Here is a 57,127-nt window from a genome sequence, read left to right as displayed (position 1 = left end):
GATCGGCTCCTCGTAGAACTTCTCGCCGGCCTCGAGGTTGTCGGTGGCCGCGCCCTCCAGGGCCCGCTTGAGGCTCTCCGAGTTGATCTGGACGTTCTTGTAGGAGACGTACTCGGCGAACCCCTCGACCAGCCAGGTGGGTGTCCAGCCGGTGGTCACCGGCGCCATGGCCGCGTGCGTGAACTCGTGCGACATGTCGGCGCCGAGCTGGTCGGTGTCCTCGTCGATCTCGTCGGGGTTGAAGATCACCCGGGTGGCCGAGTAGGTGGCCTGCGAGTTCCAGTCGGGCACGTCGTTGTAGTGCGGCACCGCGATCGCGGCCACCTGGTCGACCCGTTCCGGGGTGGCGCCGAAGTACGCGTCGAACACCTTCCGGTCGCGCACCGCCGTCATGAAGACCTTGCCGACCCACTGACCCGGCCGCACGACGGCGACCTGCTCCAACGCCAGATCGGCGATCTCCACGAGCTGGCGGGCCAGGGTGCGGTTGTTGGCCGCGAACACGCCCACGATCTTCTCGGTCTGCTCGACGACGATCGGCCCACCGTCCCAGGGCTGCCCACCGACCCCCGACGGCAGGTCCTTGCCCGAGGCCTCGCCCACCAGCAGCCACTTCGACGACACCTGCGCGTAGATCGGCACCCACGGCGCCGCCACCGGGTTGGGGTCGATGTTCCGGATGCGGTGGATGATCGACACACCGGGTGCCCGGATCTGGCCGCCGTACTTGCTCTTCAGCTCGGTGGGGATGCTGTCGTCGAAGCCGGCCGAGTCGCCGAGCTTGTAGCCGAACTCGTCGAACGGCAGCTTGGTCAGGTTCTCGTAGACGGTTTCCTGTTTCGCGACGAAGTCCGGGTCGCTCTTGTCGATGTCGGCCACGAACGCGGTCTTGTCGCGCTCCTTGACCGCCTTCGCCCGCCGGTTCAGCACCTCGACCAGCGCGCCGTCGCGGGCGTCGGTCTTCGCGCCGGCCGGGCCGGGGCCGCCGAGCACACGGACCGCGCCGTCGGTATCGGTGGCGGCCGACACCGCCGCGGCACCGCCGAGCGAGAGCACCGCGAGCACGGCCAGCACCGCGACCACCACGGGCCCGCGCCGCCGCCGGCGCGGCGGCGGAAGGTAGACCGGCCGCGGGTACTGGGACGGGTATTGCGCGGGGATGACCGGCCGGTAGTAGTTCGGCGGCGGCGAATAGCTAGGGGACGGATACCCTGAGTAACCGCCATGGTTGGGCGGCCGGTACTGGGTAGGAATGATCGCGACGGTCGGTTCCCGGACCACGAGCGGCTGCGGCTCTCCCGCGGACGCGGGGGACGGGGGCGGACTCGTCACGGACACCTACCTACGGATCGGGGCACCACAATCTTCCTTGAGCATCGCGCACCGTGTCGATACTCGACAGACGGATGTGGGCCGGATCGAACCGATTACCCGACATGCGTAGGTGCGGGCGTACCGGATCCGACAACCGGCCAGCCGACCTCTTAACCGAGAGTCACCAGCTCCGACACCACGTTGTTGGCGAGCACCGCGCCGTCGATCCGCACCTGGCGCAGGTACCACCGCTGCTGCGGCGACCGGTTCTGGTTGAACTGCCAGTTACCGCGCGGGCTGCTGATCTGGCCGACCCGGCCGATCGCCGCGTTCAGCGTCTCGCCGGACAGCGGACCGTCGAGCAGGCTCAGCGCCTTGTCGAGCACGGCGCCCGCGTCGTACGACGCCATCGCGTACGTCGTCGGGTTGACCTGGTGCCGCTTCTGGTACTCGGCCGAGAACCGGCGGTTGGTGGCGTTGTCGAGGTCGGGCGAGTAGTTGAGCGACGTCCACACGCCCTCGGCGGTCGCACCCTGCTGGGCCAGCAGCGGACCCTCGGTGAGGAAGCCCGGCCCGTACAGCGGGATCTTGCCCTTGAGCCCGGCCGCCGCGTAGTTCTTGACGAACGCCTCGGCCGAAGCGCCGGAGAAGAACGCGAACACCGCCTTGATGTTGGTGTTGTTCTTCAGCGGGTTCAGCCACGTGCCGAAGTTCGTGGTGCCCTGCGGAACGTACGTCGGCGGGCCCTCGATCTTGCCCTCCGCGGACGTCAGCGTGTTCTGGAAGCCCTGGATCCCGTCGCGCCCGATCGCCTCGGGCGCGATCATGTAGGCGGTTCCGTTGTTGAGCTTCGAGGCGACGTGCTCGCCCAGGGCCGCGCCCGGCTCGGTGTCGACGTACGAGGTGCGCCAGATGTACAGCGTGTTGAGCAGCTGCGGCGACGCGTTCGAGCCGATCAGCGGGATGTGTGCCGACTCGACGAGGTCACGGACCTCCGTCATGACCGCGGCGTTGGCGACCCCGGTGACGGCGACCGCGCCGTCCTTGTGCAGCTTCTCCAGCGCGGCCTTGCCGCTCGCCGCGGACTCGCCCTCGTCGGCATTGAGCACCTGGACGTCGTACCCGCCCAGCCGGCGCCCGTTCAGGTTGAGGTAGAGGTCGAAGCCCTGCCGCATGTCGTCGCCCTGCGACTTGTTCGTGCCGGACTGCGGCGTCAGGACGCCGATCTTGACGGTGCCCTTCGACGGAGCGGCGGCGTCGTTGCCGGACGACGTGCAGGCGGACAGCACGGGTGCGGCCATTCCGGCGGCGCCCAGCGATCCGAACAGTCGCAGAGCGCCCCGCCGAGTGAGTTGGGACAAGATTCAGCCTCCAAGTGAATGCGGGCCGGTCTGCCGCCCGTTGGCGTTCCTACCCGGTATGCGGCGGTCAGTCAATGCCGAGAGTCACCGAAGGCCTGCCAATGCGCTCAGGACGTGGTGCCACGACTCCGATAGCGGATCTATGACGGCGAAATGCTCAACTCCGGGAAGTACCTGTATACGGCACAAATCTCCCCCGACAGAAGCCGCATATCCGGCCGAGTTCGCCAACGGCACGTCGGCATCAGCGTCGCCGTGAATGATCACGGTGGGTATGGGCAGCGGGCCGCGCCGGGCCGGATCGGCCCGGTCGAAACGCTCGGGGACGTCGTGCGGACCGCCGCCGAGCAGCGCCGCCACGGCACCTGAGCCCATTCCGGTGCGGTGACCCTCGGCGAGGTCGGCCACCGGCGCCAGCGCCACCACCCCGGCCAGCCCCGGCGTGTGCGCGTTGAGCAGGGCCAGGTGTCCGCCGGCCGAGTGCCCGGCGAGCACGGCGCCGGCCGGGTCGGCGTACGGGCGCACCAGGCCGGGCAGCGCGGCCAGCGCCGCCTCGACGTCGTCGAGCGTGCCCGGCCAGCCGCCGCCGGGCTGCCCGACCCGGCGGTATTCCGGGCACGCCACCGGGAACCCGCGGGCGGCGAGGTCGGCCGCGAGCGGGCCGGTGTGCGTTCGGTCATAGGCCGCCCGCCAGAACCCGCCGTGCAGGAAGACCACCAGCGGACCCGCCGGGGTGGCCGGCAGCCGCAGGTCGATCACGTGTTCCGGGTGGTCGCCGTACCGGAGCACGACATCCGGCGGTGGCGCCGGCCGGGTCAGAACGTCAGCCACCCACCAAGTGTGCCCGGGACATCGGAGATCGCCGCGGATGAGCAAGGATGGACGGCATGGCAGAGGAAGCGCAGGAGGATGGCCGCACCGTGCTCGTGGTCGGGCCCGACGGCCGTCCGATCGGCACGGTCGACGTCGACGGACAGCGCGACGCCGATGAGGACAAGGAGGACCCGACCCGGCTGATCGAGCAGCCGGCGAAGGTCATGCGCATCGGCAACATGATCAAGCAGCTGCTCGAGGAGGTGCGCGCGGCGCCGCTCGACGACGCCGGCCGCCGGCGGCTCAAGGAGATCCACCGCCGGTCGATCCTCGAACTCGAAGACGGTCTGGCGCCGGAGCTCCGCGAGGAACTCGAGCGGATCACGCTGCCGTTCGCCGACGGCACCCCGTCCGAGCCCGAACTGCGGATCGCGCAGGCGCAACTGGTCGGCTGGCTGGAGGGGCTGTTCCACGGCATCCAGGCCGCGATCGTCGCCCAGCAGATGGCGGCGCGGGCCCAGCTGGAGCACATGCGCGGCAACCGCCCGGCCCTGCCGATGAGCGGGCGCGGCATCCCCGGCATGCCGGGCGGCACCGAGAGCGACGGCGACAGCCCGGGCCAGTACCTCTAACGGCTCGCGAGCTCCCGCTCCAGCCATACCGCGACGCCGTCGTCGTCGTTGCTCGCCGTCACCTCGTCGGCGACCTCCTTGACGGTCGGATGGGCGTTGGCCACCGCCACCGCCCGCCCGGCCCAGGCGAGCATCGGCACGTCGTTCGGCATGTCGCCGAACACCACCACGTCGTCGGCCTCGACACCGAGCCGGGCCGCCACCCACGCCACTCCCGACGCCTTCGTGACGCCCGTCGCGGAGATCTCCACCAGGCCCGACAGCGACGAGTGCGTCGCCTCGTACACCCCCTCCAACGCGGCGGCGACCATCGCGACGAACTCGTCGGAGTCGCGGTTGGCGGGCGAGCGCACCAGCAGCTTCGCGGCCGGCTGGGCGACCACGTCGGCCAGCTGTCCGGCGCGGCGGCCCTCCATCGTCCGCTCCCACATGCCGATGTCGTACAGCTCCTCGTGCACCATCGACCGGCCACCGTCGAGCTCGACGGCGAACGCCGCGTCGGGCACCGCCCGGCGTAGCGCGTCGCAGGCGTGCGCCAGCTCCTCGACCGACAGCGGCGCCGAGTGCAGCAGTTCGTCGGTTTCCGGGTCGTACACCGCCGCGCCGTTGGCCACCACGGCGATCGGCTTGTGGTTGAGCATGTCGTAGAGCTCCATGACCCAGCGCAACGGCCGCCCGGTGGCGATCACCAGGGGCACGGGCAGGGCGTCCAGGACCGCGATCGTGCGGTCACTCAGGGTCCGGTCGGAGCGGAGGAGGGTTCCGTCGATGTCGGTGGCGACGAGCTTCACGAGCCCAACATACGGGCCAGGTACCGGGCCACTCCGTCGTCGTCGTTGCTCCCGATGATCTCGTCGGCGGCCGCCTTCACGAGCGGGTGCGCGTTCGCCACGGCGACCCGACCGAACCCGGCCCAGGCGAACATCGGCAGGTCATTGGGCATGTCGCCGAACACCAGCACGTCGTCGGGGTCGGCACCGAGCGCGGTGACCACCACCGCCAACCCGGTCGCCTTGTCGACGCCGGGCGGGCAGATCTCGATGTAGCCGAGCCCGGCCTGCGTGATCGACGCCACAGCCGGCGGCACCGCGTCGCGCGCGATCTCCAACAGCCGGTCGGCATCATGGGCGGGGTGTCGGGCGAACCCCTTGATCACGGGACCGGTGAGGCAGTCGGCGCGAACCCGCGCCTCCACCACGTCGGGATAGCGCCATGCCGGGTCGGGGTCGCCCCACAACGGCGACTCCGGGCCGTCCTCCGCTTCGATCAAGATCGATAGAGGACCGGCACAAGCGCGCTCGATCGTCTCCAGCACCTCGGCGAGCACCGGCCCGGGCAGCCGCTCGTCGCGCAGGACGAGATGTTCACCCGGATCGGTGACGTCGAGCACCCGGCTGCCGCCGCCGAGCACCAGGTAGTCGGCGCTGGGAATGTCGGTGCGCACCAGCCCGGTCAGCCGCGGCCCACGACCGGTGGCACCGACGATCCGGATGCCGGCCGCCTTCACCCGGGCCAGAACGTCGTGCGTGTAGGCGCTCACGGTGTCGTCGCTGCGCACCAGCGTGCCATCGAGGTCGGTGGCGATCAATTTCGGCAGACCTGGGCGAACCATGTGGCGCTCCTTCCCGGATCGGGGGGAGCAACCGTAGCGCGCTTTCGCAACCGCGCCACCTCAAGCAACCAAACGCGAACGAAACTGCTAGGGCCTGAGCACGTCGGTTCCGACAAACGCCTGCAGCGCCTTCGGGACCCGCACCGAACCGTCGGGCTGCTGGTGGTTCTCCAGGATCGGCACGATCCACCGCGGCGTGGCCAGGGTGCCGTTCAGCGTCGCGACCGGCTGCGACGAACCGCCCTCCGCGCGATACCGGATGTTCAACCGGCGGGCCTGGTACGAGGTGCAGTTCGACGTGCTGGTGACCTCGCGATAGCGGTTCTGCGACGGCACCCACGCCTCGCAGTCGTACTTGCGGGCGGCGCTGCTGCCGAGGTCGCCGGCGGCGACGTCGATCACCCGGTAGGGGATGTCGACCTTCGCCAGCAGCTCCTCCTCCCACGCCAGCAGCCGCAGGTGCTCGTCGTGGGCCTCCTCGGGCCGGCAGTACGAGAACATCTCGATCTTGTCGAACTGGTGGACCCGGATGATGCCGCGGGTGTCCTTGCCGTGCGAACCGGCTTCGCGTCGGAAACACGACGACCAGCCCGCGTACCGGCGCGGCTCGGCCAGCTCGTCGAGGATCTCGCCCGAGTGGTAGCCGGCCAGCGGCACCTCGCTGGTGCCGACCAGGTACAAGTCGTCGGCTTCCAGCCGGTAGACCTCGCTCGCGTGCTCGCCGAGGAACCCGGTGCCCTGCATGACCTCCGGCTTCACCAGCACCGGCGGGATCATCGGCGTGAAGCCGTACTCGACGGCCTGCTGCATCGCCAGGTTGAACAGCCCCAGCTGGAGCAGCGCGCCGACGCCGGTGAGGAAGTAGAACCGCGATCCCGAGACCTTGGCACCGCGCTCCATGTCGATCGCGCGCAGCGCCTCGCCGAGCTCCAGGTGGTCGCGCGGGGCGTCGAGCGCGGGACGCGTGCCGACCTCGCGCAGCACGACGTAGTCGTCTTCGCCGCCGGCCGGCGCGCCCTCCTCGATGACGTTGGGGATCGCGAGCTGGGCCGCCTTCAGCGCCTCTTCCGCGGCGGTGACCGCCGCCGCGGCGGCCTTCACGTCGTCGGAGAGCGTCTTGGTGCGGGCCAGCAGCGCGGCCTTCTCGTCGCCGCTCGCCTTCGGCATCTGCTTGCCGAGCTGCTTCTGCTCGGCCCGCAGCGCCTCGAACCGGGCCACCGCCTCGCGCCGGGACACATCGGCCGCCAGCAACGTGTCGACCTTCGCGGCGGACTCGCCCCGGGCCTGCTGGCTCGCGCGTACCAGGTCGGGGTTGTCTCGCAAGAGCTTCAGGTCAATCACGGGAAGCAAGTCTAGGCGGTCGGGTTCGGGCGTCGCGCCCGATATACCCGGGCAATAAGCGACCCCGGGCTGCGTAGCCGGCAGCCCGGGGTCTGTGACGTCTGCGGGAATCGAACCCGCGTCCTTTGGATTAAAAGTCCAATGCCCTACCGCTGGGCCAAGACGGGTCGCCGCCATTTGCTAGCACCGGCTGCCATGATGGACGCTTACACAATCGTGTAAACACGCGCTCTACCTATTGAGCTAGGGGCCCACGAGCGGACCCCGCAGGAATCGAACCTGCAACCTCGTGTCTGCAAGACGCCCGGTTTCGGACCGGAACGGACGGCAATATTGAATTTGGGACGAGAGTTTCACGCTGAGTTGTGAACACTGATGGCTCGCCCTGAAATCCGCTTCAGGATGCGGGCCTGAGTCTGAGTTTGTGTCCGAGCCCATGATAGAGCCCGGACACAGCCTCACGCGAACAGGTAATTGAAGACCCGGTCGCCGATCTTCTGGTCGGTGACGACGGTGGAGTTCGCCGACTCGCGCGCCAACTTCACCGCCTCCGACAGCTTCACCACGCGCTGCTTGAGCTCGGAGATGCGCGCCTGCGGCAGCGCACCCGAGAACTTCACGGTGGTCCAGTAACCCACCAGCACGTCTTCGAAGTACATCTCCACCTGGGCCGGGTGCTTGTCGGTGGCCGCGGCCTTGACGTGGTTGCGCGGCACCTTCTTCGACCGCGTGGTCTGCGACGCCGTGGTGGCGTAGGCGTCGGTCGCCTCGTCGAAGGTCCACGTCTCGGCGGCGTCGAGCACCGGGATCCGGGTGACGAACGTGAGCAGGTCGGCCAGCTGCTTCTCGAGGAAGAGCAGATAGGTGACCGGTACGTCGGTGGCGATCGTGTTGCCGTCGACGACGATCGGCGCCTTCGCGACGGTGTTCGCCACGTCCTTTGTGAGAATCACGTCGAACAGCCGCGTGAGCGCCTGCTGCACGTCGCCGAGTACGTCGCGGGCCCGCACCTGAACGCGGGTGGACTCCGGCGGGAGCTGCTCGCCCTCGTCGTCCTTCGGCTTGTAGGTGCGCGAGATGCCGGCCAGCAGCGCCGTCTTCTGGAGCTGCTGACCCGCGGCCACGAAGTCGGCCTGAGCGCGGGACTTGACGCCCTTCTCGAGGGCGACGATCTGATTCAGCTGAGTCTGTGCCACGGCGGAACAGTACGACCCGAAAACAACTGTCTTCCAAGGAATTCCATGTGTTACGCCGGGGTCACCGTGAGATCGATCGGGCCCGGTTCCTCGTCGTCGTCCTCGCCATCCACCGGCGTGTCGGCCACCGGACGACGGCCCGGCACCGACGGATGCCAACCACTCACCACGAGCGCCGCCACCGCCACGAGCACACCGGCGATCGCGAGGTACGGCCCCGGACCGGGCGCCGACGACGTCGGCGAAAGAAACGTCGCCTCCCCGCCGTCACCCGCCCGCCGGATGATGCCGGCCAGCAGCACCAGCATCGCCGCGGACAACCCGAACCCGGCCGCGGTGAGCGCCCGCCGCGCGTGTGGGCGGCTCGCCTGCACCAGCCCCACGAGGGCCAGCAACAGCAGCAGCCCGACGTAGTAGGCGGTCGAGATCCCGGCACCGACCATGTCGAGCGACAGGTCGCGGGTCTCGGTGGCGCCGCCGACGGGGCCGTTGAATGAGGTCGTCGGCACCTCGATCGACATCCACGGCAGCAGTTCGGCCGCCACGAGCAGCGCCGTCGCCACGATCGCCGCACCCACCGCCGGCGCGCTCAACCGCTGGGTGCCACCCACGGCGTCACCGAACAGCCGGTCCAGCAATCGCGCCGGCCGGTCTTCGCCCCATTCGACGGTCCCGTTCCCGGACATGCGCAAACCTTACTGTGCCTGCCTGGACGCCCGCCTGAACCGCTGGTCGCGCAGGATCTGCCGGACGACGTTGTGTCCCGGCACCCCGGTGACCCCGCCGCCGCCATGGGTGGCCGAGCCCGCCTGGTACAGGCCCTTCACCGGCGTGCGCAGGTCGGCGTAGCCGGCGGCCGGGCGGCAGTGGAACATCTGCGCCGGGCTCAGCTCGCCGTGGAAGATGTTGCCGCCGACCAGCCCGTACTCCTTCTGCATCGTGTCCGGCCCGATGATCTGCCGGTCGACGATGGAGTCGATGAAGCCGGGCGCCACCGCGTCCATGCGGTAGACGAGGCGGTCGGCGTACGCGGTGAGTTCGTCGGCGTCGGGCTCGTCGGCGTAGGTGTGCGGCACCCACTGGCTGAACATGCTCACCACGTGCTTGCCCTCGGGCGCGAGCGAGTCGTCGAACACGCTCGGGATGCACACGTCGGCGAACGGCAGCTCGGCCGCGCGGCCCGACACCGCCTCCTGGAAGGCGGTCTCCACGTCGTCGAGCGATTCGGCGAGCACGATCGTGCCGCCGTGCACCGCAGGATCAAAGTCCATATGGGACGTGAACCGGGGCAGCCGATCCACCGCCACGTTCACCTTCACCGTCCCGGATCGGCTCTGCCACCGCTCGATGTCGGTCACGAAGTCGTCGGGCAGTTCCTTGGGCTCGACGAGCTGCAGGAAGGAGATCTTCGGGTGTGCGGTCGTCACCACGACGTCCGCGTGTATTTCATCGCCGTTCTCCAGCGCGACCCCCGTGACCCGCCCGCCCGCGACGGTGATCCGGGCGACCGGGGCGTTCGTGCGCACCGCGGCCCCGAACGACCGGGCCGACGCCGCGAGCGCCTGCGTGACCCCGCCCATGCCGCCGCGCGGGAAGCCCCAGGTGGTCTCGCCGATGTGGTGGTGCAGCATCACGTACGCGGTGCCGGCGCTGCGCGGGCCGGCCCACGTGCCGATGACGCCCGACACCGACAGGACGCCCCGCATGGCGTCGGACTCGAACCGGTCCTCGACGAAGTCGGCGATGCTCGCGGTGAACAGGCGGGTGAGGTCGAACGCGGCCCGCACGTCGACCTTGCGCAGCTTGGCCGCCAGGCCTACCTGGCCGAGCAGATCTCCCGGCCTCTTCGAGCCGAGCTTCGGCGGAATCTCGTGCAGCAGCGGCCCGACCAGGCCGCCGAGCCTGCCCAGCCAGGCCTCCCAGCGCTCGTAGACCTCGGCGTCCTTCAGCGAGAACTTTCCGATCTGTTCCCGGCGGCTCCGAGGATCGTCGGGCAGCGCCAGGTAGGACCCGTCGCGCCGGGGCGCGAAGTACGGACCCTGCGGGTAGACGTGGTAGCCGTGCTTCCTCAGGTCGAGGTCCCGGACCATCTGCTCGGGTAGCAGGCTGACGACGTACGAGAGGCTCGTCACGGTGAAGTCGGGCCCGAACGGCTGCTCCGACACCGCGGCGCCGCCGACCACCGGCCGGCGTTCGAGCACGATCACCTTCCGGCCGGCCTTCGCCAGGTAGGCGGCGGCGACCAGCCCGTTGTGCCCACCACCGACAACCACCACGTCGTACCGGTTCCCCATGCGGGCAGTCTCGTGGATCCGATACGTTCGGTCCATGCCTACGCGTACCTCATCAGCCCGCTGGTCCGGAGACCTCAAGGGCGGCTCCGGATCGCTCGCCCTCGGCTCCGGCGCCTTCGAAGGTCAGTACTCGTTCAAGTCCCGGTTCGAGGAGGGCACCGGCACCAACCCCGAGGAACTGGTCGCCGCGGCGCACGCCGCGTGCTACTCGATGGCTCTGTCGAACATGCTCGCCGGAGCCGGCTTCACTCCCGACTCGGTGGTCACGAACGCCACCGTCAACTTCGGCCAGACCGAGGGCGGGTTCGCGATCACCCGCATCGACCTGGTCACCACCGGCAACGTGCCCGGCATCGACGAGGGCGAGTTCCTCAAGCACGCCGAGGCCGCCAAGGCCGGCTGCCCGATCAGCAAGGCGCTCGCCTCCGTCGAGATCACGCTGGACGCGACGCTCGTCTCCTGACGCCCTTGTGGGCGCCCGGCACACCGGGCGCCCAGAATGGCTCTCGTGGCGGTGAAGATGTCGCGGAAGCGGTTCGAGGAACTGGTCTCCGACGGGCTCGACCTGGTGCCGGAGGAACTGCTCCGGCTGATGGACAACGTGGTGGTGCTCGTCGAGGACCGGCCGCCGCCCGAAGACCCCGACCTGCTCGGCGTCTACGAGGGCTACGCGCTCACCGACCGCGGTTCGGAGTACAGCGGCGTGCTGCCCGACCGCATCACGATCTTCCGCCGTCCGATCCTGTCGATCTGCGACACCGAGGAGGACGTGGTCGACGAGGTCGCCATCACGGTCGTCCACGAGATCGCCCACCACTTCGGCATCGACGACAAGCTCCTGCACGAGCTCGGCTGGGGCTGAGTACCTATGGACGCCCTGTTGGGCCTGTTCCTCGCGGGTTGAACCGATACGCTCCCCACCGTGCGCAGTGAACTCTTCAAAGCCGAATCCATGGCGCAGGCCCCCACCGCTGCGGGTATGAGCCTTCAACACAGCAAATGCGTGAAGTACGTCGTCAACGGCGAGGTGCTCGCCCGGCAGGGCGCGATGATCGCCTACCGCGGCCAGCTCCAGTTCGAGGCGAAGAGCCAGGGTGCCGGAAACTTCATCCGGCGCGCGGTCACCGGCGAGGGCGTGCCGCTCATGGCCTGCCGGGGGCAGGGCGAGATCTGGTTCGCCAACGCCTCGATGGACTGCTTCCTCATCGACGTCGAGCAGGGCGACGCGCTGTCGATCAACGGGCGCAACGTGCTCCTGTTCGACCCGGGCCTGCAGTACCAGATCCAGAAGGTGCCGGGCGCCGGCATGTTCGGCGGCGGCCTGTTCAACTCGGTCTTCACCGGCCAGGGCAAGCTCGCCATCACCTGCGACGGCCCGCCGATCGTGATCCCGGTGGCCCCGAACCAGCCGGTGTTCGTCGACACCGACGCGGTGATCGGCTGGTCGGCCAACCTCCAGTCGACGATCCAGAAGTCGCAGAGCCTCGGCTCGATGCTGCGGGGTGGCTCGGGTGAGCTGTTCCAGCTCGCGCTGAACGGGCAGGGCTTCGTGATCATCCAGCCCAGCGAGGGTGCGGCCGGCCCGCAGCAGCAGTCGAAGGGCGGCGGCCTCCTGGGTGGTCTCGGCGGCTGACCGCCGCCGCAGGCGGCCCGGGCCGGGCTCGGCCGCCGCAGGCGGCCCGGGCTAGCCTCCGGCGCGGAGGCGGTCCAGCCAGGCGTGGGCGTCGGCGAAGTCGCGGTCGCTCGTGCCCGCGGGCGGCGGCACCGGCCGTTCACCCGGCTGGGTCGCGCGCGGGTACGAGCCGAGGAAGCGCACGTCGGCGCACACCCGGCGCAGGCCCATCAGCGCCTCACCCATCCTCGCCTCGTGCAGGTGGCCGGTGCAGTCGAGGAAGAACGCGTAGCGCCCCAACCGCTCGCCGGTGGGGCGCGACTCGATCCGGGTGAGGTTGACGCCGCGCACGGCCAGCTCGGTCAGCACCGACAGCAGCGCACCCACCTCGTCGTGGGCGATGTAGACGGCCAGCGACGTCAGGTCGTCGCCGGTCGGCGGCGGCGGCGGGCCCAGCCGGGTCACCAACGCGAACCTGGTGACCGCGTCGGAGTGGTCGGCGATGTCCTTGGCCAGCACGGTCAGCCGGCTGCGGGTGGCGCCGATCGGTGCGCAGATCGCGGCCGCGAACTCGCCGGCCGCGGCCGCCGATGCGGCGGCGCCGTTGGAGAGCACGTCGACCACGGACGCCGCGGGCACGTGGTTCCGCAGCCACTGCCGGCACTGGGCCGACGCCTGCGGGTGCGCCGCCACCGAGTCGATCTCGGCGAACGGCCGGGCGGACGGCGCGGCGAGCACGAACTGCACCGGCAGCACCACGTCGCGGGTGATCATCAGCGGGTCGCCGGTGGCCAGCTCGTCGAACGTGACGCCCACCGCCCCGCCGATCGAGTTCTCCAGCGGCACCAGGGCGGCGTCGGCATCGCCCTCGCGTACCGCGTCGAGCGCCTCGGGCACGCTCCGGGCGGGGATGCGCGTGCCGCGCTCGGCCGCCGGGATCGTCAGCAGCGCCTGCTCGGCGAACGTGCCTTCGGGGCCGAGGAAGACGAAGCGTTGCGGGGGAACTCCGGGCATGGGGGTAACCCTACGGAGTGGTGGTGGCGGTCGTGGTGGCCGTCACCGTGTCGCAGCCGAGCACCGCCCGCAGCCCCGACGGCGCGCTGACCCGCACGGCCGGGATGCACGGGTTCGAACCCGCCGCGACGACCTTGAGCGCGTCGGGCGCGCCGTTGGTGACCACGTGCACCAGCTCGTGGTTCGGCACGCTCAGCACGGTGTACTGCCACGTTCCCGCGCAGGTCGGCTGGGTGGTGACGGTGATCTGGACGCTGGCCGCCAGGTTGAGCTTGGGCCGCACCACCGCGATCACCTGGCTGGCGCTCGGCCGCCCGTTGCAACTGGTGGCCACGTACTCGCTGAAGCCCGACGAGCTCGGGCGCACGGTCGGTGGCGGCAGCCGGGTGGTGGGTACCGAGGGCTCCGCGCCGGACGGGGACGGCGGACGCGCACTCGGATCGCGGGTGGGCTGGACCGGATCCAGCGCGCACCCACCGGCGACCACACCGATGACCACGATCATCGACGCGAGAAACCCCGTTGTGCCCGGCCGCATCGTCCCTCCCCGACGACGCGAAGATTACACGGGGCTGAAGAAGGTCAATGAACCGGCGACCGCGTCCGCTGGCCCGATCGGGGTGGCGATCGCGTCGAGCGTGGCCACCGCGTCGCCGCTGCGTACCCGGACCAACCCGCGGGCCAACCGGCCCGACGAGACGGCCAACAGGGGCGGGATCTTGGCCACCTCGGTGTCGCTGAGTTTGCCGCCGTCGGCGGAGAAGTCGATCATCCGAAGGTGGCCGTTGCGGAGGTCGGCGCCAACCGGAGACGACGTGAGCTCCATGATGGCGACGCAGGACGGCGACATCGCGACGATCACCCCGTCGGCGTCGACGACCAGACACGGTTCGACCGCTTCGGAAACCGCCCGCACCCAGTGACCCAGCGGATCGACGGGCAGACCCTCGACCGGCGCCGAGCGGGGCGCGGGAGGCGTGACGGGGCCGAAGTCGGTGATGGACAGTTCAACGTGGGGCACATAGCCTCCCGCGGAGCTGTCGCGCCCGGAAACCGGAGCGCCTGTCAGGTAACGCCACGCAACGACGGTACCGGCGTGAGTACCGGTTTGTCAGGGCTGGGATTCGTTCTTGGACCACTCGTAGCGGTCGAATGCCGAGTTGACCCAGGTTCCGGGGTGATCGGCGAAGGCGTACAGCTTCTTGACGGTCTTGGCAGCCAGCCGTTCGCCGCGCGAGTTCAGCACCCGGCCGAGCTCCTGGTACGCGCTGACGATGCAGCCCTTCGGCATGCCGTAGAACGTGATGACGCCGCTGCCGGCGAACGCGAGCACCGGCATGACCGGCACGGAGATGCCGGCGACCCGGGACAGCGCGGTGGCGGCCAGGCGGGCGTTCTCACGCGCCTCCAGGACGTACTTCGGACGGCGACCGTCGATCTGCACGACGTCGCCGGCAAAGCCGACCTTTGCCCGACCATGGTCCTTGACCGTGATCGCGAACACGCCTCCGGGACCGATCGCGAGGTAGGTCATCGGAGCGGTGCCCGCGACCTCACGCAGATCGACCACTTCCCAGCCCGGCCCGAGCGAGGCAAGCCGCTGAGCCGTGCGGGCGTGCTTCGCCGCCGCTCGGCGCTGTGCCGCAGCCTCCCGGCGGGACCGCACCCACTCCGAGGGAGAGGTACGTGTCGAACCGTCCAGGTAGTCACCCGGAACGTGGCCGGCAGGTGGTGCGGAGAAGATTCCAGGGCCGTCGCTCGAATGCAGCAGACCGGTCATCGCGCACCTCCACCTTCGCCTTCAGTTGTGGGTTCATACACCGTACGTGTCCGAGTGCGTGCTAGGGGAGTCTTGTTCAGCCATTGGACGCGGGGAAGCGGTTCAGCACCCGATTCACCTCGTGCCCGGTTGTGCAGATCATGCGAAATCGTACCAAGGAACTGTCCGAAGGTCCGATGTAGCTGACCGTAGGGACGACTTGTCACTCCGCCATATGTCGACTCGCCACAAAGATCCATGTTGACCAGCACCTATGTCATCGTGGCCCATACGATAGCGGCTACCAAACGAGCGCGCTCGGTGAAGATAATCACCCGACAGTGATGCCGTTGTGGGGACAGCCCGGCATGAATAGGCGATTCATTCATCGCCCGGTTGTGCAAATGGCGCTCAACACGACAGTACCGCTCCGGATCGCCGCTCGCACCGACGTCGCCACCCAAGGTAGGACTCGGGGTGCTTAGTCTGGCGGGATGGAGCACCGCGTCGACAGCGAGGTCGGCATCCTCGGCACTGTTGTTCTCCACCGCCCCGGCGCCGAGCTGGCCCGGCTGACCCCCCGCAACAACGACTCCCTGCTCTTCGACGGCATCCCGTGGGTGCAGCGGGCGCAGGAGGAGCACGACATCTTCGCCGGGGCCCTGCGCTCGCGCGGCGTGGAGGTGCTGTACCTGGCCGACCTGATCGCCGAGGTGCTCACCATCCCGGCGGCCCGTACCGAACTCACCGAGTCCGTGCTGTCAGAGGTCCGACTCGGCGATACCTTGCGCGCCGCGGTCGCCGAACACCTCGCCGGTCTCAGCCCGGCCGGCCTCGCCACCACGCTCATGGCCGGGGTGGCCCACGACGAGTTGAAGACCGGCTCGGGCCTCGTCTACGCGCTGATGGACCAGCACGACTTCGTCATCGACCCGCTGCCGAATCTGCTCTTCACCCGCGACTCCGCGGTGTGGATCGGCGACCGGGTGGCCGTCACCAGCCTGGCGATGCCGGCCCGGCGGCGGGAGACCACGCTCACCGCGGCGATCTACCGGCACCACCCGCGGTTCGCCGGCACCGAACTCGTGTACGACCCGGCGCTGGAGTACCTGGAGGGCGGCGACGTGCTGGCGCTCGCGCCCGGCGTCCTGGCCGTCGGGGTCGGCGAGCGCACCCGGCCGGCCGGCGCCGAGCGGTTGGCCCGCCGCTGCTTCGCGCTCGGGCTCGCGCACACGGTGCTGGTGGTGCCGATCGCGCAGGAGCGGGCGACCATGCACCTCGACACCGTCTGCACGATGGTCGACGTCGACGCGGTCGTCATGTACCCGAACGTCGCCGACGCGCTGACGGCGTGGACCGTCTCGGCGGCATCCGACCCCACCGGCGAGCCGCGCATCAGCGGCCCCGAGCCGTTCCTCACCGCCGCCGCCAAGGCCATGCACATCGACACGCTGCGGATCATCGACACCGGCCTCGACCCGGTGACGGCCGAGCGCGAGCAGTGGGACGACGGCAACAACACGCTCGCGATCGCGCCCCGGGTGGCGGTGGCCTACGAACGCAACGTCGAGACCAACGCCCAACTGGAGCGGGCCGGCATCGAGGTGATCCGGATCCCCGGCTCGGAACTGGGTTCCGGCCGGGGCGGACCACGATGCATGAGCTGCCCGGTGCTGCGGGCGCCCGCGCGCTGACGTCAGCGCCCGCAGCAACGCGAGGCTGCAGCTGCCGGTACTCCGGCGGCCTATCTGAGGGTCAACTGGCGACCGACGAGACCCTGCCGGGCGCGGCGCTCGGCCGGCGTCAGCGGACCGGTGACCGTCAGCGCCTCGTTGTAGCGCTTCGCGAACTCGGCCAGCGGCGCGTCCCAGTCGACGGCGGGCGTGTCGCGGGGCAGGTCCCACACCGGTACGAGCAGGCCGTGGGTCCGGAACATGCCGGCGAAGCGGGTGTCGTCGCCGAGCTTGATCGCGTCGGCGGCGCCGAGCCGGGCCAGCGCGTCGAGGGCGGGGTCCTCGTCGTCGGGCAGTGCCCACCGCACGTGCGCCTTGTCGGGGACCTGGCACCAGTAGGCGGCCGGCGCGGCGGAGAGCCGCACGGTCGGGTAGATGGACTCGTTCGCCCGTTCCATCGACTCCTTGACGCGCGGGTCGTCACCGGCGTCGGCGGCCAGCCAGAACTCGAAGCCGTCGTGCAGGGTGACGTCGAGCGGCGCGTCGGTGACGAGCACGTCCTGCAGCCGCGGGCCGGGGCCGGCGAGCGCCGGCACGGCGACCGGCTGGCCGGGCTGGGTCTGCAGCGCGGAGATCAGGGCAGCGGCCAGGTCGCGCGAGACGTCGCCGGAGTTCACCTGCCGCTGCAGGCCGATGAAGATGGTGCCGTCGGCCCGGTGCATCGCCGGCCACGCCATGGGCAGCACGGTGGCCAGCACGACCGAGCGCTCCCCCGCCTCGGCGACCATCTGCGGCGCCAGCGTCAGCGGTGCGGACGCAGCGGGGACCAGCTCGCGCAGGGCCACCCACTCCGGTTCGTCGGCAAGGCCGGCGAAGGGACGGGGAACAAAGATATCGCGGACCTTTTGCCGCTTCTCAGTACTTTTTTCGCGTTTATCGCCACGGGGGGATCTTTTGGCCATGGCGGCCAGCCTAGGCCGTCTTAAAGATCAATCACTGCAACTCGGCCCAGACGCACTGGCCGAGTCCGTCGCGTTCGACGCCCCACCGGCGGGACATCGCGGCGACGATCGCCAGGCCGCGGCCGTCGACGGCGTCGGCGCTGGGCGGGCGGATCATCGGCGCGTTCGAGTTGGCCGAGCCGCCGTCGGTGACCCTGATCAGCAGCCCACCGTCGACGAGCAGGTGCCAGGCGACCCGCACCACGCCACCGGGCAGCGGCGTAGCGTGCCGCACGGCGTTGCCGACGAGTTCGGCGGCGATCGACATCGCGTCGGACATCCGCTCCTGGGTTACCAGACCCGCCAGCGCCGCTGACAGGCGCTGCCGCGCCACCCGGGCGCCGCGCGGCTGATACGGAACGACCACACACCAGGTCCGCTCGGCGGAGACAGTTGTCGACACCGGTCAACCCTCCCCGACGCTCACGTCTGCGCGCGGCAGCCGTACCTCGGCCACCGTGCCGCCCCCGTCACGTGGGCGCAGCGATACCCAACCATTCTGACGTTCGAGAATCCGACGAACGAGATACAGGCCGAGCCCCACTCCGCCGTACCTCCTCTGATCGCCACGCTCCAACTGCCAGAACCGCTCGAAGGCCCGCTCGACATGCTCCGGACGGATACCGACCCCCCGATCGGCCACCCGGAACCACACCGTCTGCTGGTCAGCCCCCGCGGTCACGTCGACGTGTACCCGAGCCGGCGAGTACTTAACCGCGTTCGTCACCAGTTCGGTGACGACCGTGGCGAGACCGGCGCGGTCGCCCGCGGCCTTCGGCACCGCCACCGGCAGTTCCAACCGGACCACGGCGCGCACGTCGGGCGCGAGGTCGGCCGTCACTTCCCGCAAGGCGTCGATGACATCGAAGGGTACGCCCGGGGCGCCATCGGTGAGTCCGGCGGCGTCGCTGGTGGTGGTGAGCAGCCGGTCGACCAGCCGGCTCAGCTCCCGCGCCCGCTGGCCCATGACCAGCACCGCCTCCCGCCGGGCGGCCTCGTCGAGCGCCTCCCAGTGCTCGACGAGCGTGTCGGCGTAGCCGCGGATCACGGTGACCGGGGTGCGCAACTCGTGGCTGGCGACGGCCAGGAACAGGTCGCGGGACTGGTACGAGTCGCGCTCGTGCGACTTCGGCCGCATCGTCAGCGCCAACGCGTCGGACCCGGAGACCCGGGTGGACCGGATCCGGATCCAGGTGCCGACCGGCATCTTGTGCTCGACCAGCTTCCCCGGCGCCGGCAGCGGGAACGGGAACGGGCGCCCGGCCACGTCGCCCGCCGACATCGAGGTGAGCCGTTCGGCGGCCGGGTTCCAGGACCGCACCGTACCCGCGGGGCCCACCACGGCGATCGCCAGCGACAGCGGGCTCAGCCGCGGCCCGGACTCGTACACCGGCAGCCCGACCCGGTCGGCGTACAGGTGACCGGCGCAGGACGCGAGCAGCGTCACCCAGGCCCGGGCGACCTCGGTGAGCGGGCTCAGCGCGTCCCGGAAATAGAGCTGGATGGCGCCGACCACCTCGCCGCCCACGCGGACGCCGACCAGCACGGTACGCCGGAATCCCGCCGAGAGCAGCGGCTCGAGGCCGCTCCCCGGCTCCGTCATCGGCACGTCCTGCACCGCCGGCCCGGTCATGATCGCGGTGACGTTCGACGACCGCACGTCGACCGGCCGGCCGAGCATGAAGTCGACCCCGCCGCAGACGGCCACGACCCGGCCGCCGGCCTCGCCGTACTCGACGAAGCTGGCGCCGCCGGCGTTCGTGGCGGCCATGGACAGCTCGACGATCACCTGGAGGCCGTCGAGGCCGCCGGCGCCGGTGCTCGACGCGCGGACCAGATCGGTCAGCCCACGCAGCAGCTCACTCTGATCCGGGGGAAGCTGATCGAGCGCGGACATGAAGCACAGTGTGCCGCGCCGGGGCACCATCCGTCACCCCGAGTCGCCGAGGTGCTTCCGCACGAAGGCCGGCCGGTCGCTGATGATCCCCGTGACACCGAGTCGGCGACACAGCTCGATGTCGGCCGGCTCGTTGACCGTCCACACGTACACGCCGTTGCCGCGGTCGCGGAGCCGCTCGGCGAGTTGCGGCCGTGACCTCAGCAAACCGATGCCGGGCCCGCCGATCCGGGAGCCGTACGGAAGCTGGCCGCCGCGCAGTCCCGGCGGCAAAACCTCCATCAGGAACACCCGCGGCACCTGCGGGGCGCCCACGCGCATGCGCTGCAGCGCCAGCGGAGAAAAGGACATCATCGTGACACCGCCGGGGTCGTCCCGGTCGGGCCGGTCCAGGCCGAACCTCCGCAGCGTTTCGGCCAGCGTCGGTTCGATCGCGCGGCCGCCGCGCGTCGGATGCTTCGTTTCGATCAGGACGCGCACCGGACGGCCGGCGTCCTTCACGGCGCCCAGCAGGCGGTCCAGGGTGAGCAGTTCGGCGGGCTGCTCGGAGTGCCAGGAGCCGAAGTCGAGCCGCTGCAATTCGGCCAGCGACTGCCGGCGGACCAGGCCCCGGCCGTTACTGGTGCGTTCGAGCCGCCGGTCGTGGACGCACACCAGGTGCCCGTCGCGGGACAACCGGACGTCGCACTCCACGCCGTCGGCACCCTCCTCGATCGCCCGGAGGTAGGCGTCGAGGGTGTGCTCGGGAAGGTCGTACGAGGAGCCGCGGTGGCCGAAGATCAACGGCCCGGTCGGGCTAGAGGACGTGTCCGGCACTGCCGTCCTCGCCCACGACCGGACGGCCGGCGGCCGCCCACGCGAACATCCCGCCGTCGAGGTTGTAGACGTTCTCGAAGCCGCGCTGCATCAGGTAGGCCACCACCTGTGCCGACCGGCCGCCGACCCGGCACACCACGACCACGTCGCGGTCGGTGGGCACCTCGCCGGCCCGGGCCGGGATCTCCATCATCGGGACGTGGTGCGCGCCCGGCTGGTGCCCGGCGGTCCACTCGTCGTTCTCCCGCACGTCGAGCAGGTACGCGTCGTCGTCGACCTGCCCGGCGTCGACGGTAGGAAGTCTCACGGCGTCGAGCTTAGAGCGTGTTGACCCATTGGGGATTCGCCGTCACCCAGTCGTCGAGCGTGTCGTTGACCATCGCCTCGAACAGGCTGGTCGACGCCTCCAGCGGGTAGATGTAGGCGATGCCGCCGAGCATCACGGGCTCGGACGGAATCTGGATACCCATGATGTTGGTCGGCCTGATGTCGCGCAGGCCGAACATGAGCGCGTCGAGCGAGGTGCCGCCGGTGTCGACGGTGAGCGTGCCGGCGACGGCCCGGACCAGCCGGTCGAACAGCAGCGGGTTGCTGGTGATCCCCTCGTCGCGGGCCTTGCGCATCAGTGCCTGCAGGAACTGCTGCTGGTGCCGCATCCGGCCGTAGTCGCCGTCGGGGAGGCTGTACCGCTGGCGCACGTAGTCGAGCGCCTGCCAGTGGTTGAACTCACGGCAGCCCGGCTCGTACACGATCGGCGTGCCGCCCTCGCGGGGATTGACCAGTTCGCCGTTCGGGAGGCGGGCCAGGTGGGCGCTCACCACCCGCTGGTCGACGCACATCTCGACGCCGCCGAGCGCCTTCACGACGTCCTGGAAGCCCATGAAGTCGACCATGGCCGCGCCGTCGAAGCGGATGCCGATCATCCCGGAGAGCGTGGTCGACAGCAGTTGGACGCCGCCCGACCCGAAACCGCCGCGCTCGTAGGCGCCGTTGATCTTCTCGTAGCTGCCGGTGAAGTCGGTGGCCGCGAACGGCGGAATGTGCACCCGCAGGTCGCGCGGGATCGAGATCAGGTAGACCTTGTCGAGCGTGGCCGGCACGTGAGCCACGATCATCGTGTCGGTGCGCTGGCTGGTGTCGTCGCCCGGGCGCAGGTCGGAGCCCAGCAGCAGGTAGTTGAGCGGCCCGACGATCCGGGTGGTGTTGCGCCGCGGAGCCTCGGCCCGGGCCTCGTCGGCCAGCAGGGTGTCGCGCTTGACGCTGTTGTCGTACCGGTTGGCGAGCACCTTGCCGGCACCGATCAGGCTGCCCGAGGCCAGGATGAGGAGGACCCCGAACCCCACCATGAGACGCGCCCAGAGCGGATCGCGTCCGATGAGCTTCTTTCTTGGCCTGACCTTGATGTCGGGTGCGACGCCCTGCCCGGGATAGCGCTTCGGGCGTACCGGAAACGGACGGGGTCTGTGGGTTCGACCCACCACCCTCGCCAACGACCGCACCGACCTGGACGTAGCCGCCTCCCCCTGCCGGGACAATTAGTACCCCGTCAGGCAGCCGTCGAAAAGGTCAGGCCCCGGCGTTGATGAAATCGGGATTTGCGAGCACGAAGTCACTGACCGTGTCGTCGGCCATCGCCTTGAACATCTGGAGCGTCTTCTCGTTCAGTTGTTCACAGTCTTCGCCGTTGCACCTGACCGAGTTGAACTGGCCGCCGTTGGCCTTGAGCAGCACAACGTCGCTGTCGGCGAGGTCCTTCACCGTGAACAACCAGTTGTCGACGCTCGCGCCGCGCAGGTCGACCGTGAGGGCCTCGCCGCCGGCCTTGACGATGCCGAGCGCCTTCGTGGGGTTGGTGCCGAGCCCCTGCGCCTTCGCCTTCTTCGCCAGCGCCTTGAAGAACTGCTGCTGGTGCCGGGCGCGGCCGTAGTCGCCGTCGACGAGGCTCTTGCGCTGGCGCACGTAGTCGAGCGCGTGGGCGCCGTCGAACGTGCGGCACTCGCCCGGCTGGTAGACGGCCGGCTTGCCACCGTCGTTCGGGTGCTTGAACTTGCCGGTCTTCGGGTCGGTGCCGAAGTGCTCGGAGACCACCGGCTGCGTGGTGTCGACGCACATGGCGACGCCGCCCAGCGCGTCGACCACCTTGACGAAGCCCTGGAAGTTGATGATTCCGCCGGCGTTGAACCGCAACCCGGTGAGGCGCTGCAGCGTCAGCGCGAGCAGTTCGAACCCGCCCTCGCGGCCGCCGCCGTTGGCCCAGCCGTGCGCGAACGCCGCGTTGACCTTCTCGCGGCTGCCCCGGAAGTTGGACTTCGGGTACGCCGGGATCTCCACGAACGAGTCACGCGGGACCGAGAACACGTACGCGCCCTTGCGGTCTTCCGGGATGTGCAGGATCAGGATCGAGTCGGACCGGACGAGGTCGTTGCCCTGGGGCCGCTCGTCGATGCCGACCATGAGGATGTTGAGCGCGCCCTTCAGCGCCTTGGCGCCCGTGGCCGCGCCGGCACCACCGAGCAGCGGCGCCTTCTCGACCCCGCTGGTGGCCTGGTAGAGCAGGTACTTGCCGCCGACGATCGCGCCGCCGCTGAAGAGCATGAGCAGCGCGCCGAGAATGATGGCGAGCCGGGCCCAGAGCGGGTCGCGCCGCCGTCGCGGAACCGGGACACCCGCCGGACCGCCGGGCCGCCGGCCGGCGCCGTTGGTGGGTGGTCGCCCGCCGTTGCCGGGCCGGTTGCCGGGGCCACCGGGGCCACCGGGCCCGCCGCGCCGGCCGCCGGTGTTCTCGAACTCGATCATGAACTCGTCGTCTGCGTAGATGTCACCGGTGCGGCCGGAGCGGCCGCCGTACACCGAGCCGGGCGGTGACCCGACCGCGGCGGCGTTCGGCCCGTAGGGCTGTCGCCGGGTCTGAGACTGGGTCATTGCGCCTTCTCCTGGCTCGTTGACGCTCGGTCGGACGTACTTTCACGCTCGTTCCATCAGCCGGGTCATCCACGGGTCAAGTCCGCGACACACGATGGCGCGTCGCGGACCTGAACGCGAGGTTACCTTGGAACCGCCGAGCTAGGGCAGTCCCTCTTTCCATACGCAACCGAGCCGCTCTTGGTTTGGTTGCGATTCGCCCTATTTTGTAGTGCCACTCGGGGACGGACTCGCGTTCGCCGCGAACCAGTCCGCCGCCTTGTCATTCTTGATCGCCGCGTAGAGCGCCTTGCCCTTCTCGGTGTCCGGCATGATCACGTCTTCGCCATTGACCCTCTTGCTTCCCACGTTCGGGGCCACGGAAAACACGAGGTCGTCGCTGCGGATGCCGCGGAAGGTGAGGGCCATGTCGAGGATCGACAGGTCGTTGTCGACGGTCACCGCCTGTGCGGTGGCCCGCAGGAACGAGTTCAGTTTGGCCGGGTTGCTGATCGTGCCGGTGCTCACGGCCTTGTCCATCACGGCCTTCATGAACTGCTGCTGGTGGCGCATCCGGGCGAAGTCACCCTCGGGGAACTGGTAACGCTGACGCACGTAGTCCAGCGCCTCCGCCCCACCGAGATCGGCGTTGCCCTTCTTGAACTGGCGGTACGGCGGGTGAATCGACTTCACGTCCTGCTCGATGTACATGTTGACGCCGCCCAACGCGTCGACGACCTGCTTGAAGCCGCCGAAGTCGATCAGCACCACGTGGTCCATCCGAAGTCCCGTGAAACCCTCGACGGCCTGGACCGTCAGCGGAAGGCCGCCCCACGCGAACGCCGCGTTGATCTTGGCCTTGGTATCGCCGAGCGACTTGTCGGTGGGGCTTTCCGGGATGTAGACGTACAGGTCACGCGGGATCGAGATGAAATAGACCTTCTCGTGGTTGGCCGGGATGTGCGCGATGAGCATCGTGTCGGTGCGCCACTCGCCGGCCTTCGACTTGTTGTCCGGATCACGGGAGTCGCTGCCCAGCATCAGAATGTTGAGCGCGCCCTCGACCGCCTTCGCCGGCCGGTCACCCCGGATGCCGGCGAACGGGTCGGTGCGGTCGACGTCGTTACTCACCGAGCGGTAGTAGAGGTAGCCGCCGCCCACGCCGATGAGGCTGAGCACCAGCAGGAAGACGCCGAGCACGAGGAAGATCCGTCCCCACCGTGGCCGCCGCCCACCGGGGCGCGACCCGACCGGACGGCGCGGCCCGCCGGGACCGGCCGGCCCACCGGGCAGCCCGACACCGGCACGGCCGGCAGAAGCCGACGCTGTGCCACGCGGAGGGGGAACGGCAGCTGAACCGACGGTCGCCCGCCCGACAGGGCGGACAGCAGGGGAACCGGACATGAGTCAACAGTAGGGAGGCCTTCCCGGATCGGCCCGCCAAGCGATGGGGCAAGGCACGAAGCCGGGAGACCCTTACGGAGCGTCCCTCAGGGGGCTCCGGTCAGCGACTGCGGAAGTACTCGATCGTCCGGCGTAGGCCCTCTTCGGGGCTGACCTGCGGCTCGTACCCGAGCAGCGTCCGCGCCAGCGTCAGGTCGGGCCGGCGCTTCTCCGGGTCGTCGGCGGCGCGTTCGGCGGTGAACACGACCTCCGAGTTGCTCCCGGCCAGACGCGCGATGGTCTCGGCCAGCTCACGGACCGTCATCTCGTACTCGGTGCCGCAGTTGATCGGGCCGACCTCGTGCGAGTCGAGCAACAGGAGGACGCCGCGCACCAGGTCGCCGACGTAGGTGATCGAGCGGGTCTGCGCGCCGGTGCCGTGCACGGTGATCGGCTCGCCGCGCAGCGCCTGGTTGACGAAGTTCGGGATGGCGCGGCCGTCGTCGGGGCGCATGCGCTCACCGAAGGTGTTGAAGATCCGGACGATGGCCACGTCGGCGCCGTGGTAGCGGTGGTAGGCCATCGTGGCGGCCTCGCTGAAGCGCTTCGCCTCGTCGTAGACGCTGCGCACACCGGTGGAGCTGACGTTGCCGCGGTACGTCTCGGGCTGCGGGTGCACCAGCGGGTCGCCGTACGCCTCGGAGGTGGAGGCCATCAGGAACCGGGCGCCGTCGGCCACGGCGCGGTCGAGCAGCAGCATCGTGGCCACCGAGCCGGTCCGCATGATCTCCATGGGCAGCCGGGCGAAGTCGGTGGGGCTGGCCGGCGACGCGAAGTGCAGGATCGCGTCGAACCGGTCGGCGAGCGCCTCGTGCGACGGCAGCGGCTCGCAGACGTCGGCCTCGATGAGCGTGAACCGGTCGCTGTCGCTGAGGTGAGCGACGTTGTCCTTGCTTCCGGTGAGGAAGCTGTCGACGGCCACCACTGTCACACCGCGCGCGAGCAGGGCTTCCACCAGGTGTGAGCCGACGAACCCGGCACCTCCCGTGACCAGGACCCGGTGTCCGGCTCCATAGCGTGGCGCGATCGTCATGGTCGATACCCTACCGGCCAGTCGGGTGGACCTTGGAACCTGGCCGGGTCCAAGGTCCACCCGGGGCGTCGCCCTAGGCGGCGCCCGCGCCGGTCATGGCCCTTACCTCCAGTTCCGCGAACTTCTCCTCCGTGTCGGGGTCCTTCGACAGCAGTGTGCCGATGTATCCGCACAGGAAGCCGATCGGAATCGAGAGCAGGCCCGGGTTGTTCAGCGGGAACCAGTGCCAGTCGTGCTTGGGGAACATCGCGGTCGCGGAACCCGACACCACCGGCGAGAAGAACACCAGCACCACGGCCGAGATCAACCCGCCGTAGATCGCGGAAACCGCGCCCACCGTGGTGAAGCGCTTCCAGAACAGCGAGTAGACGATCGCCGGCAGGTTGCCCGACGCCGCCACCGCGAACGCCAGCGCCACCAGGAACGCCACGTTCAGGCTCTGCGCGAAGATCGCCAGGACGATCGAGACCGCGCCGATGCCCAGCGCGGAGATCCGGGCGACCACGACCTCCTGCCGCTCCGACGCCGTTCCGCTCTTGATCACGTTCGCGTAGAAGTCGTGCGCGAGCGACGACGACGACGCGAGCGTCAGCCCGGCGACCACGGCGAGGATCGTGGCGAACGCCACCGCCGCGATCACCGCGAGCAGCACCGCACCGCCGTTCTCCCCGCCGAGATACCGCTCACCGAGTTTCTCGGCAAGCAGCGGAGCGGCGATGTTGCCGGCTTTGTCCTGTGCGGTGATGGCCTTGCCGCCGACGAGCGCGGCGGCACCGAAGCCGAGCGCCAGCGTCATCAGGTAGAAGACGCCGATGATGCCGATCGCCCACAGCACGCTCCGCCGGGCGGCCCGCGCGTTCGGGACGGTGTAGAAGCGGATGAGGATGTGCGGCAGGCCCGCCGTGCCGAGCACGAGCGCGATGCCGAGCGAGAGCAGGTCCATCTTGCTGTAGAAGGTCTTCACCGCGTCGTCCGTCTCGACGCCGTACCGCAGGCCGGGTTCCAGGAACGCCGCACCCTTGCCGGACTGCTTGGCGGCGTCGCCGAGCAGGTCGGACAGGTTGAACTTGAACGCGGCGAGCACCAGCACCGTCATCAGAGCCGCGCCCGCCATCAGCAGGAACGCCTTGACGATCTGGACGTACGTGGTCCCCTTCATGCCACCGATCGTCACGTAGATGATCATCAGCGCGCCGACCATGATGATCGTGGCGACCTTGGCGGTGTCGGCGTCCATGCCGAGGAACGTCTGGCCGGGCTTGATGCCCAGCAGCAGCGCGACCAGCGCGCCGGCGCCGACCATCTGGGCCAGCAGGTAGAAGATCGACACGGTGATCGTCGAGACGGCCGCCGCCGTTCGGACCGGTTTCTGCCGCATCCGGAACGCCAGCACGTCGGCCATCGTGTACTTGCCGGAATTTCGCAGCAGCTCGGCGACCAGCAGCAACGCCACCAGCCAGGCGACCAGGAACCCGATGGAATACAGGAACCCGTCGTAGCCCGAGAGGGCGATGATGCCGGCGATGCCGAGGAACGACGCCGCCGACATGTAGTCGCCGCCGATCGCCATGCCGTTCTGGAAGCCGGAGAACGACCGGCCGCCGGCGTAGAAGTCGACGGCGCTCTTGGTCTGGCGACTGGCCCAGACCGTGATCCCCAGCGTGATCACGACGAAGACGAGGAACAGGACAATGGTGATATTCCGCGCGGTCATTCGCCGTCCTCCACTCGCTGCCGGAGCTTCGTGGCCAGCGGGTCGATCTTGCGGTCGGCGTACCGGGAGTACAGCCACGCGATGATGAACGTCGACGCGAACTGGAGCAGGCCGAAGATCAGGGCGACATTGATGTTGCCGACCACCTTCGTGCCCATGAAGTCCCGCGCGTACGCCGACAGCAGCACGTAGAGCGCGTACCACAAGAAGAAGGCCGCGGTCATGGGGAACACGAAGCTGCGTAACGCCTTACGGAGCTGCCCGAACTCTTCGCTCTGGGCCACCTCTACGTACTTGGATCTCTTGTTCAGATCGGGGGAGTCGATAGTCATTCACACCACCTGCGATCGTGGGGGTTGCGGTTGAACGGTGTGAACAAGACGTTATGAACGACGTGTTACAGCAGTGAAGGTCTGTTGATCTCCCTGGTCAGGCCGTGCGCCCAGCGGTGGTCGAGGTGCGCTGAGTGGCGGGCGTCACACCGCTTATCGCAGGCCGCAGCGCCCTTAGTACGTAGAGCCCACCCACGACCATCCCGATGCCCTGGATGTTGAGCAGCGTCACCGGGCCGAGCCGGTCGCCGAGCGCGGCGCAGGTCGCCGTCCCGCCGAGTGCCACCAGCGCCATCACCGTGAGCGCGGCGCCGAACACCCGCCCCCGCAGCCGGTCGTCGACGGCCGTCTGCAGCATCGTCATCAGGCCGGCGTTGGCCAGCGCCCCGGGCACACCGACGGCCGCCATCAGCACCAGTGCCGGCCATACGCCCACGTACCAGTGCGGATAGTTGAAGATCACGAGGTCGCCGGCGCCCAGCCCGATCGTGCCCAGCCCGATGAGCAGGCGCGCCGGCACCCGGTCGCCGATCACCCCGCCGAGCAGACCGCCGGCGATCCCGCCGATCGCCTGGGCCGCGACGAGCCAGCCGAGGTCACGCGGTCCGCCGTCGAGCGCCCGGTCGACGAACACCACGATCATCGTGCCCATCACCCCCTCGCCGAACGAGATGATCGCCAGGAACACGAACAGCACGCGCACGGTCGGCACGGTCCGAACCACCGCCAGGCCGCCCCGGAGCTCGCTCCAGAACCGGGCGGCCACGCCGGCGGTCGTCACGTCGGCCTTCGCGCGTGGCCGGCGGGTCCGAACCAGCACGACCAACCCCGCCGCGGCCAGGAACGTCGCGGCGTCCAGCGCCGCGACGGCTTTCAAACCGAATGACGCGGTGAGCACGCCGCCCACCGCCGGTCCGATCAGCCGCGCCAGGTTGTTGTTCAGGACGTTCAGCGAGTTGGCGCGCGCCCGTTCGTCGTCCTCGACCAGGGTCGGCAACAGCGCGTTCTCGGCGGTCAGGAGCACCTGCGCGACGCAGCCGGTGCCGAACGTCGTGGCGATCACGATCCACAGGTCGCCGGCCCGGTCGACGGTCATCAGCGGCAGCACGAGGAGCGCCTCGATCAGGGCGGCGCCGATGAGCGCGTGCCGCCGGTCCCACCGGTCCACCAGAACCCCCGCGACCGGCGCGGCCACGACGCGCGGCAGCAGCGCGGCGGCGAACGACGCCGCGGTGGCCGCGCTCGATCCGGTGATGCCGAGGACGGTGACCGGCACCGCGACCATCAGCATCCAGTCGCCGGTGATCGAGATCAGGCCGGCGGTCCACAGCAGGGTGAAGCCGCGATGCCGAAATGGAGTCGCCATGACGCCACTATGGCGTCATAATCGACGTCAGTCAACCGTCCGGTATCGACCGCGGTAGTGGACCAGCGGCTCGGTGTCGGCCACCTCCACGTCCACCACCTCCGCCTCCACCAGCACCGACCAGCCCGCCGGCCGGGTGTCGACGAGGCGGCAGCCGGCCCACGGGTGTGGCGTCTCCGGCACCGGGCCGTACGGCGTCCCGCGCCAGCCACCGCCCGCGAACAGTCCGCCGGGCGCGGGCATCAGCCCGGCGAACCGGTCGGCGAGCTGCCGGTCGCCGTCGGCCAGCACCACCACCGCGAACGTCCCGTGCTCGGAGATCGCGTCGAACAGGTCGCTCTCGGGATCGAGCAGCCCGAACACGCGCGCCGGGGCACCGTCGGCCACCACCGTCGACGACACGGTCAGCCCGGCCGGCCCGGGCGCCGTCCACAAGGTCACCCCCGACGGCAGCCGACCCCGGAACCGCCGCACGGGAGATCGCTCCCCCTCGGGCGTGGCGAACGGATCCGTGTAGTGCACAGTCACCCGCACAACGTAAACCGCGAGACACCGGGACGGCCGCTCCCGCGATCCTGGATCAGAGGCGGAGGGCGTCCGGGGCGTGCAGGCGGAGCATGATGGCGCCGACGCCCTTCGGCAGGCGATGGCGGGTGGCCAGCGAGACCACGATCATCACCGTGAACGAGAGGGGAACGGTCCACGCCGCCGGCTGGGCGACCAGTGGGCCGGCCCAGTCCGGCGCGGGCACGCCCACCACCGTCCACAGGACGGCGGTCACCGCGGCGCCGCCACCGGCGACGATCCCGGCCGCCGCTCCCGGCGCGGTCAGCCCGCGCCACCAGATGCCCAGCACCAGCAGCGGACAGAAGCTCGACGCGGCCACGGCGAACGCCAGCCCGACCACGGTCGACACGTCCAGTCCCGGGATGCGCAGGGCCAGGATCGACGGCACCACCCCGGCCACGATCGCCGACAGCCGGAAGTCGCGGACCGAGCCGCGGCCCAGGACATCGGTCGACAGGACACCGGCGACGCTCGTGAGCAGGCCGCTCGACGTCGACAGGAACGCGGCGAACGCGCCGGCCGCCACCAGCGCGCCGAGCAGCTCCCCCGCCGTGCCGGTACCGAGCGCGGCACCGGGCAGCACCAGCACCACCGTGTCGGTGCGGCCTTCGGCCGCGAGCTCCGGCGTGTAGACCCGGCCGAGTGCCCCGTACAGCGCCGGGAACAGGTAGAACAGGCCAACCAGGCCGAGCACGACCAGCGTCGTGCGGCGGGCGGCGGAGCCGTCGGAGTTGGTGTAGAAGCGGACGAGTACGTGCGGCAGGCCCATCGTGCCGAGGAACGTCGCCAGGATCAGCGAGTAGGTGCCGAACATCCCGTCGGCGTCCGGTAGCAACCAGTCCATGTCGGCCGGCCCGGCGACCGGCGGTTGGCCGTCGCCGCGCCACTGGCCGAAGAGGAACATCGCCGGCAGCGCCAGCGCGGTGAGCTTCAGCCAGTACTGGAACGCCTGCACGAACGTGATCGCCCGCATCCCGCCGAGCGCCACGTGCCCGGTGACCACGCCGCCGACCAGTAGCACGCCCACCCAGTACGGCGCGCCGGCGATCGTGAGCAGCGTCAGGCCCGCGCCCTGCAGTTGCGGTACGAGATACAGCCAGCCGATGAACAGCACGAACACGGTGGCGAGCTTGCGCAGCCGGCGCGAGCCCAGCCGCAGCTCGCAGAAGTCGGGCAGCGTGAAGGCGCCCGACCGGCGCAACGGCGCGGCGACGAACAGCAGCAGCGCCAGGTACCCGGCGGCGAACCCGACCGGGTACCAGAGCACGTCGACGCCGTCCTTGAGCACCAGGCCGGCGACGCCGAGGAAGGAAGCCGCCGAAAGGTACTCCCCCGAGATCGCGGCGGCGTTCCAGCGCGGGCTCACCGCCCGCGAGGCCACCAGGAAGTCCGACGTCGTGCGCGCCAGCCGCAGGCCGTACGCCCCGATCGCCACCGTGGCGAGCGTGACCAGGACGACCGCCGGCAGCGCGTACTGGTTCACGTTTTCTTCCGGTCGACCAGCTCCGCGAACTCGCGCTCGGTGCGCTCGGACAGCCACACGTAGGTGGCACCGACCACGAACAGGAACGGGTAGGCGACCAGCCCGAGCAGCAGCCACGGCAACGTGACGCCGAACAGGCTCGCCTCGGCGACCGCCGGCGCCACCACGAACAGCAGCGGCAGCCCGCCCAGCCCGACGGCCACCACCAGGGCGAGCCGCAACGCGAGCCCGAGTTGGGCCCGCATCAGCCCGGTGAGCAGGGCTTCGCCCACGCCGCTCTGCTCGGCGAGTTCGGTACGGACCTGCCCGGCGCGGCGGGCCCGGGCAGCGTCGGCGAGAACTATCCGAACCCGGTCAGGCGGCGGTGGGGCCGGATCGGCGGCGGCCATGCGACGCATCCTCGCTGAAGCCGCCGCTCCCGGCAACGGATGTTCTCAGGAACCTGTGCAGTAGGTGTTGCTGCCGGGCCGGTGATCGCGGGCGGCCTGCCGGCCCCAGTTGAACTCGTACCAGGCGTCGTGCTCGAGGTTCATCCGGCGCTTGATGTCCCGCAGCGCGCAGGAGCGCAGGGGTTCGGGCAGCCGGTCGAGCGCGGGCACGGCGTCGGCCGACAGCTCACCCAGGTAGTAGACGTCGATCCGCTTGGTCGCCTCGTACCGGTCGATGTTGCGGTCGGCGATCATCCCGTCGGGGTTCAGCGCCGCGAGCAGGAGCAGCATGGCGACGCCGGTACCGAACGCCGCCTTCTGCAGCCAGCCGCCCTTGCGCCGCCCGAGCGGACGCAGCCGCACGCCGTTGGCGAGCACCATCAGGAAGATCAGCCCGAACCAGATCTCACACGCCGCGACGAGCAGCCGCAGCCGGGTAAGCCCGTAGGCCTGCTCGTACGCGTTCATCCTGGCCAGCGCCGAGATGACCACCACCAGCGCGAGCCCGGCGAGCAGGCCCAGCCCGATGCGCATCGCGGCCCGGTCGCCACCGTCGCACCGCGGCGCCTTCCGGGCCGCCACCGCCAGCACCCCGAGCGTCAAGATCGTGACGACGGTGAGCTGCCAGAACCCGCCCCGCGCATACTCGGCGTAGGTGAGACCGTCGGTCTCCTGCACGTACCGGTCGCCGCCGAACCAGTTGCCGAACTGCACCGCGACGAACGCGGCGAACAGCAGGTCGAGCAGCACGATCGGCACCAGCCATTCGAGCCGCCGCACCGGCGTGCCGCCACCCTCCGCGACCCGGTCGAACGTCGGCGGCCGGGTGGCCAGGTAAACCGCGCCGACCGCGCCCCACCCGAACACCACGACCCGGGCCACCGTGCCGACGAGCCCCGCTCCGTCGACGTCGGGCAGCGCCGCCTCCAGGATCTTCGCGAACGTCGGATCGGCGCTGGCGAACAGCGCACCGAACACCACCAGGAGCGCGACACCCACCCCGGCCGCCGCGAGCAGCCGCACCGGGCGGCTGCCATCCTGACGCTTGCGGATCCGGTCGAAGCCCTCCACCCACCAGAACACCGAGCGCAGCGCCGCGAACGGAATAGCGTAGGCACCGGCGAAGAGTCCACGCGTGGTGCGGCCACCGGCGAGCGCGAGGCCGCCACAGGCAAGGGCCACGGGGACGCACAACGCGAACAACCAGCCCGCCGACCGCACCGTACCCACGGCCAGCAACGCGATGGCCGCCAGACCCCAAAGAATCCGGGACCGCGACAGCCGCACCCCTTCGGCCCGCAGCACGAACGCGATCCCGCCGGCGGCGACCAACCCGAGCAGCAGCCACCCGAGCCCGGGCCGGCTCACGGTCAACGCCGCTCCGGCCGTGACCCCGACCGCGACGCTCGCGGCAAGCGCCGCACCACCCGCCGGCGTCTCCGGCTGCGGCCAGTAGCGGCTGAAGAACGTGGGCCGGGACACCATGACCTGCCCGGGGAGCGGTGCACCGGAGTACGGCGCCGGCGCGGGCCAGACCCCGGGTCGCGCCGGCCCAGCCGGCCCGGAAGCCGGCATCGCCCCCGGCCCGGTAGCGGCCGTTCCCGGCCGTCCCGGCCCAGTCGAGGCCATCCCCGGCCCGGACGCGGCCATCCCCGGCCCGGACGCGGCGGTTCCCGGGCGAGTCGCGGCGGTCCCCGGCCCGGACGCGGCCATGCCCGGGCGAGTGCCGGCCGTTCCCGGGCCGGTCGCCGGCGTTCGTGACGTTGCCGGGCCGGTCGCTGCCGTCGCCGGGGCGGTCGACGGCGTGCCCGGGGCGGTCCGTGGTGTTGGCGGGCGGGTCGGGCCGGCCGGATGGGTCGCGCCCGGCGGGGGCGGTGCGCCGTGGGCCGCGCCACGCGATGAAGCGGTGCGGGGTGCGGCGCCGGGAGACGCGGCACCGGGCGATGGGACGCCGGGAAACGCGGCGCCAGGAGACGCGGCGCCGGGAGATGCGGCGCCGGGAGACGCGGCGCTGGGCGATGGGATGCCGGCCGGTGGGGTGCCGAGGGGCGGTGGTGGGGCCTTGGGGCCGGGTTGGCGGGGGACGGGGTCGGGGTGGGGGGCGTCGGGAGAGGTCCAGGGGGTGGTGCGGGTGCTTGCCGGGCGGGTGCCGGTGCGGCGTACGACCACGGTTCGCCGGCCGACCTGGCGGGTGCGGCTCGACGGCCGGCGGGCGCCGGTGCCCGATGGATTTCCGGCGTCGGAGGGGGCTGTGCCCGTATTCTCGCTTTCTTCCACGCGATCAGCCGGCGCCGGATCGACGGCCCGCCATTTTCCGTGTTTTACAAGATCAACCTTGGGTTCCACGTCGCCGCTCCTTTGACGGCCCGCAGCTAGGACTGGCCTAGGGGGCGGGCAGGGTTACCCGGATCCGGCACCCGACCGACGAGTCGAGCACCGCGATTGTGCCTCCATGCAGTTCCACCACCCACTGCGCGATGGCCAGGCCGAGGCCGGTGCCGCCGCCGGACGGGCGGCCGCCGCGGGTGAAGCGTTCGAACACGCGCTCGCGGTCGGCCGGGGCGATGCCCGGGCCGCGGTCGCGGACCTCGATGGCGCAGCCGCCGGGACCGACCTCGGCTGACACCGTGACCGGACTGTTCGGCGGGCTGTGCCGCACAGCGTTGTCGAGCAAGTTGACCAGGACCTGGTACAGCCGTTCGCGATCGGCGTACGCGGTCGCGTCGGCGGGTACCGAGCTTTCGAACCGCACGTCGCGGCCGGCCGCGACCGCGGACACGTGCACCTCGGCCACCACCTCGTCGACCAGGTCGTGCAGGGCGATCGGCGCGCGGTACAGCGGGAGCACGCCGGCGTCGATGCGGGACAGGTCGAGGAGTTCGGTGACCAGGCGGCCGAGGCGTTCGGTCTGGCCGAGGGCGGTCTTGAGCGTGTCGGGGTCGGCGACGCCGTCGATGATGTTCTCCAGCACCGCCTGCAGCGCGGTGATCGGCGTGCGCAGCTCGTGTGACACGTTCGCGATCAGTTCGCGGCGTTGGCGGTCGGCCGCTTCCAGGTCTTCGGCCATCGAGTTGAAGGCGACGGCGAGCTGGCCGACCTCGTCGCGCGAGGTCGCCCGCACCCGGCGGCTGTAGTCGCCCTTCGCCATGGCGCGGGCGTTCGCGGTCATCTCGCGCAGCGGCGACGTCATGCCGTGGGCGACCACCTGCGACGTCACGAGCGCGACGAGGAACGCGGTGAGCGCCGTGCGCCACGGGAAGAAGTAGTTGGTGCCGTAGACGAACACCGCGAACCCGGCGCCGCCGGACGTGAACAGCAGGATGCCCAGCTTGAGCTTGATCGAGCGGATGGAGTCGAGGGGACGGGGCAGCATCATGGTGATGTGGCCTCCAGTGCGTACCCGACGCCGTGCACGGTGCGGATCAGGTCGGAGCCGAGCTTGCGGCGCAGTGCCTTGATGTGACTGTCGACGGTGCGGGTGCCCGACGCGTCGGCCCAGCCCCAGATGTCGGCCAGCAGGCGTTCCCGGGGCAGCACCGCCCGTGGCCGCCGGGCCAGGTGCACGAGCAGGTCGAACTCGGTGGGCGTCAGGTGGGCCTCGACGCCGGCCCGGCGCACCCGCCGCTCGGCGCGGTTGATCTCCAGGTCGCCCACCAGGATCGGCGGCGGGGCGTCGGGCTCGGTTCGCGCCGCCTTCTCCATGCGGCGCAGGACCGCGTGGACGCGGGCGGTGAGCTCGCGCAGCGAGAACGGCTTGGTGAGGTAGTCGTCGGCGCCCACGGCGAGGCCCACCAGCAGGTCGGTCTCGTCGTCGCGGGCGGTCAGCATGATCACCGGCACCGGGCGCTCGGCCTGGATGCGCCGGCACACCTCGAGACCGTCGAATCCGGGCAGCATGATGTCGAGAATGATCAGATCCGGACGCGTGCTGCGGGCGGCCTGCACGGCCGACGGCCCGTCGTGGACGACGTCGATCGCGAAGCCCTCCGCCCGGAGGCGGGCGGCCACGGCCTCGGCGATGGTGCGCTCGTCTTCGACCACGAGGATCCGACGCCTGTCATCCATGCTGAGCACCTTATTCAGCGGGCGTGCGCGTAGCCGGCACACGATGTGAAGGTTTAGTGTGCCCTCTGCATAAAAGCCTGGGTGGCGGCGACGGGTTGCGCGGGCCTAACGCCAGTTTTGCTTGGCGGCCCTGACCAGGCGGTCCTTCAGTTCCCGCGTGTGCCGGCGGCTCACCGGGAGTTCCCGGCCGTCGATGCTCACCACGTAACCGCCGTTGGCGAGGCGCAGTTCGGTGATCAGGCCCAGTTGGACGAGGTACGAGCGGTGGATGCGGACAAATCCGGCATCGGCCCAGCGCTCGGCAAGCGTGGCCAGCGCCACCCGCACCAGGTGGGAGCCGTCGGACGTGTGCAACCGGGCGTAGTCGCCCTGCGCCTCCACCCAGCGGACCGAGCTTCTCGGCAGGAGGCGGGTGGTTCCGGCCAGTTCGACCGGAATGGTGGGGTCGTCCTCGCGTTCCCGGCTCGCCTGCACCGCGGGGTGTTGCGGCACGAGCCGGGCGGCGAGCACCCGGCGCAGCGACTCGGCGATGCGATCGGTCTGCACGGGCTTGCGCACGTAGTCGGTGACGCCGAGGTCGAACGCCTCGGCGGCGCGGTCGTCGTACGCGGTCACGAACACCACCGCGGGCGGCTTGGCGAACCGGCCGAGCACCCGGGCCAGCTCCATGCCGTCGAGCCCGGGCATGCGGATGTCGAGGTAGACGACGTCGATGTCGGTGTCGCGCAGGACGCGCAGCGCCTCGGTGGCGTCACCGGCCGTGTAGACGCGGGCCACCCGCCGGTCGGCGCGCAGCAGGTAGGCGAGTTCGTCGAGAGCCGGCGGCTCGTCGTCGACCGCGAGTATCCGCAGAAAGGCGCTCACGTAACTGGCCTCATTCCTAGACTGTTACATACGCGCACGGCTATGCCGCCCGGGCCCGAACCGCCGGATGGAACTTCGGGATCCGCATGCTGACCTTGGTGCCGGCGCCCGGCGCGGTCTCCACGACCAGCCCGAACGGGTCGCCGAACACCGACCGGAGCCGATCGTCCACATTGGACAGGCCGACGTGCTGCCCGGCGTCGGTCGCGTCCTCGCCGTCGCGGCCCTGCAGCACCACCGGGTCCATGCCCACCCCGTCGTCCTCGATGGTGATGTGGCACTCCGCGCCGGCGTCGAGCGCCTCGATGCTCAGGGTCCCCACCCCCGGTTTGCGTGACAGCCCGTGCCGCACCGCGTTCTCCACCAGCGGCTGCAGGCACAGGAACGGCAGGCCCACCGGCAGCACCTCGGGCGCGATCTGCAACCGCACCTGCAGCCGCTCGCCGAACCGGGCCCGCTCGATGGTGAGATACCGGTCTATCGAACGCAGTTCCTCCGCCAACGTGGTGAAGTCGCCGTGAGCGCGGAAGGAGTACCGGGTGAACTCCGCGAACTCGAGGATCAGTTCCCTGGCCAGTTCCGGGTCGGTACGCACGAAGCTCGCGATCGCGGTCAATGCGTTGTAGATGAAATGGGGACTGATCTGCGCTCTGAGCGCCCGCAGTTCGGCGCGCGCCAACCGGGCCCGTGACGTGTCCAGCGCGGCGTGGGCAAGCTGGGCCGAGACCCAGGCGGCCGTCTCCATCGTGGCCTGCACCAGGCCGGGTGCCACCGGCCCCGCCGACAGCGCCACCAGCGCACCCGGCCGCGGCGAGCCGGTGGACTCCGGCGGCTCCAACGGGACCAGCACCGCGCCGCGCACCTCGCAGTCGATGCGGTCGCAGGCCAGATCCGGGTGGCCGAGCACGGTGGACCGGCCCGAGGTGACCACCTTGGCGGCGGCCATTGCCACCTGCTCCTTGTGGTGCTCGCCGGCGCCGTCGTAGGCGAGCAGGCGACGGCCGTCGCTGATCGCCAGCCCGGTGGCGCCGGTGAGCGTCCGCAGGTGCCGGACCGCCTTGGCCGCGGCCGCGTCGGTGAGACCGGCCCGCAGCGGCTCGGCCGCCAGCCCGGCGATGTGCAGGACCTCGTAGGTGGCCCGCTGGGCGGCGGTGGCGATCCCCCGCCGGCTGCGCATCCGCACGACCGCGTAGACCGCACCGATCAGGGCGGCCAGCAGCACGACAACCGCGAGGGTGGCAGTCACGAGCCTGATCCTGCCGCCCTGCCGGTCTTCCGGGAAGGTCTAGTAGGCGCCCTTGCTGCGCAGGACGACGCCGATCGTCCGCCAGAGGATGTGCAGGTCGAGCACCAGCGACCAGTTGTCGACGTAGTACAGGTCGAGCCGCACGGCGTCGTCCCAGGAGAGGTCGGAGCGTCCGCTCACCTGCCACAGGCCGGTGATGCCGGGCCGCACGAGGAGGCGGCGGCGCACGTCACCGAGGAAGTCACCGTCGTCGGCGGGCAGCGGGCGCGGCCCGACCAGCGACATCTCCCCCATCAGCACGTTGATCAGCTGCGGAAGTTCGTCCATCGAGGAGATCCGCAGGAACCGGCCAGCCGGGAACACCCGCGGGTCATTCGTCTTGATCTTGAAGAGCATGCCGTCGGTCTCGTTGAGATCCTTCATCTCCGCGAGACGGTCTTCGGCGTCGACGTACATGGTGCGGAACTTCCACACCCGGAACGTCTGGCCCTCGCGGCCGGTGCGGGCCTGGCGGAAGAAGATCGGGCCCTTGTCGGAGAGCCGGATCGCCACCGCGATGGCCAGGAACACCGGCGAGAGCACGATCAGCCCGAGGAGGGCGATCAGCCGGTCGAGGAAGTTCTTGATCAGCCAGCCGATGCCGGAGATCTTCGGCTCTTCCACGTAGAGCAGCGGAAGACCCTCGACCGGACGGATGTGCACCCGCGGGCCGGCGATGTCGGTGAGCTGGGGCGCCACGACCAGGTCGACGCCGGTGCCCTCGAGCTGCCACGCGAGCCGCCGCAGTTCGCCCGGCTCGGTGCCGGCCGCTCCCCCGCAGACCGCGATCGTGTCGGCGTTGTACTCGGCGACCAGCGACGCGACGTCGCGGCCGGCGTACACCGGCACCGGGGTCGGCCGTCCGTTACCCGTGGTGTAGCCCTCGGTGAGCGCGATCGCCACCGGCATCAGCCCGGCGGACGGGTTGCGGGTGATCGCGTTGTACACCTCGAGCGCCTCGGGCAGCGTGCCGACGAGCACCATCTTGTGCGTCGCGATGCCGGCCTTCTGCCGCAACAGGTGCAGCACCGAGCGGGCCAGGAAACGCAGCAGCAGAATGCAGCAGAGACCGCCGAGCAGGGCCACGCCGACCGACATACGCGAGAGGTCGCGCTGGCTGGCGAACGCGAGGAACGCGACCACCGCCACGATCGTCCAGGACGCCCGGACCACCCGCTTGAACTCGTCGGTGCCGACGCCCAGGTAGCGGCGGTCGTAGGCGCCGTGGCTCCAGAGGACGATCACCCACGCCGCCGGCAGCAGCACCAGGGTGACCAGGCGCAGGAACGCGGGGTTGAAGAGGTCGGAGCCGGCCTTGGTGGGGAACAGGTTCACCGAGATCAGGTCGGCCATCATGGCGGCGCCGAAATCGAGAAACACCAGGGCGACCAGGTAGACCCGGTGCCACGTCGAGGCCGGACGGGTGCGCGACCAGCCGACGCGCGGCACGCCGCCGGTCTGCAGCGGCCGGTCGGGGATGATCTCGAAGCTGTCAAGCATGGGTTGCATGGCGGCACTTCGTCGCGGTGACGCAGTCGGACGTTGGAGGCTGGTCGTCACGAAGTTGCGTCCTCCCCGTATGCCCGCATCGCGACCGGTTGCCACGGCTCTTGGTACGCCACCTCGGCGGCTTTGCGTTCACGGCGCCCTCTGTTTGAAACAAGGTCGAGTGTGCCATGGCTCGCACGCACTCCGGTGACGACTGGCCGACCCTAATCGGCCGGCACTGTGCGTGTCGAGCCCCGGGTGCCGGTCGGAGATTCGTCACTATCAGTGACAGGACGGGCGGTCCAGACCAGCAAACCCACCCCCACCAGCACCGCGAGCAACACCATTCCCGCATTCACCGGTGGCGACCACGATCCCCCGAACGGAGAAAAACTCGCTTCGATGCCGACGCGATATCGCGACAATGCCCGGACGAGCGCGTACAGGTGCACCGGCGCCGTCGCCGCGACGAGCGCCATCGGCACCCATCGCGGTACCCGACCGGTGTCCCCGAGGACGAGCGCGGCGATCAGCACGGCGCCCACCAGGATCGGCAGCGCGTAGCGGCCGTGCGAGAACCAGTTCGCGGTCGGCACGAAGTAGAACTCGAGCGCCACGAGCAGCCCGAAGCCGGCCACGATCAGGCCGACGATGATCAACCGGACCCGCCAGGTGGCGTACCACAACGCGGGCAGCACGACGGCCGCCACCAGGCCGTACCAGAGCAGGATCGCCAGCGGCGAGATCGTCGTCTCGCCGTACCCGAACTGGCCGACGATCTGCTTGATGTAGAACTCGAACCGGTGCTCGACCAGCCCTCGCACGATCCCGCCGAACCCCAGGCCGGTTTTCTCACCGGGACCTTCGCCCACCACCGGCGAGCGGGCGGCCAGCACCCAGGCACCGAACACCACGAAACCGGCCAGCACTCCCCCGCCGAGCCAGCCGCGAAGGTCCCGCCGGAGCTTTCCGAGCCCGACGAACAGCCCGACGGCGACCAGGTCGACTACTACCAGTACAGGGCCGATGTGGCGCACAGTGATGAGCGCGAACGCCGCAATCGCCGCCCAGACCATCGACGCTCTGTGGGGTTCCCGACACAACAAGCTCGTGAACAGCAGCACCGCCGCGCAGATCTCCAGGCCGTTCGGGTTCAGCGAGCCGGCCAGGTTCACCACCATCGGCGTGGCGACCAGCGCAATGCCGGCCACCACCAACCGCTTGCCGGACCGCACGGCCAGCCACACCGAGGCGGCCAGCAGCAACGCGCACAGCGCGGCGGAGAGCAGCCGGCTGAGCACGATCCCGGTCAGGTTCGGCCAGATCTTCAGCGGCAGCCCGACGGCGAGGTAGTAGACCGGGTTGTACCGGGCCACGTACGTCTCGATCTCGACGTCACCGGTCCGGCGGTCCGGCCGGAGGCAGGTCGCCGGCTGCGGGTCGTCGCTGGTGCGCATGCACTCCGGGTTCTCCGGCAGCAGCGTCCCGGGAACGGTGTAGGTCTGCTGGTTCGGCCCGTGCGGCTGCCATTGCATGTCGACGGCCGCGTACGCCCGCACGATGTGCTGGCTCTCGTCGTAGGTGCCGTTGGGCGGGAGGGCACCGGCCCACGCCCCGGAGAGGAGAAGGAAACCGGCAAACGCCAGCCAGAAGATGCGCCGCACGGGCGCCGAGGTTACTTCACGAGCCGGGAGAGCCGCCGATCGGCGAGCGGTTTGCCGTTGGTCTGGCAGGTCGGGCAGTACTGGAGGCTCGAGTCGGCGAACGAGACCTCGCGCACCGTGTCGCCGCAGACCGGGCACGGCAGGCCGGTGCGGTTGTGCACCGCCAGCCCCGACCGCTTCTCCCCCTTGAGCTTCGCCGCCTGCTGCCCCACCGACCTGGTCACCGCGCCGGTGAGCACCTTCCGGGTGGCCTCGTACAGCCGGGCCATCGCCTCGTCGGAGAGCTTGTCGGTGATCGCGAACGGCGACAGCTTCGCCGCGTGCAGGATCTCGTCGGAGTACGCGTTGCCCACGCCGGAGATGATCGACTGCTCGGTGAGCACGCCCTTGACCTGGCCGCGCTTGGACCGCAGCGCCGCCGCGAACTCCTCCGGCGTCGCCGCCAGGGCATCGGGACCCAGTTTCGCGACGCCGGGCACCAGGGCCGGGTCGGTCACCAGGTAGGCCGCCAACTTCTTCTGCGTACCGGCCTCGGTAAGGTCGAACCCGGAGCCGTCGTCGAGGCGCACCCGCAGCGCGATCGGTCCCTTACCGGGTTTGAGCGGGGTCGTGCCCAGGGAGTCCCGGTAGTGCAGCCACCCTGCCCGAGCCAGATGGATCACCAGGTGCAGATCACCCTCGACGTGCATGTCCAGGAACTTGCCGTGCCGGCTGGCGCCTTCCACGCGACGGCCGTGCAGCGCGCTCACCGGCGGGTCGTACGTCTTCAGCGCGCTGATCGCCGACACGTCGACCCGGTCGATGGTGTGGCCGGCGGCGCGTTCCCGCAGGAAGTCGGCCAGGGCTTCGACCTCGGGCAGCTCAGGCATGGTCCCATCTTGCCGCCGATCGCCGGGAAGGCGCCATGAAGGTTGTCATCGCACACAACCGTTACGCGAGTGGAGCGCCGTCCGGCGAGAACGTGATCGTCGACGCCGAGATCGAGCAGTTGCGGGCCGAAGGGCTCACCGTGCTGCCGTTCATCCGCTCCTCCGACGACATCTCCGGCCTGCCGGCGGTGCAGAAGGCGCTGCTCCCCGCGTCGCCGATCTACAACCGCTGGGCGGCGCGCGACCTCGCGGCACTGCTCGACCGGGAACAGCCCGACGTATTGCACCTCCACAACCCGTATCCGCTGCTGTCGCCGTGGGTGGTGCGGGTGGCGCAGAAGCGCGGCGTGCCGGTGGTGCAGACGGTGCACAACTACCGGCAGATCTGCGCGCCGGGCACGTACTTCCGCGACGGCGGGTTGTGCACGGAGTGTCGCGGCCGGAGCTTCGGCTGGCCGGCGGTGAAGCACGCCTGTTATCGCGGGTCACGGCCGCAGAGCGCGATCATGGCGACGACCCTCGCGGTCCATCGGGGCACCTGGCGGGGCGTCGACCGTTACGTCGCGTTGACCGCCGCGATCGCCGACCACCTCCGGGGCTTCGGCGTGCCGGCCGACCGCATCACCGTGAAGCCGAACTCGTTGGCCGACCCGGGACCGCCGGCCGCGCTCGGCACGGGTTTCCTGTACGCGGCCCGTCTGGTCGAGGAGAAGGGCGTCAAACTTCTGCTGGATGCCTGGTCGCCGTCGTTCGGCACGCTCCGCGTCGCCGGCGACGGACCTTTGCGCGACCTGGTCGCTTCGCGATCCGACGTGGAATACCTCGGACCACTCGACCGGGCGGGCATGCGCGCCGCGTTCGACGCCGCGTCGGCGGTCATCGTCGCCTCGCTGTGGGCCGACGTGCTGCCGACGATCGCGATCGAGGCGCTGGCCGCGGGGCGGCCGGTGCTCGGCACCTCGATGGGCGGCATCCCGTGGGTCGTCGGCGACGCGGGCTGGATCGTGGACCCGTCCCGGTTCGCCGACGGCCTCGCGCAAGCCGCCCGCGACCTCGCCGACCCGTCGACAGCCGCCGCGCTGAGCGCCAGGGCGAGGTCGAGGTACGAATCCACCTTCACCCCCGCCGCCGGTGCCAAGGCGCTGGTAGACCTCTACCGCGATCTTGGACGATCGTCGTAGTCAGGGCTACCACGATCGTCCAAGATCGCGGTCATTGGAGTTGCAGGCGGCGTTTCGGGCGGCGGACCGGCTTGCTCGCCGGGTCTTTGCGGAGGGCGTGGCGGTAGAGGACCAGGGCGGCGGCGAAGCCGACGCAAGTGCCGGCGACCAGGCCCCACGCGGCGAGCAGGAGTTCCCCGGTCAGCGCACCCACCACGAGGCCGGTCACGCTCGCCACCGCGAACACCACGTACTGCACGAACTGCAGCGGACCGCGGTGCATCCCGCGCAGCGCGGCCAGCACCGGCGCCTGCAGCATGTAGACCGCCGCCTGAAGGAGCACGGGCCAGGCCAGCGGTGCGGCGTCGGCGTAGCGGGGGATCAACGGGAAGATCAGCTGGGCGAGCAGACCGCCCACCAGCACCAGCGCCACCGCCAGCGCGGCCAGCGGCGGCATCACCTTGCGGAGGAGAACGTTGACCTGCTCCTTCGCCATGACCGCCGCCTTGCTCAGCCGGGGGACCAGCAGGCTGGTGATCGCCTGGTTGAAGTTCTGCACCGGCTGGAGCACGGTGACCTGCACCATCCGGAACAGCGCGATCGCGCTCTCCGACAGGCCGACGCCGATCAGGAACGTCACGGCCAACGTGTGCACCTGCCCGACCACCGCCGTCGCCGTGAACCAGCCGGCGAGCCGCCGGGTCCGCGCCGGCCAGCGCCGGGGGTCGCCCCGCCAGGGCAGAAAGCCGCCTCTCAGGACATACCCGGCATAACCCGCCAGGCCGCCGAGCCCCCAGCACAGCACGAGCCCGCCGGCCGTCACCCGGTCACCGATCGCGAGCGCGACCACCGCCGCGGCCTGGACCACGACGAGCCCAAGATCGTTGACCAACGCCTGCTGCTGCCGGGCCTGGGCGAGCAGCGAGTAGCGGGCGGTGTCCTGCAGCATCACCACCGGCATCACGAGCGCGACCCACCCAAGATCCGGTAGATCAGCGCCAAAAGCTCGCCACGTCATAAAAAGGACGAAAGTTGTGAACAGGCCACAAAACAGAGCTGCGGCCAGCCCCTCCCTGATCAGACGATCACGGTCGGCCGGCTCGAACCGCGGCGCCAGCGCGAGCAGGACCTCGCCCACGAACGCCCGGTTCAGGGAGATCGCCGCATAGCCCACAGCCAGCGCGAGCACCAGCAGGCCGGCCCGGCCGGTGTCGGGGAGCAGCAGCAGCGCGACCAGGCTGTTGCCGGCGTTGGCCACCGCCACCACGACCTGATCGGCCAGTCCGGCACCGACCAGCCGCGCCCCTCGGCCGCGCAGCAATTTCACCGCCGAACGTTATCCCGAGGTAGCACGATGGGGGTCGGCGGACCGGCGTACCCCGTGTCAGGGCGCCCGCTCATCGCGTTACCCCTGTTGCCTGTGTGACGAGGGAGGTGTCGCTTCAGTGGCCACCACGCCGCGCGATCAACCTGTCCCGCACGACCCGGCGGACGCGGGTGGGTACCAGCCAGATCTGGGCGAACGTGACCACGTCACGCACGCCCGGGCGGCCGTACCGGACCGACTCGTACAGCAGCTTTCCGAACACCTTCGGGCTGTGACTCTGCGCCGCCATCGAGCTGACCTGGGTCATCGCGAGGGCCGCGTAGGCGCGGCGGGTGACCAGCGGCCGCACCCCGCGCAGCCAGGCCAGCGACGCCCGGATCGGCGCGTCGTCGCTGATCCGCGGCCGGTTCTCGTCGGCGTACCAGACGACCAGCGGCTCGTCGACGATCAGCAGGTCGACACCGTCGCGGCTGAGGGCGCGGAGCGACCAGTCCATCTCCTGCAGGCGCCGCAGGTCCTCCTTGAACGGCACCTCCGTCAGGAGCGCCGTGGGGGCCATGATCGTCGAGGTCTGGATGAATCCGTCGCCGTGGAACGGGCCCTTGCGCACCGTCAGCCACTCGCTCAACGGCTCGCCCGGGTCGGGCAGCCGGCGGGGGAGCACGAACTCGGTGCGGGGGGTGCGCACGAACAGCTTGGTGATCACGATCGGCGTCTCGACCTTGCCGCTGCGGGCGAGGTCCACCTGGGCCTGCAGTTTGCCGGGCAGCCACTCGTCGTCGTCGTCCAGAAAAGCCACGAACTCGCCGCGCGCCGCCCGGACGCCGGCGTTGCGCGCCGCCGGCGCGCCGCCGCGTTCCGGCTGTTCCTGGACGCGCAGCCGATCGTCGCCCAGCGCCGCGAGAGCCTCGTGGGTCGCCTCGTCCGGCCCGTCGACGACCACAACCACTTCGAGGTTCCGGAACGTCTGATCAAGGGCGCTGCGGACCGCTCTTGTCACCAGAACGGGTCGATTGAGCGTCGGTATGACGACGGTGACGTCAGGACTGGAGACCATGACGGAAGACGGTAAACGACCGGACGAGGGCGACCGCCGTTGCCATCCATCCGTATAGTTCAGCGACACATCTCGTCGCCTCTTTCGGCGACAAACCAGCTGCTGCCAGCCTAAGGACGGTTGATGCCGAACCGGCTTCGCCTGCACGGTGCGCTCGTCATGGCGACCTGCCTCGTGCTTCTCGCCGCAGGACTCGCTGCCGCGGCACCGTCGGTGCTCCGGGCGTCGGAGGCCGGGGTGTGGTTGGCCGCCGGCCCCACCCGGAAATGGGTCGGGCTCGACGACGGGTGGCGGTTCCACTACGGCGACGTTCCGGGCGCCACCGGGCCGGAGTTCGACGACAGCACCTGGGCCACGGTCAACGTCCCGCACACCTGGAACGGCCAGGACGGCCAGGACGGCGGCAACAACTACACGCGCGGCGCCGGGGTCTACCGCCGCCACTACGCGGTGCCGCCCGGGCAGGCCGGTCGCCGCCAGTACCTGCAGTTCGACGGCGCGAGCCTGGTCACCGAGGTCTGGATCAACGGAACTCACGTCGGGCGGCACGAGGGCGGCTTCGCCCGCTTCCGCTTCGACGTCACCGACGCGCTGAAGCCGGGCGCCGACAACGTCATCGCGGTTCGCGTCGACAACTCGAAGAACATCGACGTCGCGCCGCTCAGCGGCGACTTCACGGTGTTCGGCGGCCTCTACCGCGGGGTGGGACTGTGGGTCACCGACCCGCTCGCGATCGACCCGCTCGACCACGCCGGGCCCGGCGTCTACCTGCGGACCCGCTCCCTGACCGACGCGTCGGCCACGGTCGAGGTCACCACGCTCGTCCGCAACAACGGCGCTACGCCGCGGAAGGTCGCCGTGCGCGCGCTCATCGCGGATGCGGCGGGCGCCCCGGTCGCGGCGGCGACGGGTGACGACGTGACGGTGGCCGCCGGCGGGCAGGCGCGCGTGGTCCGCAGCGTGGAGGTGCCGAAACCGCACCGCTGGAACGGCAAGGCCGACCCGTACCTGTACAAGGCCAGTGCCGAGGTGATCGACGCCGCCTCGGGCCGGGTCACCGACGTGGTCACCGAGCCGCTCGGGTTCCGCACGGTCGCGCTCGACCCGGCGAACGGGCTGATCCTCAACGACAAGCGGCACCCGCTGCACGGCGTCAACCGGCACCAGGACCGGCCCGACAAGGGCTGGGCGGTGACGGCGGCGGAGGAGACCACCGACTTCGACCTCATGGACGAGATGGGCGTCAACGCCCTGCGTACCGCCCACTACCAGCAGAGCCAGACCGTCTACGACCTGTCCGACAAGCGCGGGTACCTGGTGTGGACGGAGATCCCGCTGGTCGACTACATCACGCTGGGCGACGCGTTCGCCGCGAACGTCGAGCAGCAGATCCGGGAGATGATCCGGCAGAACTACAACCACCCGTCGGTGGTGTTCTGGGGGATCGGCAACGAGCAGCAGGTCGACGACGGTCCGGTGAACGCGCTGATGGACCGGCTCAACACCATCGTGGCGGAGGAGGACCCGACCCGCTGGTCGGCCTACGCGCACGCACAGGTCCACATCAACGGCGGGCTCGACAAGCACGCCGCGGCGGCCGGCTACAACCGGTACTACGGCTGGTACTACGGCAGTTGCGAGCAGCTCGGCCCGTTCCTCGACAACGTCCGCACCACGTACCCGAACCGGCCGGTGGGGCTGAGCGAGTACGGGGCCGGTGCGAGCGTCAGCCAGCACGACACCGGCGCGGTGGCGCCGACCGCGGGCGGCCAGTGGCATCCGGAGGAGTACCAGTCCTCGTTCCACGAGCGGTACTGGACGCAGATCTCGGCCCGGCCGTACCTGTGGGGCACGTTCGTCTGGAACATGTTCGACTTCGCCGCCGACATGCGTGCCGAGGGCGACTCGCCGGGCCGCAACGACAAGGGCCTGGTGACGTACGACCGCAAGATCCGCAAGGACGCGTTCTACTTCTACAAGGCGGTGTGGACCGACACCCCGTTCGTCCACATCACCAGCAGCCGGTGGACCGACCGGCCGGCCGGCCGGACCACGGTGAAGGTGTACAGCACGCTGCCCGACGTGTCGCTCACGATCAACGGCGTGTCCGCCGGGCAGGCCACGACCGTGAATCCGGGCGTGTTCACCTGGCCGGTCACGCTGGTCGCGGGCGAGAACAAGGTCGAGGTGACGGGCACCCGCGGCGGCAAGAACTACACCGAGACGGTCTCCTGGGACGCCACCTGACTCTTCGCCAGCAGGTACGCCTCGCCGGTGAGCAGTAGCACCCAGAACGTTCCGCCGGTGCCGCCGAGCAGCCAGTCGTTGAGGGCCATCGTCGGCACCGCGGCGATCGCCGCCATGACGAACCAGGCCTCTGCCGGTGGACCGCGCCGGATCACCCAGGCCAGCGCGTGCCACAGCACCAGCCCGAGCCCGAGCAGGAACGCGATCACGCCGAGCACGCCGCCGCGCCGGAGCGAGCCGACCGCCGAACTGTCGGTCGGCAGCAGCAGGCCTTCGCCACCCGGGCGCTTCACGACGGCGCGGGCGGTCTTGGTGTCACCGAACGCCTTGTCGACGACGCCGGCGTCCTGCCACTCCTCGATGACGAACTTCCACGTGTCGACGCGTCCACTGGTGACCCCGCCGCTGCCGTACCGCTCCCTGCCGAGGAAGCCCTGCACCCCACCGGATGCGACCAGTACCAGGCCCAGCACCACGAACGGCACAGCGATGGCAGCGAGGGTGTTCCGGGTAGAGCGGTAATCGGGCAGGTTCGGGACGTCCTGGCGGCGACGCCAGAACAGCAGCGCCGCGTGCACCACGCCGGCGACGCCGAGCAGCACGAACCCGGCGCGCGAGTTCGTCGCGTACACCACGAGGCCGGCAACCCCGGTGACCGCGAGCCGCTGCCACGCGGCGAACGTCTTGTCGGGGCCGATCCGGATCGCCACCATCACGGCCAGGCCGGCGAGCGCGTTCGGGTGGTAGAGCAGGTACTCGCCGCCCCAGAACCGGTACTCGAAACTCTTGCCCCACGGTCCCGGCGGCACGGTGTGCACCGACTCGAACAGGTTGCCCGAGCCCGACAGCAGGATCGCCGCGAGCGCGAACAGGAACGCGGCCACGACCCCGATGCTCAGGTCGACGCCGGTGCGGCGCACCAGCCCGACCGCGGCGGCGACGGCCAGCCCGGCGATCCCGGCGTAGGCGATCCGCTGCGCGGTGACGCCGACGTCGAACACCAGCAACGCGCCGATGACGCCGAACACCCAGTAGGAGACGCCGAGCCAGGTGGTGCCCAGCTTCACGCTCTCCTTGAGGTTGGCGAGGTAGGGCCAGCCCCAGAACAGGCAGACCGCGCCCTGGATTCCGATCAGGACCCAGATGACCAGCGGCTGGTCCATGAACACCCAGGCCGCGAGCCCGGAACTGATGAAGAAGGCCCCGAACAGGAGACCCCGCCAGGTGACGCCCGGCAGCGTCAGGGCGAGCACGGCCACCAGTGCGGCGAGCGCACCGGCGACGAATGCCTTGATCGCGGACCCGAATCCGTCACCGACCGCCAGTTCGGTGGCAGCCGCACCCAGTGCGACGACCGCAACGCCGACAGCGATCCACCATTGCCTGATGCGTCCCATCATGATGGCGTGCACCCTATCCGGCGGCCCGGCGTGCTGCCGCCCACCACCATCCGGCAACCGTGAGCACCAGTCCGACCACGACGAGCGCCGTCGCCGCGGCCGACTCGGCCCCGTACGTCCCGAACGAGACCGCGACCGCGTAGTTGTCGGTGCTGATCGTCTGCACCAGAATGGCGGCGGCCCGGTTACCGGTCTCCTGCTGCTGCCGGCTCCACCACGCGTCACCGGCCGCCTGGCTCATGTACAGCCCCGCCGAGACCAGCACCAGCGCGCCCGCGGCGGCCACACCGGCGACCCCGCCCCGCGTCGCGGCCAGCACGGCCAGCGCACCGGCGGAGACCGCCGCGGCGAACGGCATCCCGACCGCCGCGAGGTACGACGGCAGTTGCCCGGCGTCCGGTGTGAGCAGGTGGTTGAGTGCTTCGTACCCGACCATCAGCACCAGCCCGATCACGACGAGCACCACCGCCGCGCTGGGTTCCTTCACCGGCCGCTGCACCGGCGGCAGCGCCCGGATCGGGACGCTGAGGAGGGCGGCACCCACCAGCAGACCGAGCGGCGCCCACGCCGACAAGCCGACCCTCGCGTTCTCCACGGCCGTGGCCACCAGCACCAACGCGCCGAGGGGCAGCGCAACCGGTACCGGCCGGGGCAGCCGCGGCCGGCGGACAGCACCGGTGAACACCAACCCGGCGGCACCGACGACGCACAGCGCCGCGCCCTGCACGGTGACCGGAATCGAGGCGAGAATCAGCCCGCTCGCCGCGACCAGGAGGCCGAACAGCAGCACGCCGCCGAACACCCACGGCCACCGCGCCCGGCCGTTCCCGCCGTTCCCGCGGTTGTCGCCACTGGCTGTCTCGGCGCTTTCGCCGCCGGCCGCCTCAGCGTTTTCGCCGCCGGCCGCCTCGGCGTTTTCGCCGCCGGCCGCCTCGGCGTTTTCGCCGCCGGCTGCCTCACCATCCATCCGGTAAGGGCTTCCCTTCGTTGTAGCCGGCCTGGCTCTGCACCCCTACCACCGCCCGCTCGGCGAACTCGGTGAGGTCGGCGGCGCCGGCATAGGTGCACGCGCTGCGGACGCCGGCGACCATAGCATCGATGATGTCCTCTACCCCGGGCCGGCGGGGATCGAGGTACATCCGTCCGCTGGAGATCCCCTCCTCGAACAGCGCCTTGCGGGCCCGCTCGTACGCGGTGTCCTCGGCGGTGCGCCGGTGCACCGCCCGGGCCGACGCCATGCCGAAGCTCTCCTTGTAGATCCGGCCGTCGGGGTCGCGCATCGGGTCGCCGGGCGACTCGTGCGTGCCGGCCAGCCACGACCCGACCATGACGTTCGACGCGCCGGCCGCGAGCGCCAGCGCGACGTCGCGCGGGTTGCGCACCCCGCCGTCGGCCCAGGCGTGTGCACCGAGGCGGCGGGCCTCGGCGGCGCATTCGAGCACCGCGGAGAACTGTGGCCGGCCCACGCCCGTCATCATGCGGGTGGTGCACATCGCACCCGGCCCGACGCCCACCTTGACGATGTTCGCGCCTGCCTCCACGAGGTCACGCACCCCCTCGGCGGTGACGACGTTGCCCGCGGCGACCGGCACCGACGGCTTCAACCGGGTGACCGCCTGCAGCGCCCTGATCATGCGCTCCTGGTGGCCGTGCGCCGTGTCGACGACGAGCAGGTCGACACCGGCGGCGAGCAGCTTGTCGGCCCGGCCCGCGACGTCGCCGGTGATGCCGATCGCCGCGCCGATCCGCAGCCGGCCCTCGGCGTCGACCGCCGGCTTGTAGAGCGTCGCTCGCAACGCGCCCTTGCGGGTGAGGACGCCGCACAGGTGGCCGTTCGCGTCGACAACCGGCGCGATCTGGTGGTGCGCGGCGGTGAGCCGGTCGAACGCGTCCTCCGGCGTGACCGTCGCCGGCAAGGTGAACGGGTTCGGCGTCATCACCTGGCCGAGCTGGGTGAACCGGTCGACGTCGAGGCAGTCGCGCTCGGTGACCACGCCGATCGGCCGGCCCGACTCGACGACGATCACCGCGCCGTGCGCCCGCTTCGGCAACAGGGCGAGCGCGTCGGAGACGGTGTCGGTGCGGCCCAGCGTGATCGGCGTGTCGTGGACGAGGTGCCGCTGCTTCACCCACGACACCACCTCCGCCACCACGTCGATCGGGATGTCCTGCGGAATGACGGTGATGCCCCCGCGCCGGGCGACGGTCTCGGCCATCCGCCGACCGGCGACGGCGGTCATGTTCGCGACCACGAGCGGGATCGTGGTGCCCGAGCCGTCCTTGGCGGCAAGGTCGACGGCGTACCGGGAGTCGACGGCCGACCGGCCCGGCACCATGAACACATCGTCGAAGGTCAGGTCGTACGGCGGCGGTGACTCGTACAGGAAGCGCATAATCCAAGTATTTCCACGATCTTGTCGAGATACGGTCAATTACCGCTTCGTAGCTCCGCGAATGCCGCGGTGAGCAGCGCTCGCATCATGTCGTTCGCGAGGCAGGCCGGCTCCCCCGCGAACAGGTCGGGCACCTCCGCTTCCGTGATCCACCGGTACTCGGTGTGCTTGCCGGCCTCCAGCCGAGGGCTCGCCAGGTCACCGTCGACCCGCACCACGAAGTCCTCCTCGATGCGGAGCCGACCGTCGTCGCCGGTGTAGGTCATCGGATCAAGGGCGACCAGCACCTCCGCGAGCCGCCAACCGGTCTCCTCGGTGATCTCGCGCCGCAGCGCGTCGAGCGCCGACTCACCGGCTTCGAGGTGACCGCCGACGATGTCCCACGTGTCGGGGAACAGGCGGCGCGTGGGGGAGCGGCGTTGGAGGAAGACCCTGCCCAGGTCGTCGACGATCACGGCGGCGGCACAACGCAGAGGTGTCACCCGACTGACGCTATCCATCCCCGCAGGGGTTGTAACTCATCGATCGGGCCGTGAGGATGTCGGTACCGTGCGTTCGCAACTGTGCGTTCACAACGAAGTGGGGGTGCGCCCATGCTGGTTCACGAAGCAATGAGCAACGCCGTGCTCCAGGTCGGCCCAGGGCACACGCTCCGGCAGGCGGCCGAGCTGATGTCCGAGCGCAAGGTCGGCTCAGCCGTGGTTCTCGATCCCGACAGCGAGGGCCTCGGCATCATCACCGAGCGGGACGTACTCAACGCCCTCGGGCGGGGACTCGATCCGGACACCGAACAGGCCGCCGAGCACATCACCTGGGACGTCGTGTACGCGGCGCCGACCTGGACGCTCGAGGAAGCGGCGCAGGCGATGGTGCGGGGCGGCTTCCGGCATCTCGTGGTGATGGAATCGGGCGAGGTGCAGGGTGTCATATCGGTACGTGACATTCTTCGCTGCTGGGTACGCGTTCCGGCCTAGCTTTCGCGGATTGCGGGCTCCCGTTCTGTCACACGGGAGCCCTGGTATTCGGTCAGCAGAATTCGGCGGGATCGAGCGTAACGGGAAAGGGTTCCTCGGTGCGCCATTCCTCGCCCACTTCCACGGTTACGACATCGCGGTACGTCGAATTGTCTGCGTCGAGGGTCATGACGGATAGCTGGCGGGCGATCGGGTCGACGATCCAGTAGTGCGGAACCCCCATCCAGCCGTAGTAGTGCCGCTTGGTGACATTGTCGTTCTTGCGGCTACCGGGCGACAGGACCTCCACCACCAGCACGGCGTCCTTCGGGTCGAACACCGCCAGGGGTCCTTTGAGCGCGCTCATCGGCGTGACGAGGATGTCGGGAACGAGGTAGGTGTCTTTGCGCGCACGCTTGAGGACACCGCCGTTCTGGCCAACAATGAGGTGCTTCGGCCCCTGCAGGACCAGCAACTCATGCAGACGGTTGACGACTCCGTAGTGGAGCACGGCCGGTTGGGGGCTCACCAGAAGTCTCCCGTCGATGAGCTCGTACCGTTTGCCATCCTCGGGAAGAGCATGGAGATCCTCGAAGGTCCACGAATCTGTACCGCGGGGCACTGAAGCGGTCATAGTCATGGCTCCGTTCTATCCCATCGACCCGACAGATTCATCAACGAACCCGAGTCTAAGCGCCCGTTTTGACCTTCAGCGAAAAACGACCCCCAGATACAAGTTGAGCATTGTAAGAAAAAGGAAATTCGCTGGACACCTTCCCGTTGACCTGTGCGGTGAGAATCCGGCGAAGCCGGAAAGGGGTCAGGACATGTCCACTGTGAACGAGCCGGAACTCGCCGACCTGGACCCGTTCGACCTCATGGCCGCCGAAGCCACCCGCGTCGACGCGTTCTACCGTGCGCTCGCCGACGGCAACGACTGGCTGATGCCCACCCGCTGCGCCGGCTGGAACCGCCGTGACCTGCTCGCGCACCTCGCCGGCGTCGAAGACGACACCGCCGCCCGGCTGGCCGGCGCGCCGCTGCCCGCGTCGTACGTCGGGGAGACCGCGCTCACCCGCCGCGTCCACCTGCCCGGCCTCGAACTGCTCGACGAATGGCGCGACCGCGTCGACCGCAACGACACCGAACTGCGCCGGCGCGGCCCGCACGCCGCGTTCCCCGGCCCCGGCGGCGCGCCGTATCCGCTCGGCCGGTGGTCGTTCTACCTCGCGTCCGAGCGCGCCATCCACGCCGACGACGCCGGAGTCCCGATCGGCGAAGCCGAGTCCGCGGCCAGGCTCGACTGGCGGTTGCGGTTCGCGCGGTCCGCGCTCACCGAGCAGAGAAACGGGCAGGTCGGGGTGGTCGCGGACCGCGGCGCCCAGGTCGTCCACCTGATGGGGGAATTCAACGGTGACGCCGTGCGCCTGCCCGACGATCAGTTCGTCGAAGCCGTGAGCGGACGGTTGCCGCCGGAGGCCGACGTCCCGTTCCACCTACGCAATGCACTCGCGGTGCTGGGTTGAGCCGCCGATATTCTGTGCGAATGACCACGCAGCAGTTGATCTCGTTCGCCCGCGGTGCGCCCAGCCTGGACATCATCGACGTCTCCGGCCTGTCGGCGGCCGCCACCCGCGCCTTCGAGGCCGACCCGGCCGGCGTCACGGCGTACGGCACGTCGGTCGGCTACCTACCGTTGCGAAAGTGGATCGCTGACAAGCACCGCGTGGCGCCCGAGCAGGTGCTGGTCACGAACGGATCGCTGCAGGCCGACGCGCTGCTGTTCGAGCACCTCGTGAAGTCCGGCGACGACGTGGTCGTCGAGCGGCCCACGTACGACCGCACGCTGCTCAACCTGACGAACCTCGGCGCGCGCGTCCACCAGGTCACCCTGGCCGAAGACGGCCTCGACGTCGACGAACTGCGCAAGCTGCTCGAAGGCGGCGTCCGCCCGAAGCTGGCGCACATCATCCCGAACTACCAGAACCCGGCCGGTGTCACGCTGAGCCTCGACAAGCGCCGCGCGCTGCTCGGGCTCGCCAAGGAGTTCGGCTTCACGATCTTCGAGGACGACCCCTACGCCGACATCCGGTTCCGGGGCGAGGCGCTGCCCTCGATGCTGTCGCTCGACGAGAACAACAGCGTGGTGCACGCCAGTTCGTTCACCAAGACGGTGTGCCCGGGCGTGCGGGTCGGATACCTGGTCGGACCGGCCGACCTGATCGCCGCCATCGCCAAGCGCGCCACGAACCTGTACATCTCGCCCGGCATGGTGTCGCAGGCGATCGTCCACCAGTTCTGCGTCTCCGGTGACATCGGCCGCTCGATCGCCACCGTGAACGCCGCGCTGAAGGAGCGCGTCTCGGCGCTCGCCGCGGCGCTGCGCGAGCACGTCCCCGGTGTCAGCTTCACCGAGCCCGACGGCGGTTACTTCCTGTGGGTCGACCTGCCCGACACCGTCGACGTCGACGCGCTGCTGCCGGCCGCCGAGAAGCGCGGCGTGGCGATCGTGAAGGGCAGCGATTTCCTGCTCGAAGGCGGTCGGCACTCGCTGCGGCTGGCGTACTCGGCGGTGAAGGCGGAAGACGTCGAGGAAGGCGTGAAGCGCCTGGCCACTGCGATCAGTGACATCCGGGCGTAACCTGCCGGTAACCGAAACTGAAATGTGATGTCGAACCTATTCCGCCCCGCTGCCGGGTAGATCAAGCTGCGAGGCAGCAAACCGGCCCAGGCGGCCGGAATGCGTCGACATCACCTCCCGCCCCCGAGTACCGGGTGGGTCGCCCGAACACCACCCACCCAGCGGCGACCCGCCCGGTACTCGTATGCGGCTCCGTTCATCCGGTCGTCAACCACGCGGCGTAGCCTCGACGGGCGCCCGCGTCCGGGTGCGGTTCGGGTGAGGGGAGGGTTGGCATGGCTGAGCTGCCTGTCGAACGTGCGATTCCGCGGGCCTTCAAAGCCCCGGTTCGGGTGATGAGCCGAATGCTCGGGGCCCCGCCCGCCCCCACGGATGAGACCCAGCCGCCCGAAGTGTCGGAAAACGACGCGATCGTCGAGTGCGGTCTCTACCTCGACGGGGTGCGCCGGCCCGAGCGGCTGAACTACACCGAGGCACTGCGCGTCGCGCGGGAGCACGGCAACGGGTTCGTGTGGCTGGGGCTCAAGGAGCCCGTCGCCGGGCAACTCGGGCACGTCGCGGAGACGTTCGGCCTTCACGAGCTCGCGGTCGAAGACGCGGTGACGCGTGGGCAGCGGCCGAAGGTCGAGCGGTACGCCGACATGACGTTCTGCACCATGCGTACGGCGCGCTACGTGGAGCACGAGGAGCTCACGGCCAGCAGCGAGATCGTCGAGACCGGCGACATGATGATGTTCATCGGCGAGCACTTCATCATCACGGTGCGGCACGGCGACGCGTGCAACCTCGGCCGCATCCGCAGCCAGCTCGACCAGCGGGCGGAACTGCTCCGGCAGGGGCCGTGGGCGGTGGCGTACGCCGTCTACGACCTGGTGGTCGACGTCTACCTCGACGTCGTCGACTCGATCGAGGACGACATCGACGTCATCGAGGAGGTCGTCTTCGCCACCGAGGCCCGCACGGGTCGCCACCGCAGCGGCCGGATCCAGCGGATCTACCAGCTCAAGCGGGAACTGATGGAGTTCAAGCGGGCCGTGCTGCCGTTGCAGCGGCCGCTGAGCGGCCTGGTCCATCGCGAGGTGGTCGACCTGCCGAAGGAGATCCGCCGCTACTTCCGCGACGTGCACGACCACCTGAACCGGGCAAGCGAGCAGGTGCTCTACTTCGACGACCTGCTGAACTCGGTGCTGCAGGCGCGGCTGGCGCAGGTCACCGTCGACCAGAACAACGACATGCGCAAGATCGCGGCCTGGGCCGGTATCGCCGCCGTGTGGACGGCGCTGGCCGGCATCTACGGGATGAACTTCAAGTACATGCCGGAGCTCGACTGGCGGTTCGGCTATCCGGCCGTGTGGGCGATCCTGCTGATCGTCACGGCCGTGATGTACCGCGGCTTCCGCCGCTCGGGCTGGTTGTAGACAGACGCGGCTGGTTGTCGGCAGACGCGCCGATCCCGGGACCTCCAGCCGGAGATCCCGGGATCACAGCGTTCGATCCGTTACGGCCGGCTGCTGTTCGAGCCGGTGCCGGCCTTGCCGTAGAGGTCGTCACGGGAGCCGAACTCCGGCGACGGCGACGAGGGCGAAGCCGACGAAGAGGACGACGGGTTGCGCGACGACGAGTTCGTCATCTCCGCGGCCCGCTCCTTGGCCGACTCGGCCAGCGACTGCACCTTTTCCCGCCCGGAGTCGAGGGTCGACTTGGCGGTCTCGATCATCGAGTCGGTACGGCTGTTACCGGTCTCCCGGGTGCTGCCGTACTCCTCCCACTGATCGCGGTTGGCGCGCCGGCGGGCGATCACCGCACCCGCGGCACCGACCGCCGCGCCAGCGGCGAGCAGGCCACCGAGCACCATCGGCCAGCGACGCGTGCTCTGCTGCTCACGCATCACCTTCGCCTTGCCCTTGCGGGCGTTCCGGCCGACGGCGATCGCGAGCGGCAGCACGGCGGCTGCCGTGGCCCGGTTCGCCTTGCGCACGGACGGGCCGGCCGACTTCTTCACGGACTTCCTGGCTGACTCGTAACGTGGCCCGATGAGATTGGCGGTGCCACTGGCTGCATGACTTGCCGCTTGCCGGAAATGGTCGAAGCTCTGACCGAGCTCCTCCCGCA

54 protein-coding genes, 1 tRNA gene and 1 pseudogene (1 of these 56 only partly in view) are annotated in these 57,127 nt (G+C 70.2%); 11 read left to right on the top strand and 45 right to left on the bottom strand.

Annotation, left to right across the window (positions count from 1 at the left end):
* From Vau01_RS36540 to Vau01_RS36530, 3 genes are all read right to left on the bottom strand, one after another.
* Positions 1-1,332: the 5' portion of a gluzincin family metallopeptidase gene (locus tag Vau01_RS36540; protein WP_204002949.1), read on the bottom strand. 189 nt of this gene lie to the left of the window's left edge; only the first 1,332 of its 1,521 coding nucleotides appear in the window; the start codon lies at positions 1,330-1,332; its stop codon lies beyond the left edge, outside the window.
* 152 nt (positions 1,333-1,484) lie between these two features.
* A complete protein-coding gene (locus tag Vau01_RS36535; RefSeq protein WP_204002947.1) occupies positions 1,485-2,675 on the bottom strand; it encodes an ABC transporter substrate-binding protein in 1,191 nt (396 codons plus the stop codon).
* An 84-nt stretch (positions 2,676-2,759) separates the two neighbouring features.
* A complete protein-coding gene (locus Vau01_RS36530; RefSeq protein ID WP_204002937.1) occupies positions 2,760-3,506 on the bottom strand; it encodes an alpha/beta hydrolase family protein in 747 nt (248 codons plus the stop codon).
* 47 nt (positions 3,507-3,553) lie between these two features.
* On the opposite strand from Vau01_RS36530, the gene Vau01_RS36525 reads away from it, so the two are divergent.
* Positions 3,554-4,120: a bacterial proteasome activator family protein gene (locus Vau01_RS36525; protein ID WP_373320349.1), complete on the top strand. Its 567-nt coding sequence runs from the start codon at positions 3,554-3,556 to the stop codon at positions 4,118-4,120.
* On the opposite strand, the gene Vau01_RS36520 is transcribed toward Vau01_RS36525, so the two are convergent.
* The 7 genes from Vau01_RS36520 to Vau01_RS36490 form a co-directional block, all read right to left on the bottom strand.
* On the bottom strand, positions 4,117-4,911 hold the full coding sequence (locus Vau01_RS36520) for an HAD family hydrolase (protein WP_204002926.1): 795 nt from the start codon (positions 4,909-4,911) through the stop codon (positions 4,117-4,119). The two genes, Vau01_RS36525 and Vau01_RS36520, sit on opposite strands and share 4 nt — an antisense overlap.
* Complete coding sequence (locus tag Vau01_RS36515; RefSeq protein ID WP_204002924.1) at positions 4,908-5,732, bottom strand: HAD family hydrolase; 825 nt, start codon at positions 5,730-5,732, stop codon at positions 4,908-4,910. The genes Vau01_RS36520 and Vau01_RS36515 overlap by 4 nt, the downstream gene beginning before the upstream one ends.
* 87 nt (positions 5,733-5,819) lie before the next feature.
* Entirely contained in the window at positions 5,820-7,073 is a 1,254-nt protein-coding gene (gene serS, locus Vau01_RS36510; protein WP_204002923.1) for a serine--tRNA ligase, read from the bottom strand.
* Positions 7,074-7,168: 95 nt separating this feature from the next.
* Positions 7,169-7,242 (bottom strand) — tRNA-Lys (locus tag Vau01_RS36505).
* A 289-nt stretch (positions 7,243-7,531) separates the two neighbouring features.
* Complete coding sequence (locus Vau01_RS36500) at positions 7,532-8,269, bottom strand: DUF7873 family protein (RefSeq protein WP_204002921.1); 738 nt, start codon at positions 8,267-8,269, stop codon at positions 7,532-7,534.
* A gap of 50 nt (positions 8,270-8,319) precedes the next feature.
* On the bottom strand, positions 8,320-8,955 hold the full coding sequence (locus Vau01_RS36495) for a hypothetical protein (protein WP_204002919.1): 636 nt from the start codon (positions 8,953-8,955) through the stop codon (positions 8,320-8,322).
* A gap of 9 nt (positions 8,956-8,964) precedes the next feature.
* Positions 8,965-10,563, bottom strand: a complete 1,599-nt coding sequence (locus Vau01_RS36490) for a phytoene desaturase family protein (protein WP_204002916.1) — start codon at positions 10,561-10,563, stop codon at positions 8,965-8,967.
* Between the two features lie 34 nt (positions 10,564-10,597).
* Between Vau01_RS36490 and Vau01_RS36485 the strand changes: the two genes are divergently transcribed.
* The 3 genes from Vau01_RS36485 (at position 10,598) to Vau01_RS36475 (ending at position 12,196) form a co-directional block, all read left to right on the top strand.
* On the top strand, positions 10,598-11,026 hold the full coding sequence (locus Vau01_RS36485) for an OsmC family protein (protein ID WP_204002913.1): 429 nt from the start codon (positions 10,598-10,600) through the stop codon (positions 11,024-11,026).
* 51 nt (positions 11,027-11,077) lie between these two features.
* Positions 11,078-11,425: a metallopeptidase family protein gene (locus Vau01_RS36480; RefSeq protein WP_204003088.1), complete on the top strand. Its 348-nt coding sequence runs from the start codon at positions 11,078-11,080 to the stop codon at positions 11,423-11,425.
* Positions 11,426-11,566: 141 nt separating this feature from the next.
* Complete coding sequence (locus Vau01_RS36475; protein ID WP_308440503.1) at positions 11,567-12,196, top strand: AIM24 family protein; 630 nt, start codon at positions 11,567-11,569, stop codon at positions 12,194-12,196.
* Between the two features lie 51 nt (positions 12,197-12,247).
* On the opposite strand, the gene pheA is transcribed toward Vau01_RS36475, so the two are convergent.
* The 4 genes from pheA to Vau01_RS36455 all read right to left on the bottom strand — a co-directional run bounded on the left by pheA (position 12,248) and on the right by Vau01_RS36455 (position 14,969).
* Positions 12,248-13,189: a prephenate dehydratase gene (gene pheA / locus Vau01_RS36470; protein ID WP_204002906.1), complete on the bottom strand. Its 942-nt coding sequence runs from the start codon at positions 13,187-13,189 to the stop codon at positions 12,248-12,250.
* A gap of 10 nt (positions 13,190-13,199) precedes the next feature.
* Positions 13,200-13,727: a hypothetical protein gene (locus Vau01_RS36465; RefSeq protein ID WP_204002903.1), complete on the bottom strand. Its 528-nt coding sequence runs from the start codon at positions 13,725-13,727 to the stop codon at positions 13,200-13,202.
* Between the two features lie 24 nt (positions 13,728-13,751).
* Positions 13,752-14,210, bottom strand: a complete 459-nt coding sequence (locus Vau01_RS36460; protein WP_204002900.1) for a hypothetical protein — start codon at positions 14,208-14,210, stop codon at positions 13,752-13,754.
* Between the two features lie 90 nt (positions 14,211-14,300).
* On the bottom strand, positions 14,301-14,969 hold the full coding sequence (locus Vau01_RS36455) for a hypothetical protein (protein ID WP_204002897.1): 669 nt from the start codon (positions 14,967-14,969) through the stop codon (positions 14,301-14,303).
* A 473-nt stretch (positions 14,970-15,442) separates the two neighbouring features.
* Between Vau01_RS36455 and Vau01_RS36450 the strand changes: the two genes are divergently transcribed.
* A complete protein-coding gene (locus Vau01_RS36450; protein WP_204002894.1) occupies positions 15,443-16,642 on the top strand; it encodes an arginine deiminase in 1,200 nt (399 codons plus the stop codon).
* A gap of 50 nt (positions 16,643-16,692) precedes the next feature.
* Here the strand turns inward: Vau01_RS36450 and Vau01_RS36445 are convergent, their stop codons facing one another.
* The 23 genes and pseudogenes from Vau01_RS36445 to Vau01_RS36335 form a co-directional block, all read right to left on the bottom strand.
* A complete protein-coding gene (locus Vau01_RS36445) occupies positions 16,693-17,583 on the bottom strand; it encodes a DUF5926 family protein (RefSeq protein WP_204002891.1) in 891 nt (296 codons plus the stop codon).
* A gap of 31 nt (positions 17,584-17,614) precedes the next feature.
* Positions 17,615-18,025 (bottom strand): ATP-binding protein, encoded by a 411-nt coding sequence (locus Vau01_RS36440; protein ID WP_239152135.1) that lies wholly within the window; start codon positions 18,023-18,025, stop codon positions 17,615-17,617.
* A 3-nt stretch (positions 18,026-18,028) separates the two neighbouring features.
* A complete protein-coding gene (locus Vau01_RS63805) occupies positions 18,029-19,519 on the bottom strand; it encodes a PAS domain-containing sensor histidine kinase (protein WP_239152134.1) in 1,491 nt (496 codons plus the stop codon).
* 33 nt (positions 19,520-19,552) lie between these two features.
* Entirely contained in the window at positions 19,553-20,302 is a 750-nt protein-coding gene (locus Vau01_RS36430) for a glycerophosphodiester phosphodiesterase (protein ID WP_239152133.1), read from the bottom strand.
* 13 nt (positions 20,303-20,315) lie between these two features.
* Positions 20,316-20,642, bottom strand: a complete 327-nt coding sequence (locus tag Vau01_RS36425) for a rhodanese-like domain-containing protein (protein WP_239152132.1) — start codon at positions 20,640-20,642, stop codon at positions 20,316-20,318.
* Between the two features lie 10 nt (positions 20,643-20,652).
* Positions 20,653-21,681 (bottom strand): LCP family protein, encoded by a 1,029-nt coding sequence (locus Vau01_RS36420; RefSeq protein ID WP_204002886.1) that lies wholly within the window; start codon positions 21,679-21,681, stop codon positions 20,653-20,655.
* A gap of 220 nt (positions 21,682-21,901) precedes the next feature.
* Entirely contained in the window at positions 21,902-23,257 is a 1,356-nt protein-coding gene (locus tag Vau01_RS36415; RefSeq protein ID WP_204002884.1) for an LCP family protein, read from the bottom strand.
* 201 nt (positions 23,258-23,458) lie between these two features.
* Complete coding sequence (locus Vau01_RS36410) at positions 23,459-24,640, bottom strand: LCP family protein (protein WP_434062850.1); 1,182 nt, start codon at positions 24,638-24,640, stop codon at positions 23,459-23,461.
* Between the two features lie 100 nt (positions 24,641-24,740).
* Positions 24,741-25,712, bottom strand: a complete 972-nt coding sequence (locus tag Vau01_RS36405; protein WP_204002881.1) for an NAD-dependent epimerase/dehydratase family protein — start codon at positions 25,710-25,712, stop codon at positions 24,741-24,743.
* 73 nt (positions 25,713-25,785) lie between these two features.
* Positions 25,786-27,426, bottom strand: coding sequence for a monocarboxylic acid transporter (locus Vau01_RS36400; RefSeq protein WP_204002879.1), 1,641 nt, complete (start codon positions 27,424-27,426; stop codon positions 25,786-25,788).
* Positions 27,423-27,758 carry a DUF485 domain-containing protein gene (locus Vau01_RS36395; protein ID WP_204002876.1) on the bottom strand — a complete coding sequence of 112 codons (336 nt, stop codon included), beginning with the start codon at positions 27,756-27,758 and terminating at the stop codon, positions 27,423-27,425. Before Vau01_RS36395 ends, Vau01_RS36400 begins: the two co-directional genes overlap by 4 nt.
* Before the next feature lie 97 nt (positions 27,759-27,855).
* The gene (locus Vau01_RS36390; RefSeq protein ID WP_204002874.1) at positions 27,856-29,124 is read right to left on the bottom strand and encodes an MFS transporter; all 1,269 of its coding nucleotides are present in this window, start codon (positions 29,122-29,124) and stop codon (positions 27,856-27,858) included.
* A gap of 27 nt (positions 29,125-29,151) precedes the next feature.
* A pseudogene (locus Vau01_RS36385) lies at positions 29,152-29,646 on the bottom strand (flavin reductase family protein); the annotation flags it as partial.
* Positions 29,647-29,704: 58 nt separating this feature from the next.
* The gene (locus tag Vau01_RS36380) at positions 29,705-31,174 is read right to left on the bottom strand and encodes a sodium/solute symporter (RefSeq protein WP_204002870.1); all 1,470 of its coding nucleotides are present in this window, start codon (positions 31,172-31,174) and stop codon (positions 29,705-29,707) included.
* A complete protein-coding gene (locus Vau01_RS36375) occupies positions 31,171-31,563 on the bottom strand; it encodes a DUF485 domain-containing protein (protein WP_204002868.1) in 393 nt (130 codons plus the stop codon). Before Vau01_RS36375 ends, Vau01_RS36380 begins: the two co-directional genes overlap by 4 nt.
* A 45-nt stretch (positions 31,564-31,608) precedes the next feature.
* Positions 31,609-33,084 carry a DUF4153 domain-containing protein gene (locus Vau01_RS36370; RefSeq protein WP_204002866.1) on the bottom strand — a complete coding sequence of 492 codons (1,476 nt, stop codon included), beginning with the start codon at positions 33,082-33,084 and terminating at the stop codon, positions 31,609-31,611.
* A gap of 901 nt (positions 33,085-33,985) precedes the next feature.
* Entirely contained in the window at positions 33,986-34,978 is a 993-nt protein-coding gene (locus tag Vau01_RS36365) for a HAMP domain-containing sensor histidine kinase (RefSeq protein WP_204002863.1), read from the bottom strand.
* Positions 34,975-35,667 (bottom strand): response regulator, encoded by a 693-nt coding sequence (locus tag Vau01_RS36360; RefSeq protein ID WP_204002860.1) that lies wholly within the window; start codon positions 35,665-35,667, stop codon positions 34,975-34,977. The genes Vau01_RS36365 and Vau01_RS36360 overlap by 4 nt, the downstream gene beginning before the upstream one ends.
* A 105-nt stretch (positions 35,668-35,772) precedes the next feature.
* On the bottom strand, positions 35,773-36,531 hold the full coding sequence (locus tag Vau01_RS36355) for a LytR/AlgR family response regulator transcription factor (protein ID WP_204002858.1): 759 nt from the start codon (positions 36,529-36,531) through the stop codon (positions 35,773-35,775).
* Positions 36,532-36,571: 40 nt separating this feature from the next.
* Positions 36,572-37,777, bottom strand: coding sequence for a sensor histidine kinase (locus Vau01_RS36350; RefSeq protein ID WP_239152131.1), 1,206 nt, complete (start codon positions 37,775-37,777; stop codon positions 36,572-36,574).
* 39 nt (positions 37,778-37,816) lie between these two features.
* A complete protein-coding gene (locus Vau01_RS36345; protein ID WP_204002856.1) occupies positions 37,817-39,325 on the bottom strand; it encodes a sugar transferase in 1,509 nt (502 codons plus the stop codon).
* A 203-nt stretch (positions 39,326-39,528) separates the two neighbouring features.
* A complete protein-coding gene (locus Vau01_RS36340; protein ID WP_204002854.1) occupies positions 39,529-40,968 on the bottom strand; it encodes a DUF2142 domain-containing protein in 1,440 nt (479 codons plus the stop codon).
* 11 nt (positions 40,969-40,979) lie between these two features.
* Positions 40,980-41,837, bottom strand: a complete 858-nt coding sequence (locus Vau01_RS36335; RefSeq protein WP_204002852.1) for an Fpg/Nei family DNA glycosylase — start codon at positions 41,835-41,837, stop codon at positions 40,980-40,982.
* A 35-nt stretch (positions 41,838-41,872) separates the two neighbouring features.
* Here Vau01_RS36335 and Vau01_RS36330 point away from each other — a divergent pair, with 35 nt between their 5' ends.
* On the top strand, positions 41,873-43,018 hold the full coding sequence (locus tag Vau01_RS36330; RefSeq protein WP_204002850.1) for a glycosyltransferase: 1,146 nt from the start codon (positions 41,873-41,875) through the stop codon (positions 43,016-43,018).
* 31 nt (positions 43,019-43,049) lie between these two features.
* Here the strand turns inward: Vau01_RS36330 and Vau01_RS36325 are convergent, their stop codons facing one another.
* The gene (locus tag Vau01_RS36325) at positions 43,050-44,324 is read right to left on the bottom strand and encodes an MATE family efflux transporter (RefSeq protein WP_204002847.1); all 1,275 of its coding nucleotides are present in this window, start codon (positions 44,322-44,324) and stop codon (positions 43,050-43,052) included.
* A 115-nt stretch (positions 44,325-44,439) separates the two neighbouring features.
* Positions 44,440-45,381, bottom strand: coding sequence for a glycosyltransferase family 2 protein (locus Vau01_RS36320; protein WP_204002844.1), 942 nt, complete (start codon positions 45,379-45,381; stop codon positions 44,440-44,442).
* 123 nt (positions 45,382-45,504) lie between these two features.
* Here Vau01_RS36320 and Vau01_RS36315 point away from each other — a divergent pair, with 123 nt between their 5' ends.
* A complete protein-coding gene (locus tag Vau01_RS36315) occupies positions 45,505-47,628 on the top strand; it encodes a glycoside hydrolase family 2 protein (RefSeq protein ID WP_204002841.1) in 2,124 nt (707 codons plus the stop codon).
* Here Vau01_RS36315 and Vau01_RS36310 read toward each other — a convergent pair.
* Genes Vau01_RS36310 through Vau01_RS36295 form a run of 4 tightly spaced genes read right to left on the bottom strand, consistent with a single transcriptional unit; the run spans position 47,595 to position 51,903 of the window.
* Positions 47,595-49,028, bottom strand: coding sequence for an O-antigen ligase family protein (locus tag Vau01_RS36310; protein ID WP_204002838.1), 1,434 nt, complete (start codon positions 49,026-49,028; stop codon positions 47,595-47,597). The genes Vau01_RS36315 and Vau01_RS36310 overlap by 34 nt on opposite strands.
* A 13-nt stretch (positions 49,029-49,041) precedes the next feature.
* Positions 49,042-49,995, bottom strand: a complete 954-nt coding sequence (locus tag Vau01_RS36305; RefSeq protein WP_204002835.1) for a hypothetical protein — start codon at positions 49,993-49,995, stop codon at positions 49,042-49,044.
* Positions 49,985-51,421, bottom strand: a complete 1,437-nt coding sequence (locus Vau01_RS36300) for a GuaB1 family IMP dehydrogenase-related protein (protein ID WP_204002832.1) — start codon at positions 51,419-51,421, stop codon at positions 49,985-49,987. The genes Vau01_RS36305 and Vau01_RS36300 overlap by 11 nt, the downstream gene beginning before the upstream one ends.
* A 35-nt stretch (positions 51,422-51,456) precedes the next feature.
* Positions 51,457-51,903, bottom strand: a complete 447-nt coding sequence (locus Vau01_RS36295; RefSeq protein WP_239152129.1) for an NUDIX hydrolase — start codon at positions 51,901-51,903, stop codon at positions 51,457-51,459.
* Positions 51,904-52,014: 111 nt separating this feature from the next.
* Here Vau01_RS36295 and Vau01_RS36290 point away from each other — a divergent pair, with 111 nt between their 5' ends.
* Entirely contained in the window at positions 52,015-52,395 is a 381-nt protein-coding gene (locus Vau01_RS36290; protein WP_204002826.1) for a CBS domain-containing protein, read from the top strand.
* 52 nt (positions 52,396-52,447) lie between these two features.
* On the opposite strand, the gene Vau01_RS36285 is transcribed toward Vau01_RS36290, so the two are convergent.
* Positions 52,448-53,008 (bottom strand): Uma2 family endonuclease, encoded by a 561-nt coding sequence (locus Vau01_RS36285; protein WP_204002814.1) that lies wholly within the window; start codon positions 53,006-53,008, stop codon positions 52,448-52,450.
* Between the two features lie 193 nt (positions 53,009-53,201).
* Here Vau01_RS36285 and Vau01_RS36280 point away from each other — a divergent pair, with 193 nt between their 5' ends.
* The 3 genes from Vau01_RS36280 to Vau01_RS36270 all read left to right on the top strand — a co-directional run bounded on the left by Vau01_RS36280 (position 53,202) and on the right by Vau01_RS36270 (position 56,433).
* Positions 53,202-53,900 (top strand): maleylpyruvate isomerase family mycothiol-dependent enzyme, encoded by a 699-nt coding sequence (locus Vau01_RS36280; RefSeq protein WP_204002812.1) that lies wholly within the window; start codon positions 53,202-53,204, stop codon positions 53,898-53,900.
* 20 nt (positions 53,901-53,920) lie between these two features.
* On the top strand, positions 53,921-55,015 hold the full coding sequence (locus Vau01_RS36275; RefSeq protein ID WP_204002810.1) for an aminotransferase-like domain-containing protein: 1,095 nt from the start codon (positions 53,921-53,923) through the stop codon (positions 55,013-55,015).
* A 275-nt stretch (positions 55,016-55,290) separates the two neighbouring features.
* On the top strand, positions 55,291-56,433 hold the full coding sequence (locus Vau01_RS36270; protein ID WP_204002806.1) for a magnesium and cobalt transport protein CorA: 1,143 nt from the start codon (positions 55,291-55,293) through the stop codon (positions 56,431-56,433).
* Positions 56,434-56,513: 80 nt separating this feature from the next.
* On the opposite strand, the gene Vau01_RS36265 is transcribed toward Vau01_RS36270, so the two are convergent.
* Positions 56,514-57,017 carry a hypothetical protein gene (locus tag Vau01_RS36265; protein WP_204002804.1) on the bottom strand — a complete coding sequence of 168 codons (504 nt, stop codon included), beginning with the start codon at positions 57,015-57,017 and terminating at the stop codon, positions 56,514-56,516.
* Between the last annotated feature and the right edge of the window lie 110 nt (positions 57,018-57,127).

Origin of the sequence: Virgisporangium aurantiacum, from assembly GCF_016863635.1 — a bacterium.
In the GTDB taxonomy this organism is placed as follows: domain Bacteria; phylum Actinomycetota; class Actinomycetes; order Mycobacteriales; family Micromonosporaceae; genus Virgisporangium; species Virgisporangium aurantiacum.
This window is presented reverse-complemented; position numbering and strand designations above follow the sequence as displayed.

Coding starts and splice junctions, on each gene's coding strand:
- Vau01_RS36335 (WP_204002852.1), bottom strand. CDS start 41,837: ATGCCTGAGCTGCCCGAGGTCGAAGCCCTGGCCGACTTCCTGCGGGAA.
- Vau01_RS36415 (WP_204002884.1), bottom strand. CDS start 23,257: ATGACCCAGTCTCAGACCCGGCGACAGCCCTACGGGCCGAACGCCGCC.
- Vau01_RS36390 (WP_204002874.1), bottom strand. CDS start 29,124: ATGGCGACTCCATTTCGGCATCGCGGCTTCACCCTGCTGTGGACCGCC.
- Vau01_RS36490 (WP_204002916.1), bottom strand. CDS start 10,563: ATGGGGAACCGGTACGACGTGGTGGTTGTCGGTGGTGGGCACAACGGG.
- Vau01_RS36310 (WP_204002838.1), bottom strand. CDS start 49,028: ATGATGGGACGCATCAGGCAATGGTGGATCGCTGTCGGCGTTGCGGTC.
- Vau01_RS36420 (WP_204002886.1), bottom strand. CDS start 21,681: ATGGTGGGGTTCGGGGTCCTCCTCATCCTGGCCTCGGGCAGCCTGATC.
- Vau01_RS36315 (WP_204002841.1), top strand. CDS start 45,505: ATGCCGAACCGGCTTCGCCTGCACGGTGCGCTCGTCATGGCGACCTGC.
- pheA (WP_204002906.1), bottom strand. CDS start 13,189: ATGCCCGGAGTTCCCCCGCAACGCTTCGTCTTCCTCGGCCCCGAAGGC.
- Vau01_RS36275 (WP_204002810.1), top strand. CDS start 53,921: ATGACCACGCAGCAGTTGATCTCGTTCGCCCGCGGTGCGCCCAGCCTG.
- Vau01_RS36410 (WP_434062850.1), bottom strand. CDS start 24,640: ATGTCCGGTTCCCCTGCTGTCCGCCCTGTCGGGCGGGCGACCGTCGGT.
- Vau01_RS36300 (WP_204002832.1), bottom strand. CDS start 51,421: ATGCGCTTCCTGTACGAGTCACCGCCGCCGTACGACCTGACCTTCGAC.
- Vau01_RS36395 (WP_204002876.1), bottom strand. CDS start 27,758: ATGACTATCGACTCCCCCGATCTGAACAAGAGATCCAAGTACGTAGAG.
- Vau01_RS36515 (WP_204002924.1), bottom strand. CDS start 5,732: ATGGTTCGCCCAGGTCTGCCGAAATTGATCGCCACCGACCTCGATGGC.
- Vau01_RS36290 (WP_204002826.1), top strand. CDS start 52,015: ATGCTGGTTCACGAAGCAATGAGCAACGCCGTGCTCCAGGTCGGCCCA.
- Vau01_RS36405 (WP_204002881.1), bottom strand. CDS start 25,712: ATGACGATCGCGCCACGCTATGGAGCCGGACACCGGGTCCTGGTCACG.
- Vau01_RS36330 (WP_204002850.1), top strand. CDS start 41,873: ATGAAGGTTGTCATCGCACACAACCGTTACGCGAGTGGAGCGCCGTCC.
- Vau01_RS36320 (WP_204002844.1), bottom strand. CDS start 45,381: ATGGTCTCCAGTCCTGACGTCACCGTCGTCATACCGACGCTCAATCGA.
- Vau01_RS36375 (WP_204002868.1), bottom strand. CDS start 31,563: ATGGCCGCCGCCGATCCGGCCCCACCGCCGCCTGACCGGGTTCGGATA.
- Vau01_RS36365 (WP_204002863.1), bottom strand. CDS start 34,978: ATGATGCTGCCCCGTCCCCTCGACTCCATCCGCTCGATCAAGCTCAAG.
- Vau01_RS36400 (WP_204002879.1), bottom strand. CDS start 27,426: ATGACCGCGCGGAATATCACCATTGTCCTGTTCCTCGTCTTCGTCGTG.
- Vau01_RS36495 (WP_204002919.1), bottom strand. CDS start 8,955: ATGTCCGGGAACGGGACCGTCGAATGGGGCGAAGACCGGCCGGCGCGA.
- Vau01_RS36465 (WP_204002903.1), bottom strand. CDS start 13,727: ATGCGGCCGGGCACAACGGGGTTTCTCGCGTCGATGATCGTGGTCATC.
- Vau01_RS36455 (WP_204002897.1), bottom strand. CDS start 14,969: ATGACCGGTCTGCTGCATTCGAGCGACGGCCCTGGAATCTTCTCCGCA.
- Vau01_RS36345 (WP_204002856.1), bottom strand. CDS start 39,325: ATGCAACCCATGCTTGACAGCTTCGAGATCATCCCCGACCGGCCGCTG.
- Vau01_RS36525 (WP_373320349.1), top strand. CDS start 3,554: ATGGACGGCATGGCAGAGGAAGCGCAGGAGGATGGCCGCACCGTGCTC.
- Vau01_RS36305 (WP_204002835.1), bottom strand. CDS start 49,995: ATGGATGGTGAGGCAGCCGGCGGCGAAAACGCCGAGGCGGCCGGCGGC.
- Vau01_RS36280 (WP_204002812.1), top strand. CDS start 53,202: ATGTCCACTGTGAACGAGCCGGAACTCGCCGACCTGGACCCGTTCGAC.
- Vau01_RS36360 (WP_204002860.1), bottom strand. CDS start 35,667: ATGGATGACAGGCGTCGGATCCTCGTGGTCGAAGACGAGCGCACCATC.
- Vau01_RS36485 (WP_204002913.1), top strand. CDS start 10,598: ATGCCTACGCGTACCTCATCAGCCCGCTGGTCCGGAGACCTCAAGGGC.
- Vau01_RS36445 (WP_204002891.1), bottom strand. CDS start 17,583: ATGGCCAAAAGATCCCCCCGTGGCGATAAACGCGAAAAAAGTACTGAG.
- Vau01_RS36270 (WP_204002806.1), top strand. CDS start 55,291: ATGGCTGAGCTGCCTGTCGAACGTGCGATTCCGCGGGCCTTCAAAGCC.
- Vau01_RS36285 (WP_204002814.1), bottom strand. CDS start 53,008: ATGACCGCTTCAGTGCCCCGCGGTACAGATTCGTGGACCTTCGAGGAT.
- Vau01_RS63805 (WP_239152134.1), bottom strand. CDS start 19,519: ATGTCCGCGCTCGATCAGCTTCCCCCGGATCAGAGTGAGCTGCTGCGT.
- Vau01_RS36450 (WP_204002894.1), top strand. CDS start 15,443: ATGGAGCACCGCGTCGACAGCGAGGTCGGCATCCTCGGCACTGTTGTT.